Origin of the sequence: Streptomyces sp. NPDC026672 (genome assembly GCF_040638185.1) — a bacterium.
In the GTDB taxonomy this organism is placed as follows: Bacteria; Actinomycetota; Actinomycetes; order Streptomycetales; family Streptomycetaceae; genus Streptomyces.
Genome location: NZ_JBEZXS010000045.1, coordinates 1 through 55196 on the forward strand (window position 1 = coordinate 1; position 55196 = coordinate 55196).

The following is a 55196-nucleotide window of genomic DNA, read 5'->3' on the forward strand; positions in this document are numbered from 1 at the left end:
CCCACCCCCCACATTTTCATCAGGGCGGGGGGGGGGGGGGGCGGGCCCCCCCCCCCCCCCCCCCGGCGGCGTTTTTGCGCCGTGTCGGCGCCCCCTTCCTGGTGTTCTTCCCGGCGGAACCGTTTCACCGGGCGCCGTGTCCTCTTTCGCGAAAGGTGGTTCCACACCGCGCAACCACCTGTGAAGGGGGATGGCCATGGGGCAGGTACGCGAGGGGGCACGGATAGGGGCTTGGGCCGTCGGCGGGGTCGTCGGCCTGGCGGTGTTGTACGTGATCGGGGCGTTCGCCTTCGGCGCCGCGGGGTGGATCACCGCCCCGTTCCGCGGTGAGGCGGACGAGCGCAACAAGACGGTCGGTTCGGGCGAGTTCCGGCAGACCACGTACGAGGAGTTCTTCGACCTGTGCGAGGCCGTGCAGAACGCCGAGGGGACGATCCAGGTGCTCCAGGAGGAGCGCAAGACCGCTTCGGAGACCCGTACGACGCAGATCGACCAGTCGATCACCGCGCTGAAGGCCACGCGGATCGAGTCGGTCAACTCCTACAACTCGAAGGCCGCCCAGGAGCACCGCGCGCCCTTCCGTGACAAGGATCTGCCCTACCGGCTGGATGCCACCGCCGAGCGCACGACGTGCACCAACTGATCCCCCTATCCCGGGAAGAGGGCAGCATCGCATGAAGAAGTTCGCACGCATGGCCCTGGCCGCCGTCGTCGCGCTCGTCGTCGGACTCACCGCGACGTCGTGCACCAGCGACTCCAGCCAGGACAAGGAGAACAAGGCCAAGCAGCAGAACTACGACTACCTCGTGGCCCAGCAGCCGGCGGGCCGCATGGCGTACTCGCCGACCCGCGAGGCGATCAACCAGTGGATCAAAACGTGGGGGCAGCGGGGCAAGCTCTCGTACGTCTACATCCAGAACGCCAACGGCGAGTACGGGTACTTCATCATGAAGGGCCTGCCGGTGCCGCGCTGCAAGATGCTCACTCCGACGGAGCGGGTGGAGTCCTCCTCCAACGGTGTCGCGGTGCTCGCGCAGCCCGGCATGGACGGCACGTACACATCGGGTTCCACCTGCAACGCCTACTACGGTTTCGACGCCACGACGGGTGCGTACATGGAGTTCACGGTCGGCACGAACCAGTCGTTCTTCCTGTTCGACAAGCCCATGACGATGCCGGAGTACGCCAGCGCCAAGCAGTTGGGACCGAGCTCGGTGAAGGACGTGGAGAAGAAGCAGCCTTGAGCGGTCGGGGCGGTCGGGGCCGGGGTGCCCTCGGCGGTCGACGGGTTCAGTTCGCTTCGGGGTCCGTGCGGCGTGCGTAGGCACGGGCCGCGCGGGCGCGGTCGCCGCACCGGGTGGAGCACCAGTGTCGGCGGCCGCGGCGGAGCAGGAAGCGGGAGCAGGGGGTCGAGCCGCAGGCCGTGAGGCGGTCGGCGTCGGGGCCGGTCAGCAGGTCCGCGGCGTTGGCGGCCAGGTGGGCGATCGCGAAGTCGACGGCCGCGGCGGTCGGGTGAGTGGTGACGCGGTAGGGGCCGGTCTTCTCGTCCCACTGGAGCAGGGGTGAGGTGGGGACGCTCGTCATCGCCTGGTTGAGGGCGGTGACCGCGGCGAGGGGTGCGGACAGCCCGTCGGCACGGGAGGCGAGCAGGGCTCTGACGTGCTCGCGCAGCACCCGCAGTTGAGTCGCGCAGCTTTCGCGCAGGCCGAGGTCGGCGGGGGTCAGGTCGTGTTCGGCGAGCCACTCGTTCGCGCCCTCGGGTGTCGCGAGGCGGTCCACGACCCGGCCGCCGGTCAGCGTCATGAGGCTGTTGGCGAGCGCCAGGGAGCAGTACTGGTCCTCGCCCGGCGCGGGCTGCAGTGCTGCGTCGGAGGAGAGGGCTTCAGCCATGACTCTCACGATACACGTTGCGAGAACCGTGAGAACTATCTAGAGTCGCTCACGGTTCAGTCGCTTCTATCCATGAGGTTTTCATGTCTTCCTCGGCTGTGGTGTCCGGAAATTTCCCGGTGCGTGTGTTCGGCGGTCCGACGGCCCTCTTCGAGTACGGAGGTCTGCGCTTCCTGGTCGACCCCACGTTCGACGCTCCCGGTGAATTCCTGCGCCCCGGCCGCCCTCCGCTGACCAAGACCGCTCCCCCCGCCGGCCCCCGCGAGTCGATCGGCGACATCGACGTCGTCCTGCTGTCGCACGACGAGCACGCCGACAACCTCGACGACTCCGGCCGCGCCCTGCTCGCGGACGTACCGCTCACCCTGACCACCCCCAGTGGCGCGCAGCGGCTGAAGGGCACGGCCCGCGGACTGGCCGACTGGGAGCCCGTGCGGTTCGACCGCGCGGACGGCGGGACGCTGACCGTCACGGCCGCGCCCGCCATCCACGGTCCCGGCCCCCGCGAGACCGTGGAGAAGTCCGCGGGACAGGTCGTGGGCTTCGTCCTCACCGGCGAGGGGCTTCCCACGGTGTACGTGAGCGGCGACAACGCCTCCCTCGACGTCGTCAAGGAGGTGGCCGGGCGCTTCGGCCCCGTCGACACGGCGGTCCTCTTCGCCGGAGCCCCCCGCTTCCCCGCCGTGTTCGGCGGAGCGCCGCTCGTGCTCGACAGCGCCCAGGCCGTCGAGGCGGCACAACTCCTCGGCGCCCGGCGGGTCGTACCCGTGCACTACGACAGCTGGGCCCACTTCACCGAAGGCCGCGATCAGCTCGCCGAGGCGTTCGCCTCCGCGGGTCTGGACGACCGGCTGGACTGGGGACACCGGGGCTGACCGAACGGGCGGTCCCGCTCCCGCGCCAGGTCTTGGGCGGGACGTGCGTGCATGGTGCGAACCCCTACTGGTGCCGGTGGTGGTCCGGGGAGCGGTGGAGCCAGTCGTGGAGGTCGGCGGCGGCCTCGGCCGGGTGGTGGACGGGGAACACCCGCCACCATGCCTCGCCCCGCAGCTGCTGAGCGGCCTCCGGGTCGAACGCGGTGTGGACGAGACGGAATCGGGCCACCGCGTCCGTGTATGCCTCGGCGGCGTGCTGGGGGGACAGGCGGACCGAGGGGGCGATGGAGGGCCAGGCGGTGCCGCGTATCCGCTCGTAGACCACCGCGGTTTCGAGGAGGTGCCGGGCGGTGTCGAACACGTCGGCCGCGTCGGCGAGCACGGCGCCCGGTGCCGGGCCGGGAGGGGCGGCCGAGTCGTGTCCGGTGCGGGGGACGAGGGCGCGCGCCTGGTCGGACAGCGTGCGGGCCGTCCACGACACGAGGAGACGTGCGGTCGCCGCGGGAGTTGGGGTCGGGGGATGCATCGGGCCTCCTCGGACTAACCGCGGGCGAAGTAGAGGACCGTCGTGGTCGTCGCCGTGGTCAGGATCGCTCCGCGCAGCAGACGCGGCGGCAGACGGCGCGCCAGGCGGGCGCCGGCGAATCCTCCGGCGACAGCGCCGGTGACCATGGCCAGGAGGATGAGCGGGTGGTGCGTGGCGGGCGACGCGAAGAGGAAGACGGTCGCCGAGCTGAGGTAGATGGCCGCCAGTTGCACCACCCGCATCGGGTTCCCCGTGCTGGTGTCGATGCCCAGACCCAGGCTCCACAGGGCGAGCATCATGATCCCGACGGCGCCGCCGAAGTAGCCGCCGTACACGGCGAGGACGAACTGTCCGGCCAGGACGGCACGGGGGCCGAGCGTGAATTGCCGGTCGGTGGCCCTGCCGAGGTAACCGGTCAGGGGGCGGCCGAAGATCAGGAGCAAGGTGGCGAAGGCGAGCAGCCAGGGCACGGCGGCGCCGAACGACCTGGACGGCAGGACCAGCAGGAGGCAGGCCCCCGCGACTCCGCCGACCACACTGACGACGCCGAGGGCACGGGTGGAGGCGGCGCCCACGGGTCTGATGTCGTGACGGTAGACCCACGCGCTGGCGACCGCGCCCGGCACCAGCGCGATGGTGGAGGCCGCGTTGGCCGTCACCGGCTCCAGCCCGACCAGGACGAGCGCGGGCAGCGCGACGAAGGTCCCTCCGCCACCGACGGCGTTGAGCGCGCCCGCGACCAGTCCGGCCACGACGACGATCAGGATGTCTGTCACCCGTCGAGCATCGTCCACCGCAGGGCGCCGTCACAATGCGCAGTTTCCGAAGTCTGCCTACGGCTGTGCCATAGGCTGGCCAGGTGCGGTACGACCTGGACGATCTGCGGCTCTTTCTCAGCGTGGTGGAGGAGGGCTCCATCACGGCCGGAGCGCGGCGCCTGCACCTCAGCCTCCCCTCGGCCAGCGCACGCGTACGGCAGCTGGAACAGCAGGCGGGTGTTGATCTGCTGGTACGGGGGCGACGCGGGGTCCGCCCGACCCCGGCCGGCGTGACACTGCAACGCCATGCGCGCGACGTGCTGACCCACACGGCGAAGCTGGAGAGCGCCGTCGCCAGCTATACGCATCCCCGGAAGGCTGCGCTGCGTCTCCTGGCCGGAGGCTCCGCCATGCACCGGCTCGTGCCGGCGGCGTTGATCTCGTTCCTGACCCGGCACGCCGACATCGACGTCCATGTGCGGGAGAGCCAGACGCCGGACACGGTGCGCACGCTCCGCGACGGCGAGGCGGACCTGGGCGTACTGGTGGACCAGGAGGTCAAGGACTGCGGTCTGCTCCTGGAACCGCTGGGCGACGACTCCCTCGTCGCCATCGGCCAGGCCGGCGGCGTTCTCGCCGGCCGCGACACGGTGGCCTTCCACGAGGTGGCCGAGCACCCGATGGTGGGCCTCAGCGCGGGTGCGTCGCTGCGCCGGTGGATCGAGACCCGTCTGGGGCCCCGGGCACCGGAGGTCCGCTACCGGACCACGGCCCCCGACCTGACGGTGCTCTCGACGCTCGCGTCCGCGGGTGTGGGCCTGGCGGTCGTTCCCCGCCGAGAGGTCGACCCTGGGCAGGACCTCGACGTGTGCGCTCTGCAGGACGCGTGGGCGCGCAGGTTCCATCTCCTGGCGTGGGGCGTGACCGGCGGGCCGCCCTCGGCGGACGTCGAGGCGCTGGCGGCGCATCTGCGGCAGGCGGCCGGGGGCAGGGCGACCGGTTCACGTGAACTCCCGTGAGGTGACGTCGGGTTCAGCTCGCGTCCCGGCGGCGTGCGCGTACGGTCGCGGAGGCGGCGAGCATGTCGTCCTTCACGAGTGCGCTGAACTGCTTGACCTGCCGCAGCACCGATGAGACCTCGATGTGCCGGCCGCCTTCCGGAGATCCGACGCGGTCGGTGACGATCCCGCTTCCGTCGTCCGGGCGCCGGGCACGGTGCTACTCGGGCCAGTCGGACTTCTGGATGACGTCGACGAAGTCGCCGCGCTCGAAGCCGGGGACGAAGTGGGCCAGGACATCGGCCTTGACGTTGCCGAAGGTGGTGTCGGGGCGGTCCTTGATCCCGTCGGTGAACGCGGCGAGGATGCGGTTCTTGAAGTCGGGACGGGGGTGGGCCGCGACCACGGCGGCGCGCCGCTCGCTGCTGACGGCGTGGTAGCCGATGCCCAGGACATCCAGTTCCACGCCGCGGGTGACCAAAGCGATCTCGGGCGCCATGTGCAGGGGGATCTCCGGCGTGGTGTGCAGCGCGATGGCGGTCCACACGCGCTCGGCGGGTTCGCCGGTGACGCCGTGGGCCCGGAGGAAGCGGCGGGCCTCGTCCGCTCCGTCGATCTCGAATCGCTGATCGGTGCGGGCGAAGCCGTCGGTGAGGCCGAGGTCGTGGAACATCGCCCCCACGTACAGCAGTTCCGCATCGAAGTCCAGCTTCTGCTCGGCACCGCGCAGTGCCCCGAACAGGAAGACCCGGCGCGAGTGGTCGAACAGCAGCGGGCCTGCGACCTCGCGCACCAGCTCGGTCGCCTCACGCGCCAGGGCGCTGTCCGGGATGCGTACGCCTGCGATCGTCTCGCTCGTCATGGCCTGTGTCTCCTTCAAGAGGTGATCGGTGGGACGCCTCCACACTCGCCGGTGGCTTAGGCTGACGCCATGTCCGCACAGCCACGTCCACCACAGATTCAGACATGACCCGGCGGATCGCGTTCCTCGTGTTCGACGGTGTGACCCTGCTCGACGCCAGTGGCCCCATGGAGGTCTTCCACCTGGCCACCCGGCTCGGCCACCCGTACACGGCCCTCCTGGTCTCCCCCCACGGTGGCACCGTCACCGCCTCCAACGGCGTGGCGCTGGCCGCCACCGCCGCACCCCAGGACACCGGTCTCCTGGACACTCTGGTGATCACGGGAGCCGACCACCTCGCGCTCCAGGGCCCCGACGAGGAGCTCCTCTCCGCCGCGCGTATCCTCGCCGGGCAGGCCCAGCGGGTCGCCTCGGTGTGCAGCGGTGCCTTCGTCCTGGCCGCGCTCGGCCTGCTCGACGATCGCCGCGCCACCACCCACTGGCGCCACGCCTCCACCCTGGCCCGCCGCCATCCCCGCGTCCACGTGGAACCCGACGCCCTGCACGTCCGCGACGGCCGGTACCACACCAGCGCCGGCATCAGCGCCGGCATCGACCTCGCGCTCGCCCTCGTCGAGCACGACCGCGGGCCCGACGCCGCCCGCGACGTCGCCCGCGAGCTCGTCGTCTTCATGCAGCGTCCCGGCGGCCAGTCCCAGTTCTCCACCGCGATGGCCACCCCGCCCGCCCGCAGCGACCCGCTGCGCGCCCTCACCGCCGATGTCCTCGCCGATCCGGCCGCCGACCACGGTCTGCCCGCCATGGCAACCCGCGCCGCCCTCAGCACCCGCCACCTCACCCGGCTCTTCCGCACCGAACTGCACACCACCCCTGCCCGCTGGGTCGAACGCGTCCGTCTCGACCGCGCCCAGCAGCTCCTCCTGGAGGGCCACAGCATCACCTCCGCCGCGCACCACAGCGGCCTCGGGAGCGACGAGACCCTGCGCCGGGCCTTCGCCCGTCACCTCGGCACCACCCCCACCGAATACCGCAAACGCTTCACCACCACCTCGGCCTCGAACCCCTGAGACCGACCGGCCCGGGAAACGACCTGGCGGCCGCAGGTTGTTTCGTCGGGACGACCGCCTTCGTCGACGTGCAGGGCGCGCGGGGCGGGGACCGACGGTCCCCGCCCCGCGCGCCGCCTCCGACACGGTCACTTCCTCACCGCTGTGGCGATCCGGTTCCGCCGGGTGCCGTCCTGCGGCGTACCGCGACCACGGTGCCCGCGCCCAGGACGGCGGCACCCGCCACGGTCCAGGGCAGCCAGGACACCGTGCCCGCCCCTCCGTCCCGGGTGGCCGCCGCCCGTGCGGGCGTGGCCGTCGCGGCCGGTGCCGGCCGTGGCGCCGCTTCCTCACGGGCCTGCTCCGCCTTCGCGGCCGCCGCGTCCAGGACGAGCACGGGTGCCGGGAAGTCCGGCACCTTGCCGCCCCGCTGCCGCTCGTTCCAGTTCACCACGGAGCCGTCCGAGTACGTCTGGGCCACGTCGAAGGCGATGCTCGGTTCCTTCGGGAGCGGTCCTACGCGTACGTCGAAGTAGCGGTGTTCGTCGGGCTTGAGCTCATGGCCCGCCGTGGCGGTCCACATGACGCGGGTCGCGCCGTTCGCGGCGGACGCGACGTCCTCGCGTGTCCATCCGGAGGCCGGCGGCGCGCCGGTGGACGTGACCCCTTTCGGGAGGGTGACCTCGACGCGGACGGTGGTGGCGTCCGCCTTCTCGGAGGGGACCCGGAACCGCAGGGTGGCCGGGTTCCCCTCCTCGGCGCCGTCGGAGAACACCCGTACGTGTGCCGAGGCGGTCCCCGTGAGCAGCAGGAGCGCTGCCGCGGCCGTTCCCAGTACCGCGGTCGCCCGGTGTGCGCGCCGGCCGGCGCGCGGGTGAGGGGTGCGTGTCATGGTGGCGTGCGGCCCTTCAGCAGCAGTCGCAGTACAGGAGGTCGGCGGCCTCGACCGCGCTGTCGGAGCCCGGGTGCATGGAGGCGACCGCGGCCGACATCCGGGCCAGGGTCTGCGCGGTGGCCTTGCCCTGGGACGTGAGGGAGACGCTCACGCCGGTGAAGTCGGCGAAGGCCAGGACCTGGGCGGCGTTGCCCGAGGAGTCCGTGGTGAAGGACAGCAGCGGGATCCTGCTGCCGTCCTTCTGGACGGCGTACGCCTGGTAGGTGGTGGTCGGCCGGAGGTCGCGGGCCTGGAGCTGGATCATGTCGAGTCCGCTGACGGGCCGGACGGTGGCCTCCAGTTGGCGGCCCTTGTCGTCGGGGCGCATGGTCTCGCCCGCGGTGCCGTCGGGCAGGGTGGTGGGTACGTTGCGGGGCGCGTCGCCGAGGCCCTGGCGGCCGAGGTTGGCGGCGGATCCCGCGGGTGCCGCGTCGGGGACGTACACCAGGGCCTGGGGTTCCTGGCCGACGCCGACCGTGTCGACGACCTTGTTGGTGGCGGTGTCGATGACGTCGACCGCGTCGGACTTCTCCATGCCCACGTACATGCGGGTGCCGTCTCCGCTGGGCCAGAGGCCGTGCGGCGCGTGGCCGGTGTCGTGGATACGGGTCACCAACTGCGGGGTGCCACCGGGGTTACGGCGGTAGACGAGCGTCTGGTCGAGGCCGCCCACGGTCAGATAGGCGAACGAACCGTCCTTCGTGTTGGCGAAGTTGGGGTGGTTGGAGTCCGGTCCCGTCTTCAGCACGGCGGTGACCTTGCGCTGCTCGAGGTCGATGACGCTGGTCAGGCCCGCACGCTTGTGCGGGGCCCACAGCTCGGTGCCGTCGGGTGAGATCGCCTCGTCGGAGGAGAAGGTGTCGCCGAGGCCCTTGATGGTGTAGCGGACCTTGTGGGTGCGCACGTCGACCGCGGTGATCTCGGGCGCGCTGATGTGGTTGACGTAGGCCGTCCTGCCGTCGGGGCTGAGGACGACCTTGGAGGGGCCGGCGCCGACCTTGATGTCGGTGACGACACCGCCGTGCACCGCGTCGACGACGGTGATGGTGTCGCGGCCCCGGTCGGCGACCCAGAACTGTTTGCCGTCGGCGGTGAAGGTGCCCTCGTGCGAGGCACGGCCGACGTCGGTCTCGTTGATCACCTGGTTGGTCGCGGTGTCGATGATGTCGACGGTGTTGCTGGTGACGCTCACCACGCCGAGGCGCTTGTTGTCACGGGAGAAGGCGAGTCCGTGCACCCCGACGTTGTCGGTGTACTGCGGGCTGAGCGTGGCGCCCAGCCGCTGGGCCCCGAGGGCGATCGTGCCGAGGGTCTTGTCGGTGGACGGGTCGACGACCGTGACCGTGTTGGAGGTCTGGTCGGCGGTGTACACACGGTCACGGCCCGATATGGGTACGGAGACCGACGTGCCGTCCCCCGCGGTGGTCCGTGCCCCGCTGTGCCGGTCGGCCGCCGGGTGCCACGGCTGGGCCTGGGCGACGCTCACCACGCCGAGGGCCGTGGCGCCGATGCCGGTCAGTACCGCGGTGGCACCGGCGACCCTTCTGATCGAAAACACTGACGAACCTCCACATAAGGTGCACCTGTGGGTGCGTTGAAGGAAGGGCGGGCGTGCGGCCGGCCCTGGTTCGGGGATGGTCGGGGACGGGGCGGGACGTCGCCCCGTGGCTCAGGTGTTGCGGTGCGGTCCCACGGGGGCCTGGGCGACGAAGCGCCCGTCCGCGTCCTGGACGTACAGCGTGGTGATGGTGTCCTTGCTCATCGCGGTGGTCATGTGGACCCGCATCGGGACGTCGTCCTGCCCGCTCGCCTGCACACTGCCGGCCTGGACCCGGTCGCCGCGGGCGTTGCCCGTCATCAGCCGGTAGGTGCTGCCGGCCCGCAGCCCGGACAGCGACACGGGGATCTCGGTGCCCCAGGGGTGCGAGATCATCTCGCCGTCCTGTGTGACGTGGACCAGGGCGACGGACGTACGGGTGTCATGGCCGGAGGTGGCCACGACGGTCACGAAGGCCGCGCACGCCGCGAGCACCAGGGACGCGACGGCGGCCACCACCCGACGGCGGACGGGTCCTCGCGTCCGTGCCGGGGCGACGGCGGGGGTTCCTCCGAACTCGGGAAGGGCGGAGGGGACACGGAGGGAGTCCGCGCGCTCGAAGGTGCGCACCACCCGGCGCACTCCTTCCGCCTCCTCGGAGCATCCCTCGCACGACGCCACGTGGCGGGCGAGCGGAGCGGGCAACGGCCTGCCCAGGAGCAGGAGTTCGGTGACCTCCTCGCGGATCGCGGTGCAGAAGTCGTTCATGGTGCCAGCCATCCGTTCTCGTCGAGGATGCCGCGCAGTGCGCGGATACCGTGGTACAGGCGGCTGCGGGCGCTGGAGGCCGGAATGCCCAGTTCGTCGGCCAGGTCGGCGCAGGTCCTGCCCAGGAAGTAGACCTCGATGATCACTTCCCGGTGCTCGGGGCAGAGCCGGTCCAGCGCCTCGCGCAGCTCTATCCGTGCCAGCAGCTGGTCGTACGGGTCGACGTCCGCGCCGGTGTTCTCCCGCTCCACGTCCTCGGCGTGGGCCACGGCCGGGCGGGCCTCGCGGCGCCTGCGGGCGTCCACGATCGCGTTGCGGGCGATGGCGTACAGCCAGGTCCGCAGGCTCCCGCGTCTGCTGTCGAAGGAGTCCGAGGCGCGCCAGGCCCGCAGGAACACCTCCTGGACGACCTCCTCGGCCAACTGGGAGTCACCGAGCGCGTTGCGCGCGAAGCCCAGGAGTTCGCCTCCGTACTCCCGATAGGCGGCCCGCACGCCCTTCTCACTGTCCAGAGGCGGGTCGTCCGCCTTCTTGCGCCGGGCACGCCACATGCGGACGCCCACTACGAGCGCCTGCCGTTCCCGGCCTGCCACATGTTCATCCGGCACCCTCCGATCTCACCATGCGTGATGTGCGCGAAGGGATACGGGGGCCGAGTCGGCAGTGTTGTCGCACGATGTTATGGCCTGCGTCACATGTGATGTCCGCGGACGGACACCTGCTGGATCGCCCGGTCGTCGTTCACGGTGGCGGGACGCGCCTGTCTCGCCCGCCATCCGTCGATGACGACGTTGCGCGCGACGGTGAACAGATAGGAGCGCGCCGTGGCGCGGTCGACCTTTCCGGTCGTGCGCCACGCCCGCAGCAGCGTCTCCTGCACCACGTCCTCGGCCTCGTCGCGCGTGTCGACGTAACGCAGCACGAACGACATCAGGACGTCGTAGTGGTCCTGATGCAACACGGTCATCAGCCGCTCTGCCGGCGAAGGCACCGGCATCGATCCGCCTCCCGAGATCCGCAGGACACGGAAACCGTCCTGCCGGGAGCGTGTACGAGCCGACCTCCAGACCGGTTCAACGCTCAACCGGATGCCGGCGACGGAACCGCGGCCGTGCGGGGTCCGGGTGCGGTCAGAAGCGGCCCTTGACCGACGAGTACAGGGTTTCCACGCTGCGCCGGGTGCCGTCACCGCCGCCGATGAAGTGGGTACGGGGGTTCAGCCGGAACTTGCTGCCGTCCGCGCGGCGTATACGGACGTAGGTGTTCCCGGTGTAGGCGCCGCTCATGTGGAGTTCGACGGCTCTGTTGCCCAGCGCCACCTCGTCGAGCGGATCGGCCCACAGGAGCCCTTTGTCGCGGATCGACCAGTAGGCGCTCCTGACCAGGAGGACACGGCGGTCGGTCACCCCGAGGACGGCACGCCGGAAACCGGCACCGAGGTATCCCGACACTGCCACCTTCAGGGTCTCCTTGCGCAGATGGGGGTGCAGGGCCCGCTTCAGTTCGGACTCGATCATGACGACCCTCCGTCGGCAGAACGCGCCGCGACGACCGCGACACACCCAGTGTCCTACCGGAACCCGCGCCAAGTCACGTACAGAATCGAGGAGTTGACCGCCAGTCGCGGGCCTGCCCCGAACGCGCGTGGCCCGTCCTCCTCCGCACGGAGAGGACGGGCCCGAGCCGAGTGCCCGCAGACGGGCGGGTGTGTCAGGGGCGCCAGCCGTCGGCGACACGGCCCTGCCGCACCTGGAAGGTACCGCTGCACGTGCCGGTGTCGGGGTCGCCCCAGATCTTGATGGTGTCGACGTCGTTCGCCCAGGTGCCGCCGCCGGGGTGGGCGTAGTCACCGAGGTTCACGGCGGTGTTCCGCGGGATGCAGATGTACGCGTCCGGGGAGGCGCCCGTGTCGAGCAGCCAGACGGAGTCGTCGTTGCGGGTGTTGACGACCGCGTCCGCCCGGTTCTGCCCGCCGGACGGGATGTTCTGGTAGTAGGTGTCCTGGAACCAGCCGAACGGGCTTCCGCCGGAGTAGGCACCGTCGTACAGACACACCCGCGGGTACGAGCAGCCGTGCATGCTGGCGGCCGAGGCGGGCGAGGCCGTCAGCGGGGTCAAGGTCGCGGCCAGCGCGGCGGTGAGCAGGGTCGCCGCCAGCTTTCTGTTCGACTTCAGGTTCAAGGGAACGCTCCCGGTGAGGTGGCATGGGCCGAGCCGACCGCATCCGGTCGGCTCGGCAACACTGCGGCGTCGGCGCGGCGCCGGGCCACACTCGGCGCGGAAGTGGCGTCACCGCGGGACGTCCCACGCGCTGACCTGCGGGGATGGCGCCCTCCGTGTCGGAACGGCGGGACGGTCGTGAGCGGAGTCGCGGCTTCCGCACGGGGGGCGGGGTCGTTGTTCGGTGAGGGCTGTGCCGGTTGATGCAGAATGAGACCGGGACTTGGGGGGCCGGGACCGGACCGGCGGTCCCGAACGCGAGCGGGGGGACATGTCGCGTTGGAATGAGTTGCCCGCCGAACTGCACCCGGACGTCCGCCAGTTGATCGTCCGATTGCGCAGACTGAAGGACCGCGGCGAGCTGAGTTCGCGCCAACTGGCCGCGAAGACCGGGTACAGCGCGAGGTCGTGGCAGCGGTATCTGAACGGCCGGTCGCTGCCGCCCCGGAAGGCCGTCGAGATGATGGCCCGCGTCGGGGGCGACGATCCGACCCGGCTGCTGGTGCTGCACGAGATGGCGGCCGAGCGCTGGGCGGAGGGCGGAGTGGTCACCGCCGGCGCCGCGGAGAGCGCCGCGGGGGACGCACCGTCGGCGCCACCGACCCCGGTACCGCCGACCCCGGTACCGGCGCCCCCGATGCCTGCGCCCCCGATGCCTGCGCCCCCGCAGCACGCTCTCACGGAGTGGCAGCCGTACGGGCGTCACGTGCGCGCCGTGATCACGGCAGGGGCGGTGGCGCTGGTGCTGTTCGTCTCCGCGGTGTTCCTGCTGGCCCTGCGGCTCGCGGACGCCCGCGCCGAGCTCGCGGAACACCGCGCCGGTACGGTCGAGGCGGCACCCGACACCGTGTCGGAGTCCCTGGTGCCGGTCGTCTACACGTGTCGGCCGGCGCAGCGTGACGGCCGCTGGTACGCGGGCCTCAGCGACACCACGGACACCATGCTGGCGTACACCCACGTGGGGCCGGAAGTGGCCGAGGCGCAGTGCCTGTTGCGCCGGGCCGGTATCTCGCCGGGGGACGTCGACGGTGTCTTCGGCCCGAAGACGCAGCGCGCGGTCGAGCGGATCCAGATGAGGGACGGGCTGGTGGTGGACGGTGTGATCGGCCCGCACACCTGGCAGGCCCTGCGGGAGGCGTCGCCCAAGTGACCGCGGCGCACACTCGGTTGACCGCGGCGCTACGGGAGCTGCGGGCCCGTACGGGGCTCAGTCTGGCGGCGCTGTCGCACCGCACGGCGTACAGCAAGTCGTCGTGGGAGCGTTATCTCAACGGCAAGGGCCTGCCCCCGCGTCAGGCCGTACAGGACCTGTGCCGGGTCGCGAACGAACCGGACGGGCGCTTGCTGGCCCTGTGGGAGATCGCCGAGTCGGACTGGAGCGGACGCGCGGCGCTCCCGGCCTCGGCCGCCGCCGAGCCGGGGCCGCGGCTGCCACCACAGCCGGGGCCACAGCCGCAGGAGCCGCCCAGCCCCTCCGAGACCAGGTGGCCACGCGAGCGCAGGACCGGACTCCTGATCGTGCTGGCGGCGGTGTACACCGTGGTCATCGGTGGTGCGGCGCTGGTGCTGTTCCTGCTGCCGGGCCCGAATGCCCCGCAGGACGAACCACTGTCGGCCTCTCCCCCGTACTCGCTGGTCCCCCCGTGTCACGGGGCCGCCTGCGAGGGCCGGGACCCGCTGAGCCTGGTGTGTGGCGTCGGCCCCGCCACCCTCACCACGTACCGCACCACCACCGGCGCCCATGTGGAGCTGCGCTACAGCGAGAAGTGCGGTGCGAGCTGGGCCAGGACCTGGGGAACCCGGATCGGCGACCGGGTGGACGTCACGGCGGACGGCCCGACACACGACATACGGGTCGAGGACAGGGACGACACCGAGACCTACGTCTACACCACGATGACCGCGACCCGCCCCGGCACCACCGTCAGATCCTGCTTCCGACCGGCGTCGCCCAAGACCGAACCGGAATGCGTCGAGGCCCACGTGGAAGAGACCCCCACGACGCCCCGACCGCCCTCGCCTCGGGCGGCGTCAAGGTTGATGCGGTGAGTGACTGATGAGGAGCGGAGACATGCCCGGTCGTTCGGGTGCGCGTTGACGGTTGAGGTCGTTGGTGGCCTGTCATCGCGTGCCGGCCTTGATGTGCGGCGCAGCGAGCCTTCCTTTCCCGCTGGCTGAAACGGTCGGCGGGGCTCGTTTTTGATCGTTCGAGAGGTCTCCGTGCCGTTCTCCTCCTCCGCCGTTTCCGACTCCGGTCGGTCCGCTTCGTCGAGCCTGTGGCGCGATGCCGACTTCCGCAGGCTCTGGGTGGGGCAGACGGTCTCGCAACTGGGTGAGCACACGAGTCTGGTGGTGCTGCCGCTGTTCGCCGTCCTGACGCTCAATGCCGGTGCAGGTCAGTTGGGCGTCCTGCGCGCGGTGGGGCAGGCGCCGATCCTGCTGCTGTCGCTCCTCGCCGGCGCATGGGTGGACAGGTGGCGGACCCGTACGCTGATGGTGCTGACGGACGCCGGTCGGGCCCTGGCTCTGGGCGCCGCCGCCGTGGCCGGCCTTCTCGGTGGGCTCGGCCTGCCCGCGCTGCTTGTGGTCGCCTTCGTCGTCGGTGCTCTGTCCGTGTTCTTCGACGTGGCGTACCAGGCGTCTTTGGTACGGCTGGTGAGGCGCGATCAGTTGGTGCGGGGCAACAGCGCGCTCGAGGGCAGTCGGTCCGCGGCGCAGATCGGTGGTCCCGCGCTCGGCGGTGTGTTGGTGTCCGTGCTGTCGGCGCCGATCGCCGCCGCCTCCAGCGCGGTGTTCTTCGCTCTGTCGTTCCTGTCGATCCGGCGGATCGGTCACCGCGAATCCGTCCCGGAACGCTCGGAACGTCCTCCTCGGGTCCTGCGGCGGATCCACGAGGGTCTTCGCTTTGTCTTCGGCGACCACTCGCTGCGGACCGTGTGCCTCGCGTCGGCCGCCTTCCAGTTCTCCTTCGCGGCCGTGATGACCGTCTATCTGCTGTTCCTGCCACGGGACTTGCACCTGTCGGGCACCGTGATCGGGCTGGCGCTCGCGGCAACGGGGCCGGGCGCGCTCCTGGGCTCGCTGCTGGCCGCCCGTCTTCCGGGGCGCTTCGGACACGGTGCCGTGCTGGTGTGCGCGGCGGCACTCGGCGACGGGGTGTTCCTGTTCGTGCCCGTGCTGCACGGTTCGTCGATGATGACGTTTGCCGTGCTCGTCACGGTCAACTTCGTCTTCGGGGCCTTCGGCCAGTTGGTGAACGTCACGGTCATGGCCGTTCGGCAGACCGTCACTCCGGACGGGATGCAGGGGCGCGCGGCCGCGACGATCAACTTCGTCGGCATGGGGCTGACCCCACTCGGCTCGCTGCTCGGCGGCTTCCTAGCGGAGGTGTGGGGAACGCGGACCAGCCTCCTGGTGACAGCCGCGGGCATGCTGCTGTCACCGACACTGATGGCCCTGTCCCCCCTCGCCCGCCTGGGACGAACGCTTCCGGCCCCGCCGGAGACCTAAGTCCGGTCACGCGGAACGTCGTAGGCGTGTCACGGCACTTCGGCATCGGGCGGCCGTAACAAGGGCGTCAGGTCAGGGCTGTTGGGGCTGTTCCAGTGTGTCCTGTAGTTCGAGGTAACGCCCCAGCGCGTGGCCCGCTTCGCGGACGTGGTGGCGGATGTGTTGTTCCGCGGCGCGGGAGTCGCCCGTTCGGATCGCCTCCAGAATGGCCACGTGTTCGTCGACGGCGACCGGCAGTCGGCCGGGTGCCCGGGCGGAAAGGCGGTTGCCCAGGCGCACTTGGGCGATGAGGTTCTCCGCCATGGGGATGAGCCGTCGGCTGCCCGAGCCCTCCCAGATGAGGCGGTGGAACGCGAGGTCCAACTCCCCGTAGCGGTTCAGGTCGTTCGCCTTGATGGCCTTGCGCTGCTCGGCCACCAGTCGGCGCAACCGCGTGGCGATCCGGTCGTGATCGGGCGCCCCGGCCGTCCGGCGCGCGGCAAGCCCGTCCACCGCCTCCCGCAACTCGTACAGGTCCAGCAGGTCGTCCGTGCCGGATTCGGGGACGAAGTAGCCGCGGTGGGGTACGGAGACGAGGAAGCCCTCGCGTTCGAGTGCGGCGAGGGCGCTCTTGATGGGGGTCGGGCTGAGTCCGAGTGTTTCGGTCAGCGGACGGACGGTGACGCGGGAGCCCGGAGGGAGGGAGCCGTCGAGGATGGCCGCCCGCACATGGTCGTAGGCGGCGTTCAGCAAGGTGTGGCGCGGGACGGTCATGATCGCCGGTTCCCCCTCTGTCTCCGTGGGTGTTGATGCCGCGGACACCGGTTGCCCGACGTGGCCGCGGCCGGGTCGGGTGGGTCAGTGCAGTCTGCGCTCGTACCAGCGCGACAGCATGGTAAGCGGCAGGCAGATGACGAAGAAAACGGCGAGTACGGCGCCGAGGATCGGTACCGCGTGGGAGGAGCCGCCGGAAAGGGTGAGCCGTTCGATGGAGCGCTGTGACGCTTCGAGGATGTCGACGAGGCCGATGACCGCGGCCAGTGAGGTCTGCTGGGTCAGGTTGACGACGAGGCCGATGAGCGGGGGAAGCGCTCGCCGGGCCGCCTGGGGCAGGAGGACGTGTCGCATGCGTCCGGGCCAGGAGAAGCCCAGCGCGGCGGCGGCCTCGGCCTGGCCACGGGGCACCGACTGGACGGCGCCCCGGACGACTTCGGCCACGTTGGCGCTCCCCCACAGGGACAGTCCGACGGCGGCGGCGACGAAGGTGTTCACGCGTATGCCGATGAGGGGCAGGACGAAGAAGATGAGGAACAGGATGATGACGATCGGCAGCCCCCGCCAGATCTCGACGTAGGCCCGGACCACGGCCCGCGCCGGTTTGCCGGGCAGCGTGAGCACGGCGCCGAGCACGATGCCGACCAGGAGGCTGGCGACAATGCTGACCAGGGCCAACAGGGCGGTTTCGCGCAGGCCGTCGGCGAGGTAGTCGGCCACGGGGCCGACCCATGGGGGCATCAGTGTCCTCCAGGTATCGCGAAGCGGCCCTCGACGGCTCTGGCACCCAGCGACATGAGCCAGACCAGGCCCAGGTAGACGACGCCGATGGCGAGGAACATCTCGAACACCCGGAAGGTGACGGCGACGATGTTGACCGCGGTCTCGGTGAGTTCCGGGTAGCTGATCGCGACCATGAACGACGAGTTCTTGAAGACCGAGATGAGAATGTTGGTGACCGACGGCAGGGCGATGCGGGCGCCGAGGGGAAGGGTGGCGTGCCGGAAGGCGGCCAGGCGGGGGAAGCCGAGGGCCCGGCACGCCTCGACGTAGCCGCCTTCGACGGCCTCGAAGCCGGCGCGGAAGTTCTCCACGTTGTAGGCACCGCCCCACAGGAGCAGTGACAGCCAGCCGACGGTGAAGCCGTCGAGTTGCAGTCCGGTCTCGGGCAGGGCGAAGTAGAGGAAGAAGATCTGCACCAGGAGCGGGGTGTTGCGGAACACCTCGACGTAGACCGTGATGAGTTGCCGGGCGACGGGTACGCGGAGCGCGCTGACCGCGCCGAGCAGCACACCGACGAGCAGGGCGCCGGCCATGCCGATGGCGCTGATCGCCAGCGTCCGCAACAGGCCGGTGCCGAGGTCGTCGAGATGACCGACGAGGAAGCCCGGGTCGAAGTCGTAACCGGAGGCGTCGGGCATGGTCAGCACTGGATGGTGGCGCCGGACGGGTAGGTCAGGTCGTGGCCGGGGCGGGGCACGTACTTCGCGAACTGCTGCTGCACCGAGGTGTCGGTGACGGTCTTCTGGAACTCGCTCCAGAAGAAATCGGTCTTCTGCATGTGGGCGAGGGCGCCGTTGACCCAGGCGAGCATCTGCGCGTCGCCCTTGCGGACGCCCATTCCCCAGGGGCTGTCGGCCTTGGCGTCACCGACGACCTTGAGCTTGGGGTTCTTCGCCGCCAGGTCGAGCAGGAGGGTGTCGTCCTGGGCGAACGCGACGCCACGCTTCTGGTTCAGCGCGGTCAGCGCCTGGCTCGTCTGCGCGAACAGTGTCTGCTTGACGTCCTTCATGCACTGGGTGAGCCAGAGGCTGGCGGTGGCGCCGCTGATGCTGATGACCTGCTTGCCGGCCAGCTGCTCGAAGGACGTGATCGAGGAGTCCTTGGGGACCAGCAGCTTCACACCGCTCGCGAAGTAGGGGGTGGAGAAGTCGATGGTCTGCGCGCGTTCCGGGGTGTAGTTCATCGTCGCTTCGATCAGGTCGATGCGCTTGGACGTCAGGAACGACACCCGGTTGGCACCGGTCACGCAGGTCAGGGTCAGCGCGTTGGGGTCGCCGAACGCGTAGGAGGCCAGCCGGTGGGCGATGTCGATCTCGAATCCCGCGTTCTTCGACGCTTCGTCGATGTATCCGAACGGCGGGTAGTCGCACTTGACGCCGACGGCGAGCTTGCCCCTGCTCTTCACCTCGTCGGGCAGCGGCGCTCCCACGTCGACGGGCTTGGTGGACGCACCGTTACCGCCCGAACCCGCGGCGGACGACGACGATCCGTCCGACGAGGAGGAGCAGCCGGCGGAGAGAGCCAGGACCGTCGCAGCGGCGATGGCCATGCCGAATCTCGATTTCACGACGCGACTTCCTTCTGCCCGCTCGGGCGGGCTACCTGAGTACCTTGCGCAGGAACTGGCGGGTGCGGTCGTTCCGGGGCCGGTCCAGCACATCGGCCGGACGGCCCTGCTCCGCGATCACGCCTCCGTCGACGAACACCAGTCGGTCGCCGAGTTCACGGGCGAAGCCCATCTCGTGGGTGACACACAGCATCGTCATGCCGGAGCGGGCGAGGTCACGCATCACGTCCAGGACCTCGCTGACCAGCTCGGGGTCCAGTGCGGACGTCACCTCGTCGAACAGCATCACGTGGGGGTCCATCATCAGCGCGCGGGCGATGGCGATGCGCTGCTGCTGACCGCCCGACAGCTGCCTCGGGTAGGCGTCGGCCTTGTCGGCCAGCCCCACACGCTCCAGCAGCGTGACGGCCCGCTCGTGCGCCTGGTCCGCGGACATCCGCAGCAGCTTGCGCGGGGCCAGGGTGAGGTTGTCGACGGCGGACAGGTGCGGGAAGAGGTTGAACTGCTGGAACACCATGCCGATGCGTCGACGCACCTTGTCCAGGTCGACGCCGGGCCGGGTCAGATCCTCGTTCTCCAGCAGGACCTGACCGGAGGTCACCGGCTCCAGCAGGTTGACGCAGCGCAGCAGGGTGCTCTTGCCGCCGCCGGACGGGCCGATGACGGCGACCACCTCTCCCCGGGCCACCGTCAGCTCGATGCCCTTGAGCACCTCGACGGTGCCGTACGACTTGTGCACCCCGCGCAGTTCCACCATCGGCGCCTGCCCGTCGGCGGGCGGCGGGGCGAGCGGGCCGTCGGCGCTCGGCGACCCGGTCTTCGGCGGCTCGGTCATCGTGGTGCCCGACGGCCGGTCGCCTCCGCCGCTCCGGTCACGGCGGTCGCCTCCGACGGCAGGTCCGCGTCCCGTTCCAGGCGGGGCGGGCGGCCGACCCGGAGGCTGTCCTCGTACTTCAGCGCGCTGCCGGTATTGAGCACCAGGACCTCCTCGCCCCCGGCGAGCCACCCGTCGGCGCGCAGCCGGCGTACGGCGGCCAGTGTCGCCGCCCCCTCCGGGCACATGAGCACGCCTTCGAGGGCCGCGCAGGCCACCTGCTCGTCGAGGATGTCCTGGTCGTCGACGGCGATCGCGATGCCGTCGCTGTCCCGCAGTGCGGACAGGATGAGGAAGTCACCCAGCGCTCCGGCCACGTTGATGCCGTACGCGACGGTGTGTGCCTTGTCCGCCGGCCACGGTTCGGCGGTCTCGGCCCCCGACTCGAAGGCCCGTACGATCGGCGCGCAGCCGCTGGACTGCACGGCCACGAAGCGGGGCAGCCGCCCGGTGATCCAGCCCAGCGCGGTCAGCTCGTCGAGCGCCTTGCGGATGCCGATGAGTCCCACGCCGCCGCCGGTCGGGTACACCACGACGTCCGGCACCCGCCAGCCGAACTGTTCGGCGATCTCCAGGCCCATCGTCTTCTTGCCCTCGATGCGGTACGGCTCGCGCAGCGTCGCGGCGCTGAACCAGCCGTCCTGAACCGCCTGTCCCGCGATACGGCCGGCGTCGCCGATCAGACCGTCCACGGTGTAGACCCGGGCGCCGGCCGCGAGGGACTCCTTCCGGGTCACCTGCGGAGCGTCCTCGGGCATCACGACCAGACACTCCATACCGGCTCGGGCGGCATAGGTGGCCCAGGCGGCGCCGGCGTTGCCGTTGGTCGGCAGTGTCAGCCGCCCCACCCCGAGTTCGTGCGCCCGGGAGACGCCGACGGCCGCGCCCCGCGCCTTGAAGCTGCCGGTCGGCAGCGCTCCCTCGTCCTTGGCCAGCAGGCCCGGTACGCCGATCCGTCGACCGTACCCGGCCAGCGGCAGGACGGGCGTCCAGCCCTCGCCGAGGGTGATCACGTTCGCGGGGTCCCGGACCGGCAGCAGCTCCCGGTACCGCCACAGGTTCGCGTCGCGCGACGCGATGTCCTCCGGCCGGACCGAGGCACGGACCTCGTCGAGGTCGTAGCGGGCGAGCAGCGGCGTACCGCAGTCGCACACGTTCTGGGGCACGTCCGCGTCGTACCGCTTGGCGCACCGTCCGCACTCCAGGTGGGTCAGCGCGCTCGTCCAGTTCCCGTCGTCGGGGTACAAGCGGGGACTTCCTCTCTCTGTCTTTCCGTGCGGCTGGGGATGGTCGGTGGTGGGGGCGGCAGGACCCGCCCCCACCGGGCGATCTACTTCCCGAGACGCCGGAACTGGTCGGCGGTGAGCTTCGTGGACGGCCCGTGGTAAGCGGCGTTGAAGAGCATCCGCTGCTCGGACCGGTTCCAGGTGCGGAACCCGATCTCGTTGCCGAAGGTGACGACGTAACCGTCGCCGATCGTCCAGGACAGCCCGTTGACCGCGCCGTTGAGGTGTTCGCCGCCGATCAGCCAGCCGCTCTTCAACTGGTCGTCGCTGTCGGGGTACTTGGCGACCACGTCCACCGGGTACGTGCTCGTGCTGGTCAGCTTGTACGCGTCGTTCGACACGAACCACACGGGGTTGTCCGCCGGTATGCCCCAGGCCGCCGGGTTGTTCGTGTCGAACTCCTGGCTGAGGAGCGAACCGGGGCAGTAGAAGTCCGAGTTGGAGCCGCCGGGCAGGGTGGAGGTGATGGGCAGGCCGAACAGCGACTGGGCCGTGGCGGTTCCGCTGCCGAAGGTGACCAGCGTGCCGCCGCCGGTCACGAAGTCGTGCAGCTGGTTCCAGCCGGTTGTGCCGACGCCGAACGCCCAGGCCCACTCGGGCGGGTACTTCGTCGAACTCAGGCCGTTGACGATGGAGTTCTTGCTGACCCCGTCCGGCATGACGATGGCGTCGTACGTGCCGGCGAGGTCGGCGTAGTCGCTCGCCTCCACGACCGAGTAGTTCACCCCGTACTGGTCGAACGTCCACATCAGCCAGCCGGACGGCATGTTGTCCGGGGGCTTGAGCAGGCCGATCCTGGTGCCCGGCTTGAGCTGGACACCGGCCACGGACGGCACCGTGGCGACGGTGGACACCGGGATGCCGGTGTTCTTCGACTGGGTGCGCAGGAGTTCACGGGCCGCCGAGGACGGCGGGACGAGGAAGGTGCCGGCGGGGTAGGTGCGACCGCCGTCGGTGAACCGGGCGGCGGCGCGGAACGTGGGGATGTTCTGCTTCTGCAGAGCGGCGACGATCCGGAACACCCCGTAGGACTCCGGTCCGATCGCGTACGCCCCGCCGCGCGGCGGTGTCGAGGGTGTGGTGACCGCCGGGGGCTTGACGGAGCTCAGCAGCTTGGTGTCGGCCGAGAAGGCCGTGGTGATGAGGTCGGCCTCGAAGCCGAGCAGCATCGGCAGGGTCTGCGCGGTGGTGTCGTACGGCCGCTGCGGCGGGCCACCCGGGTACTGGAGCAGCTGCGGGTAACTCTGCACCTCCAGCAGCGTCTTGGCGAACGCGGCGTAGGGCTGCCGCATGTGGATGACGTACGACCCGGCGGGGTAGCGCTTGCCGTCGGCGGTGAACGCGGCCTGTGCCTGGTGGATCTCGACCGCGCCGAGGTGGAGGATCTCCAGGGCGTCGCGGACGGCCTGCGGGTCGCGCTGTCCGGCCGGGACGACGTAGGCGTACGGGCTGGTCCGGGTGACCGCCTTGGTCCCGACGCGGTAGGAGTTGTAGAGCCAGTTGTAGGTGTCGTAGGCGACCGCCTCCAGGCCCGAGTAGAAGGCCTGGGAGACCCAGTCGATGATGTTGCGCAGCGTCCAGGTGTTGGAGTCGTACGGCTCGATGAAGTTGATGTCGGTGGTCTGCTGGCCGAGCGGCTTCGTGCCCACGTTGGGGTAGGCGAGGTTGGAGGCCGCCGCCGCCTCGGTGAGGATGCGTGCCGAGCCGTGGTAGACACAGTACTGCCGGGACGGGGACCAGTAGTCGTACGTCGAGCCCCAGCCGTTGCCCTTCATGCCGGCGACGGTCATGCCCCGCTGCATCGCCAGGCCCACCGTGTCGGTCTGCTGGACCAGGATGGTGTCGATGTTGGGGTCGTACGGCGACAGGTACGGCGGTGTGAACAGCCGGGGGGCGTTGGCGCCGGCGCCGTGGGAGTCCTGGAAGACCTGGGGCCGGTACTTGTTGAGGATCGAGACGTTGTACCTGCTCTCGATCTGGGTGAGCATGATCCAGTCACGGTTGTCGTCGTGGCCGGTGTACTTGTTGTACAGGTCGGGGTAGGTGCGCGCGTAGTCGGTGCCGGCCGTGGCGGCGAAGTAGTCGTTGACGAGGACGATGCCGTCCGGGTTCTGGCACGGCTGGAGCAGGATGACCAGGTTGTCGAGGATCTTCTCGATGTAGTCGGACTTCTCGGTCGCCAGCCGGTAGGCCCATTCGACGGCGGCCTGGGAGTTGCCGACCTCGGTCGAGTGGATGCCGGCCTGCACGTAGTAGAACGGCTTGCCCTCGGTGGCCAGCTTCTCGGCGTCGGCCTCGGACAGTCCACGGGGGTCGGCGAGCCTGGCGTTGGTGGCGACCAGCTTGTCGAGTCTGGCGAGGTTCTTCGGCGAGCTGATGGTCAGGAGGACGTACGGGTGTCCCTGGGTGGTCTTGCCGATCTCCTCGTATCTCACCCGGTCGCTGCGGGCGCCGATCAGCTCGAAGTACGGGACCATCTTGTCCCATTGGGCGAGGAAGCCCTCGGTGCCGATCGGAGTGCCGAAGTACTTGGCGGGGGTCGGGATGGTCCCCTGCTTCCCCGCTGCGGCCGCCGGTTGGTCGCGGTCGGTCCGGATCGGGGGTGCCTCGGGCGCCGCCGACGCGGTGCCCTGGCCGATCACCGTCGTCGCTGCCGCCGCCGCGCCGGCCGCCGCGGTGGTCCGAAGGAGCGTCCGGCGGGACACACTTGAGCTTTCGCTGCTGGTCATCTATCGACATCGCCTTCCACGGTCCGACCGGGCCGGACCGTTGTCCGAGCGAAGCCGGGGTGGGCCGACTTCACTGCCCTGCGGGTGTCGTTCAACGCCATGCGTGGTGCGGCGCTGCGCCACGATGGAGGTAACGATGCCTGGGTGCCGCGCGCTGCTGCCGGGCCGACCCGTGTGATGTGCGGTCGCTCCGACCCCTGGCCGTGAACCTTGCGCCAACGAATGTGACAGCCGACGGTCAGCGAGAGCAACGATTCCATCTTGGATTTAATATCAACTACACACGACGAAACATGCGGTTGAGACCACCCGCCGGTCGCCAGCCTCAACCGGCTTTCGTATCAGGGCAGTTGAGCGCAGCACGCCGAAGTACACGCCCGTCGCGGGCCGTTCCGTGTGGCTCCGCTCGGTGCCCGGGTCGAGCCGGGTCCCGACGTGCTCTCCGGGCTCGCGGACGCGTTCACGGACATCGCCACAGGCGCTGGCCGACTACGAGCGGCGGTTCGTCCGCCGCTCGGCGGCCAGGTTGTTGCGATGAACCTCCGGATCGGGAGACCGGTCGGGGGGCGCGCCCGTGGCGGTCGGGGGGCGCAGGCTGCCGTAGCGTTCCATGCGCTGCCATCGCAGACGTGAGCCCGCGACGGCGGTGAAGACGGACTGGATCACGACCAGGTACATCAACTGACGGTAGACGAACTGCTGAAGCGGCAGGCTCCACAACGGGCCCGGACGTTCCCGGTCCAGGCGGAACGCGTACAGGCTCATCATGAGTTGCAGCAGAAGGAAGGCGACCCACAGCCCGATGATCCGTACAGGATCGAGGAAGACCAGCCCGTACACGGCGAAGATGTCCACCACGGGTGCGAGCAGGGGCAGAAGCACCTGGAAGAGCAGCAGATAGATCAGGCCCCGGCGGCCCAGTTTGCCGGCCGGTCCGCGCTGCACCAGTGCGCCGCGGTGTTTCCACATCGCCTGGAGGGTGCCGTAGCACCAGCGGTATCGCTGCCGCCAAAGGGCGTTGAGTGACGCGGGCGCTTCGGTCCAGGCCTTCGCCCCCTCTTCGTAGACCACGCGCCAGCCGTTCCGGCACAGGGCCATGGTGAGGTCGGTGTCCTCCGCGAGGGTGACCTCGCTGACGCCCCCGAGGTCCAGCAGTGCCCGGCGGCGGAAGGCGCCGACGGCTCCGGGCACGGTCGGCATGCATTCGGCGAGGTCGAACAGGCGGCGGTCGAGGTTGAACCCGACCACGTACTCGATGTGCTGCCAACGCCCCAGCAGTCCCCCACGGTTGACGACCTTGGCGTTGCCCGAGACGGCACCCACGCGGGGGTCGGCGAAGGGCTGCACAAGCGTGCGCACGGTGTCGGATTCGAAGACCGTGTCGCCGTCGACCATGACCACCAGGTCCCAGGAGGCGGCCGCCAGCCCGGTGTTGAGCGCGGCGGGCTTGCCCGCGTTCTGCCGACGGATCACCCGCACGGGGATGCCTAGCGATTCGACCAGGTCGGCTGTGCCGTCGGTGGACCCGTCGTCCACCACGACGACCTCGACCGGATGGTCCGAGGCGAGCAGTGACCGCACGGCCGCCTCGATCCCGGCGCTCTCGTTGTACGCGGGGACGATGACGCTGACCGGCTCGGTCACCGGCGGCCCCCAGGACCGGCCGCGACGTCTCCGGCGCAGCCTGCGGTGCCGCCTTGCGGCGATCACCACGACCACCGCGCGGAGCACGCTGATCGCTCCCGCCACGTACATCAGCAGGCCCAGCAGCCACACGGCCCAGTCGCCGCCCCGCAGCGCCGTGATGAGGGCCAGCCCCTGCAGATGGTCCGCGAGCCCGGCGCGGCGGACGGGGGCGGCCATGCCGACGGCGTCGGAGACCGTCGCGAAGGTGTAGCCCCGCGCTTTCAGCCGGGGGACCAGCGTGCTCAGCGCGGCGACGGTCTGGGAGCGGTCACCGCCGGCGTCGTGCATCAGCACGATCTGACCGGCACGGCCCCGGGGTGTCGCACGAGCGAGGATCCGCTCCACCCCCGGACGCTGCCAGTCCTCCGCGTCCCGAGTCGCGAGCACCGTGACATAACCCGCCGCGTCGGCCTGTTCGAGGACCGACCAGTCGGCGTTGTCCAGCGCGTCGTTCCGCGACGAGTACGGCGGCCTCAGCAGACCCGTCGTGACCCCTGCGGCGCCGGCCACCGCCAGCTGGGTCTCGCGCAGCTCCAGGGAGCGCTGCCACGGGGCGAGACGAGCCAGGTCGGGGTGGGTGAAGGTGTGGATGCCGATCTGGTGGCCTTCGGCGACGATCCGGCGGACCAGTTCGGGGTGGGCGACGGCCTGGGTTCCCACGATGAAGAAGGTCGCGTGCACGTGGTTGCGGCGCAGCACGTCCAGGATGCGTGGCGTCCAGACGGGGTCCGGGCCGTCGTCGAAGGTCAGCGCGAGGGTGCGGTCCTTGACCCTGGCGGTGTGTGCCGTGGTGGCGGCGTTCGCGATCACGGGGCCACCGCGCAGCACCTGGCCCGGGACCGCGTCCTGGCGGCCGTGCGCACCGGACACGTCGTCCGAGGTGATGCCGAACATGTGATGGGTGTAGCCCTGCAGCAGGAGGGCCGTCGCCAGGGTCACCACGAACACGCTCAGCAGCAGCCAGTGGGCGCGGGGCGTCACCTGGCGAGTACAGGTACGACGTCGGCGGGCGTCGCGATGTCTGCGGTCGGTCACGTCAGGATGCCTAGGATCACTTCACCGGATTGTGGGTCGAACCGGCCGAGTGGCCCCTGGAGGCGGGAGCGGAGGGCGCGGCCGGGGCCGGCACCGGGGTCGAGACGGCCGTGGGCACCGGTGTGGCCCCCGGCGGGGCGGAGACTGTCGGTCGGCCGGTGGAGCCCGAGGTCGTCCGCGTCGGCGACGGCCGGGAGTCCGTCCGCGCTTCCGTCCGCGCTGCAGCGGCGGTACTCGCTGGGGTATGGCCGGTACCGGGCGAGGCATCGGGCGCGGTCGTCCGTGGCGGGGCCGGGTGCGGGGAGTCCGGCTGCGGGACGAACGGGGCGCTGAGGCTCGGGCCGCCCAGCACGGTGCTGATCAACAGGGCCACGTAACCGCCTGCGGGGAGGACGAGCAGGCGGGCCGCGCGCAGCACACGGCGCTGACGCCGCCCTGTGGGATCGACGAAGACGGGCCGTACCGGCGCGCTCTGCGGTGCGTCCAGTGCGGGCAGGGGAAGGACGGAGGGGGCGAGCTCGGTGGGCGGCACCGTGAGGACGTCACCGAAAGGAGCGTCCCAGGCCGTGGTGACCGGCTCCGCGCCGGCGGCGTGGAGCTGCGACGCGGCGGCGTGGGGATCCGCACCGGTGGCGTACGGATCCGCCCACACCGCGTACGCGTCACCTGTCGAGTGCGTCCACTGCGGAAGCTCTCCCGCGTCCCACGGCGGCATGACCGCGTCGGCACCGGAGACCTCGCTGTACCCGTTGTCGAAGGCATACGCATATCCGACGCCGCCGTACGGATCGCGGTCGTACGTCACGCCGCTCTCGTTCGTCCACTGCACGAGCTGTGCTCCCTGTTCTGGCCGACCGACACGGCGGCCCCACTTGGAGAGAGCGAAGTGGGCCGGAAGTGTCACACCTCGACCTCACAAAGCAAAAAAATCAATCGAACAGGACGAATCGATCGGCGGCCGCACCCATGGCCGGGCCCCGCGCAGTGGGCGGGGGCCCGGCCGCCCCGTAACTGCCGGGCGTCACTCCCCCGCGCTTCCCCACGCACACCCGGCCGGCACTCACACAGCGTGGGATCGCGTCGAAATGTCACACCGCGGCCGGGCTCCCCGCCCGGGTACGGCAGTGGGCCGGAGTCGGCGTTGTCGCCGGCTCCGGCCCACTGTCAAAGGATCAGGAGTACCGCATCAGGGCGGATCTCCTCCGTGCTGGTTCAGGCGAGCAACACACTCGCGTGAGGGGTTCAGCCGGTGAAGGCGGCGGTGCCGTTGGGGACACCGAGTCCCGACGGGCCGTCGTACCCGGTGGCGCCGGTGCAGAGGTAGGAGCCGCCGCAGCTGCCGTTGGAGCCGCTGGTGACGTCGTAGAGGGCCGAGGTGTGCGTGTACGGGAAGGACGCGGGGGAGGAACCGGAGGACGGGGCGCCGGCCAGGGCGTAGGTCGCCGCGATCAGCGGGGAGGAGGCGCTGGTGCCGCCGAAGACCATCCAGCCGGTGGCCGCACGGTAGCTGTCGTAGACGGCGACGCCGGTGTTCGGGTCGGCGACCGCCGACACGTCCGCCACCGTGCGGTTGGCACAGCCGGAGTCCTGCTGCCAGCTGGGCTTGGCGTCGTACTTGGAGCAGCCGGAGCCCGCTCCGCTCCAGACCGTGTCGGTCCAGCCGCGCGAGGTGGAGGCGGTCTTCAGCGAGGTGCCGCCCACGGCGGTCACGTACTTGGACGCCGCGGGGTACTCGACACCGTAGCCGTTGTCACCGGAGGAGACGGTGATGGCGACGCCGGGGTGGTTGAAGTAACTGGCGTCGTAGGTCGCGTCGCTGGAGGACTCCGAGCCGCCGTAGCTGTTGGAGACGAACTTGGCGCCCAGCCGGACCGCGGTGTTCACGGACGTACCGAGGTTGGCCATGCCGGCCGAACCGGCCTCCACGAGCAGGATCTTGCAGTTGGGGCAGGCGGCGCTGACCATGTCGAGGTCGAGGGAGATCTCCTCGGCCCAGCCGGAGTCGCCGCGCGGATAGCTGGTCCCGCCGTTCTGATCCACCTTCTTGAAGCAGCCGTTGGCCGTGGTGCAGGCGGACAGGCCGTACTGGGAACGGTAGACGGCGAGGTCGGCCTCGGCGTTGGGGTCGTCGTACGCGTCGACGATCGCCACCGTCTGGCCCGAACCCCCGGTGCCGGACGGCAGGTTGTACGCCGCCTGGAGCGAGGCGGGCCCGTAGCCCGAGGGCGCGACCGCCGCTGTCAGGTCGCTCTCGGCGTGTGCCGACTTCGGGGTGCCCGCGGTGACCTGAAGGGCGTTACAGGCCATCTCGCCCTTTGCCGTCGGGGCCGCGCAGGCGTGGGCGACGGTGACGCCGTGGGACGAGGGCACGGTGGCCTGGGCTGCCTGACCGGCGGGGACGGCCAGAGCGAGGGCGGCCGTGGCGAGCGTAGCCACGGCGGCGAAGGAAACGGTTCTGCGCAACGTACATCCTCCACATGGTGGGTGAACCGGGAAGGGCTGTTGTGGGGGGTGCGCGGTACGACCTCGGTGCGGGATGAGCACCGTGATCACCGCCGACTGTACGAATGTCGAGTCCACGTCAACAAGGGGGAAAGGTGAGCAGGAACGTTCCTTTGCTCTTTCCGGAACATCCACGTACCGATCATGGTCAAGTCATGACCGAAAGGAAGTCCGGCCATGACTCGACCAATGGGGGAACGGCCGGAGACCGTGCCCCGGCACGTCCTCGGTCCCGCTAGTGGGCGATCTTGTCCAGCTCGGCGAATTCCTCGTCGGAGAGCGAGAGTTGCGCGCCGACGACGTTCTCCCGCAGGTGCGCCACCGACGAAATGCCGGGAATCAGCAGGATGTTGGGCGACCTCCGCAGCAGCCACGCCAGGGCGAGCGACATCGGCGTCGTGTCCAGCCGGGCGGCCACGGCGGAGAGCGCCGTGGACTGCAACGGGGTGAAGCCACCGAGCGGGAAGAAGGGCACGTAGGCGACACCCTCGTCGGCGAGTTCGTCGATCAGCTCGTCGTCCTGGCGGTGGGCGAGGTTGTACATGTTCTGCACACACACGATCGGCGCGATCGCCCGGGCCTCGGCGACCTGTTCCGCCGTCACGTTGCTCACTCTCCACGACCAGACGCAGCCGGCCCAGCTGATCACCCTCGGACGCACCGTGGCCGTCTTCCCCGAATCGGCCCGCGCCTGGCTGTGGGCCGAGCACACCGCCGTACCCCTGACCGACGCGCCGCCCGTCGTCACCCACATCGCCTGGCCCGCGCACAGCCGTTCCCTCGCCCTGGCCGGGTTGGTCCGCACGGCCACACGGCTGTGAAGGGCGGCCGAGTACGAAGCGCGGGAGACCGTGGACCTGGTCGATCACGCCCGGACCCCGGCATGAGCCTTACTGACGTCGTCGTCACTGACGTCAGCAACCGGCTTCGTTGCTGACGTCAGCAACTCACGTCGTCACTGACGGCGTTGGCCAAGGATGCAGAACTCGTTGCCTTCGGGGTCCGCCATGACCACCCACGACTGGTCGCCCTGGCCGATGTCGACACGCTTCGCGCCGTGCGCCTCCAGGCGAGCCACCTCGGCGGCCTGGTCGTCGGGCCTGAAGTCGAGGTGCAGTCGGCTCTTGGCCTTCTTGTTCTCCTCGATCCGGACGAAGTCCAACCCCGGCAGGCGATCAGGCTCCGGACGGATCTCGAACTCGTCGTCGGAGGAGTGGACGACAACCCACCCGAGGGCCGTGGCCCACCACTGTCCCAGGGCCGCCGGATCCACCGAGTGAACGATTACCTGTTCCCATTCCAAGGTCATCCGCCGAGCTTAGACCTACAGCCCTGTCAGAACCACGCGTCACCGTGGCGCCGCGACCGGGTGAGCCTTCAACCACCGGGTTGTCGGGCTGCTTTGCACATGTTTCCCATGTCTGCAAGCATCGATAGGAGGAAACCTCGTGCGAAAAGCGGTCCGGCGGGACACCGCCCGATACCCCGCCCGCGTCCCGGCAGAGCCGACGCCTTCGTCCGACGCCGCCCGCCTCGACGCCGCCCGCCTGTCACGCACCGTGTCCCGGACACGACCGCCACAATTCGATCAGGCCAGGAGGTAGATCATGGCCACGGCGGAACTCGCTTCCGAACGAGAGTCGGACTATCTGTCGCAACTGACGATGGCCGCGGCACGCTACGAGAACCGGACCGAACAGCGCGAGAGAAACCAGACCGTTCTCGAGACGCGCGGCGTGCTGTACGCCGACTCCCCCGAGCGGGTCGAGAAGCGGCTGGCGCGGCTGGGCGCCGACTGGGCGATGGCGCGGGCGATCGAGCGGACGCCGACGGAGCCCGCGAGCAGCGCGGGAAGCACCCTGCAACTGCCCCCGGAGACCTTCACAAGTGAGGTGCTCGGCCTGGAGCGCATCATCGGGCGCAACAACCTCACCCCGGTGGCGTTCCTGGAGGAGGGCTTCCAGGTCTCCCGCTCGGTCGGCCGGGTCACGATCACCGGACCGGACGGCGGACACGGCACCGGTTTCATGGTGTCCCCGTCCCTGCTGCTCACCAACAACCACGTGCTGCGCAACGCCGAGGTCGCGAACCGCAGCAGGGTCGCCTTCGCGTTCCAGGACGGCGTCGACGGTGGCCCGCTGGCGCCGGCGGTGTTCGCGCTGGAGCCGCAGCGGTTCTTCGTCACCGACCGGGCGCTGGACTACAGCCTCGTCGCGGTGGCCCCGCGCGGCGCACAGGCGGAGGCGCTGTCGTCGTTCGGCCGCCTGGTCCTCAGCGAGGCGCAGGGAAAGGCCATCATCGGGGAGTTCGTCAACATCATCCAGCACCCGCGGGGCGAGCCGAAGCAGATCGCGCTGCGCGACAACCAGATCGTCGACGTGCTGGAACGGTTCCTGCACTACGAGTCCGACACCCGCGAGGGCTCGTCGGGGTCGCCCGTCTTCAACGACCAGTGGGAGGTCGTCGCCCTGCACCACTCGGCCGTCCCGAAGACCGACGACCAGGGACGGCCGCTGAGCGTCGACGGCTCCGTGTGGCGTCCGGAGATGGGCGACCAGCAACTGGCGTGGCGGGCCAACGAGGGCGTGCGGATCAGCCGGGTGTTGAGCGCGCTGCACGAGGTCAGTCTGACCGGTGAGGCGGCCCGGCTGCGGGACGAGGTCTTCACCACCGGGCTCACGTCGCCCGTGGAGAGCGCCCCGGCGATGCCCACGCCCACGGCGGACGGCGGTTCCTCGCCGGCGGATGCCAACGGGTCGCGGACCCGGACACAGGCGAAGGCGCAGGAACAACGAACACAGGCGCAGGGCCTGTCGTCGCCGGTGACCGACGGGGCCGCGCAGCTCACCATCCCGCTGCGGATCACCGTCGACTTCGGCACCCCGTCGGCCGCGTCGGTCTCGTCGGCCACGTCGCTCTCATCAGCGGGCCTGCCCGCGCCCCTGTCCACGCTCGCGCCGACGGCAGCGCCGCAGCCCCGGGCCGGACGGGCGGACGTCGTGTCGGCGGTGGAGAAGGACGTCGACGCCGCACTGATCAACCACCGGCTCGCGCGGGAGCGTCCGTACTACGACCGGACCGCCGACGCGGCGGCACGCGAGGCGTACTACGCGAACGTGGACACCGGTGACGGCGACGCGCTGCGCCGTGGGCTCACCGCGCTGCTGGAGGAGACCCACACCCCGCAGCCCCGCTACAAGCCGATGCGGATGGTCTACCCCTGGGTCGACCTGCACAAGGACGGCCGGCTGCGCAGCATCTACTCGGGCAAGGACTTCTCCCCCGAGGAGCTGATACGGGCGGACGCGGCCGTCGCCGAGGCGCGGCTGGCCAGGGTGCAGGAACTGCTGCTCCAGGAGAGCACGGCGGGTCCGGCCGAGTTCGAGGCGGAGTTCGACGCGCTGGAGGCGTCGATGCCGTTCAACTGCGAGCACGTGGTGCCGCAGTCGTGGTTCGCCAAGCAGGAGCCGATGCGGGGCGACCTGCACCACCTGTTCGCGTGCGAGGTCGGCTGCAACAGTTTCCGCGGCAACTTCCCGTACTTCGACTTCCCCGACTTCGAGGAAGCGGTCAGGGACGACTGCGGGATGCGCGAGAGCGTGGGATTCGAGCCGGGGAACGGCAAGGGAGCGGTCTCCCGGGCCACCCTGTACTTCCTGCTCCGCTATCCGGGCCAGGTCGGCGACGCCGCGCGCGAGCTCTCCAAGGACCGGCTGCCCGTCCTCCTGAAGTGGCACGAGAACGAGCCGGTCACCGAGTACGAGCTCCACCGCAACGCCGCCATCGCGGAAATCCAGGGCAACCGCAACCCACTGATAGACCACCCGGATTGGGCCCACGAGATCAACTTCACCGCAGTCTGGCCCTGACGGAGCCCGGCGGGTGACTCGAACCCCCGGTCACGCCGACGCTGACGGAACCTTGACCCATTTCGCGTGACGGGTCGGCCCGTCGCGCGGTAGAACCCGACATGTGACCGTCTTCCACTGCGCCAAATGTGGCACAGCGCTCACCGGGGACCTGGTGGCTCTGGCCGCTGTTCCTGATGTCGGCGACCCGGACGACGGTCGGGACAGGAAGTCCGGGCGCGCCCGTTCCGCCGTTCCGCACGGGTTCTACGCCATCGACCCCGAGCCGTGGGGCGCGCCCTTCGTCCCAGCCGCCGCACCCAGCCCTGCCGCCCGTCGCACGGGCCGTGAGCTGCTCAGACTGGCCACCCCCACACCCACCGTCTCCGCCGGCCCGCGTGACAGTGTTGTCGTCCACCCCGACGACATCCTGCCCCGTCTCGTCGCCTTCACATACGGGGACAACTGGACCGGATGCTGCGGACCGACCGGTGCACACGGCCCCAACCTGGCCTGCGCCTGTGGCTCACGCCTTGCCACCTGGGCCGCCGACTGCCTGGGACCCAACGAACTGCACCTCGACCCCGTCCGTGTCCACGCCTGGCCCCTGGGCGGAGCCACTCAGGACGCATCTCGCGGTGAGTAACGGCCCCGAGCCTCTCCGGGCCGATGATCCGGACCCGCGCTCAGCGGGCCACCCGGTGGCGTAGGTAGACGACCTTCGAGGCGAAGGTGCGGGTCTCGACGAGTTCGAGGTCCACCCGGCGTTCGTGGCGGGGGAAGAACGGAATGCCACCGCCGACCAGCACCGGGTACACGATGGTCCGGTATTCGTCGATCAGATCCGACGCGGCGGCCTCGGCGGCGAGGGTCGCGCCGCCGATCGCGATGTCGCCCTCCCCCGGCTCGGCCCGCAACCGCTCGATCTCCTCCGCCAGGCCGCCGGAGACCAGGCGGGCATTGCCCTGCACCTCCGTCAGCGTGGTGGAGAACACCACCTTCGGCAGCGGCTTCCAGAGCGCGGTCCACTCGCGCATCGAGTCGTCGAGCGAGGGATCCTCGTCGGCCGTCTCCCAGTACAGCATCGTCTCGTACAGCCGTCGTCCCAGCAGGTGGACGCCGACGTCCCGGATCTCGTCGATCCAGAAGCGGAAGACCTCCTCGACGGGCGCCGTCCAGTCGAAGCGGCCGTCCGGCCCGACGATGTAACCGTCGAGCGAGACGCTCATCGAATAGGTCACGCTGCGCATCAGACGTCCTCCTCGGCGACGGGTTCGACAGTACGACCGCCGGACTCCACAGAACTCATCGCGGCTCGCCGGATTTCCTCGGATCCCTCACACGCACGGGCCGAGTCGAGTCGATTCGCTTTTCGGACTCACACTGCTATCGTGGCGGCGTAGTGAGTTCGAGAATCGAACTCTATGAGTCGAGCGGGCGATCCCGCTCGTACGAACCCGACGCGAGGAGCAGCACAGCCATGTCTTCCATCCTGATCACCGGCGCGTCCAAGGGCATCGGCCGGGCCGCCGCCGTCGAACTCGCCAAGCGCGGCCACCGTGTCGTCGCCACGGCCCGTGACCCGCGCACGCTGGACGGTCTCGACGTCGCCGAACGGCTGCGCCTGGACGTGACCGACCAGGCGAGCGTCGATTCCGTCATCGAGCAGGCCGGTGAGATCACCACCCTCCTCTCCAACGCGGGTGTCATCTTCAACGCCGCGGTCGAGGCCAGCCCCCTCGCCGAGATCGAGCGCCTGTACGCCCAGAACACCGTCGGCGCCCTCCGCGTCACCCAGGCCGTCCTGCCCCAGATGCGCGAACGCGGCAAGGGCCGCCTCCTCTACGTCTCCAGCGTCGCGGGCCGCACCGTGCTGCCGGGCGGCTCCGCCTACGCGGCCACGAAGTGGGCCCTGGAGGCATTCGCCGAGACCCTCGCCGTCGAGGTCTCCGGCTTCGGCATCGACGTCACCCTCGCCCAGCCCGGTCCGGTCAGCTCCGGCGCCCTGGACGACATCCTCACCTACCGCCTCCCCGGCGACCCCTACGCCGCTCTCTTCGCCGGTGGCGGCATCCCGGCCGAGATGATGTCCACCCCCGAGCAGGTCGCCACCGCCCTCGCCGACCTCGTCGAGGCCGCCACGGTCCCGCTCCGTGTCCCGGTCGGCCCCGTCGCCGAGCACGTCCTCTCCTCCCGCGACGCCGCCCCGTACGACAGGCCCTTCATCGCCGCCTAGGGTCGCGGCCCAACCCCCTGCGGAGCCTGATCTGTGGGACCAGGACGGCCGTTGCTGGTTCGCCCACCAAGGCGAGCGAACCAGCAACGGCCGTGTCAAAAGCCGTCAGTTGGACTTGAGGTAGACCGACTTGGTGTTCAGGTAGGCGTCGAAGTGCTCGTGGCCGTTCTCCCGGCCGTAGCCGGAGGTCTTGTAACCGCCGAAGGGCACCGCCGAGTCCATCTGGGCGTAGGTGTTGCCGTAGACCGTGCCGGCCCGCAGGGCCCTGGAGACGCGCTGGAAGGTGTTGACGTTGGTGGTCCACACCCCGCTCGCCAGGCCGTAACTGGTGTCGTTGGCACGGCGGATGACGTCGTCGATGTCGTCGAACGGCATGGCCGACAGGACCGGTCCGAAGATCTCCTCCCGGGCGATGGACATGGAGTCCTCGACGCCGACGAACGTGGTCGGGGCCACGAAGTAGCCCGCGTCCAGCCCCTCCGTGACGAGGCGGGCGCCGCCGGAGAGCGCGTGCGCGCCGTCCGAGTGCCCCGCGGCGAGGTAGCCGCTGACCCGGTCGAGCTGTTCGGCGGAGACCAGGGGGCCGAGGTCGGTCTCGGGGTCGAGGCTGTTGCCGATCTTGAGCGTCTTCGCGAACGCCGCGACCTTCTCGGTGAACTCGTCGTAGACGCCGCGCTGGACGTAGAGACGGGTGCCGGCGCTGCACGCCTGCCCGGAGTTGACGAACGCCGCCATCGCCGCGCCGGGCACGGCCGCGTCCAGGTCCGCGTCGGCGAAGACGATGTCGGGCGACTTGCCGCCGAGTTCGAGCGTGAGCCTCTTGATGTTGCCGGCCGACGCGCGGATGATGTGCCGGCCCGTCTCGGTGGACCCGGTGAAGGTGACCTTGTCCACGTCGGGGTGCTCGGCCAGCGCCGCGCCCGCCTCGGCGTCGCCGGTCACGACGTTGACGACACCCGCCGGGATGCCGGCCTCCAGGCAGAGCCGGCCCAGCAGCAGCGGGGCGAATCCCGCCTGCTCGGCCGGCTTGATCACGATGGTGCAGCCGGTCGCCAGGGCGGCGCCCAGCTTCCAGGACGCCTGGAAGAGCGGACCGTTCCAGGGGATGATCGCGCCGACGACGCCCACCGGCTCACGCAGCGTGTACGTGAAGACATCACCCGGTATCGAGTTGGGGATGGTGGCGCCCTGAAGGTTGAGGGCCTGCCCGGCGGCGTACCGGAAGTTGCTCAGGATGGCACCCATCATGAAGTTCATGAACTTCACGGGGGTGCCCATGTCCATCGAGTCGACGTGGATCAGCTCGTCGGCGTGCTCCTCGATGAGGTCGGCGAGACGGTTGATCACGCGGGAGCGGTCGGCCGGCGTGAACCGGCTCCACGGGCCCTCCGCGAAGGCCCGCCGGGCCGCCGCCACGGCCCGGTCCACGTCGGCGGCACCGGCGCGGGCGACGCTGCCGAGCAGCTCGCCGGTCGAGGGGTCGATCGACTCGATCGTCTCTCCCGACAGGGCGTCGCTCCACTCACCGTCGATCAACAATTGCTTCGGGCGGCCGTCGAGGAACGCCGGCCGGGTGCCGAGCAGGGTCTGCGTCATGGAAGAACTCCAGGTGGTGACGTGTGTCATGACCGGCCCAGGAGATCCGGGGGCCGGTCCTTCGAGACTGCGGCGGCGTCCTCGGCGCAGCCAGGGCACCCGTCGACCTGGTACCAGCAGGACCACGTTCGATTTCGGACAGCGGCATAGCCTGGGGGCATGGACAAGTGCTTGGGCGACTTCCTGCGGGCCCGCCGTGCGCGCCTCACCCCGGAGGACGTGGGCATCGCGCCACTCGGCGGCGCACGCCGCGTACCGGGGCTGCGCCGCGAGGAGATCGCCCGTCTGGCGGGCGTCAGCGTCGAGTACTACGTCCGGCTCGAACAGGGACGCGCCCGCAATGTCTCCGACGCGGTGCTGGAGGCCGTCGCCAGGGCGTTGCGGCTGGACGTCACCGAGACCCGCTACCTGTTCCAGGTGGCCCGGCCGCACCGCGCGCGGCGCGACGTCGATCCGGCGCCGCACGAGGCACCGGTACGGCCCGGTGTGCAGCGCCTCCTCGACCAGCTGCGCGACGTCCCGGCCATCGTCGTCGACCACGTCCTGCGCATCCGCGCGGCCAACGTGCTCGCCCTCGCCCTCTTCGATCTGTCGCCGCGGCGCTACGACGGTGGCCGCGACCTGGCACGGCGCATCTTCCTGGAGGAGGACAGCCGGGTGTGGCTGCCGGACTGGGACATGCACGCCGCGGCCGTCGTCGCGGCGCTGCGGCTGCACGCCGGGCAGGGCCGCGACGACCGCGAGATGGCCGCGCTGATCGGCGAACTCAGCCTCAAGAGCGACCCGTTCCGACGGCTGTGGGCCGACCACGAGGTGCGGACACCGGCGTACGGCGTGACACGCATGCGTCATGCGACGGGCGGCGAACTCAAGGTCGAGCACGAGACGCTCACCCTGCCCGGAGACCCCGAGCTGACGATCCACACCTACGGGCCGGCCGACGCGGAGACGGCCGAACGGCTGACCCTGCTGGCGAGCTGGATGGCCGAACCCCACCCGGACACCCCGAACCACCCACTCGACGCCGAACCCACCGCCCCGGCGGACGGCACTCCGTCCGACGCCTGAGCGAAGCCGTGCCGAAGACGTCCGACGACCATGCGCCACCGGAGCCGGGTGGCTCCCGGCACGAGCCCAGGAGCACCGGCAGTGGTCGCGGCTTCCCAGCCGTTCGACGGGGCGTCGACCCGGACGGTCGGCGGGGACGGTGGAGGACGAAGGCGGTTCAGGGCGTCAGTACCACCCTCCCGAACACCTCGCCCGCGTCCATCTTCCGGTGGGCCGACTCCGCCTGGTCCAGCGGCAGTACGTCGTGGACGACCGTGCGCAGGTCCCCGCGGGCGGCCTCGGCGAACTGTGACGACCGTACGGCCTGCCGGTCGGGGCCGGGCACGGTGTCGGAGCTGAAGGTCGCGAACGACAGCGACTTGCGGAAGGCGTCCATCAGCCGTGTGCCGAAGTCCGCCGGTGGCCGGCCGCCGACCACGCCGACGGCCACGAACCGCCCGTTGGAGTTCAACCTGTCCAGCACGAGGGGGAGTTCGGGACCCCCCACCACGTCGATCACCACGTCGAAGCCCGACGGCGCGTCCGGTCCGCCGCCCCTGCCCGAGCGGTCGAGGACATGGGTCGCGCCCAGATCTCTCAACCGGGCGCCGCGCTCCGCGGACGAGGTGGTGACCACCACGGCGCCCGCGCCTCCCCTGGCGGCTAGTTGGACCGCCGTGATCCCGATGCTGCCCGCCGCGCCACGCACGAGGACCGTCTCCCCCGGTGCGAAACGCGCGCGGTCGAGGGCGAAGTGGGCGACCACGCCGGACCCGCCGAGGGCCACCGCTTCGGTGCCGGTGAGACCGTCGGGCAGCACAAGGACGTCCTCGACCGCGGCGACGGCCTGCTCGGCGTACCCCCCGGACAGACCGGTGAACGCCCACACCCGCCGCCCCATCCACGAGGCGTCCACGCCCTCTCCCACGGCGGTGACACGTCCCGCGACCTCGCTGCCCAGGAGATGTCCCTCCCGGAAGCCGTGGGCGGCGAGCGTCCCCCGGCGGATCACCACGTCCACGCCGCCCACCCCGATCGCCTCCGTGGTGACCCGCACCTGCCCCGGGGCGGGGACGGGCACGGGCAGGTCGACCACCTCCAGACCGTCGGGGCTTCCGAACGTCCTGATCACAACGGCTTTCATCCAGGCTCCTCAGGTCGGTGGACGGACGGGGCACGGCCGCGACGGCCGTGGGCGGCGACCGAGCCGCAGTACGCCCGAGGCAGCACCGGCGGAGTTCCGAAGCGGGACGTCGCCACCGCCGTCGGACCGTAACGGACACCCCCGTCCGCTTGATCGAAATGAGAAGCGATGACCCCTCGTTTGCCTCATGCCCCGCGCTCCGACGCCCGCGACAACCGGGCCCGCATCCTGGAGGCCGCCCGCGCCGTGTTCGGCGAGGACGGCCTGAGTGCGCCCATGCGCGAGGTCGCCCGGCACGCGGACGTCGGCCCCGCCACGCTGTACCGGCACTTCCCCACCAAGCGGGACCTGATCGTGGAGACCTTCGCCGAGCAACGGCGGGCCTGCCACACCATCGTCCGTGACGCCCTCGCGGACCCCGACCCCTGGCACGGGTTCGGAAGCCTGGTCGAGCGGATCTGCGAACTCCACGCCCGCAGCCGCGGCTTCGCCGACGCCTTCATGGCGGCCTTCCCCGACGCCATGGAGTTCGCCGCCGATCGGGAGCGGACCGTGCGCGCGGTCGCCGAACTGGCCCGCCGCGCCCAGGAGTCGGGACAGCTGCGCCCCGGTTTTGTCGTCGACGACCTGATCCTGATGCTCATGGCCCACCGGGGCGTCCAGGACACCCCGCGTGCCGCCCGGGTGGCGGCCTCCCGCCGCTTCGCCGCCTATGTGATCGAGGCGTTCCGCGCCCTGCCGGAGACCGAGGTGGCCGCCCCTCTGCCACCGGCTCCGCACCTGGGGCTCACGCCCTCAGCCAGCACGCCCTCAGCCGTCACGCCGTAGACCATCACAGTCGTACGTGAAACGCATCACGACGGACCGCACCGGGTCCGGGCCGAAGATCGTCGGGCGGTAGGCTCGTTCCGCAACACGACGCGAAGGGGAGATCGGTGGCGCGGGTTGCGGTGATCGGTGGGGGTATCGGCGGGCTGGGGACGGCGCTCATGCTGGGCCGACGGGGTCACACGGTCACGTTGTTCGAGCAGGACGCCCGTCAGGCCGGAGAGGACCTGCACCGGGACTTCTTCCACTGGGACAGACCCCGGGTCCCCCAGGCCGTCCAGCCCCACTCGCTGCTCGCCCCCGTCCGCATGGTGTTGCGCGCCGAGGCCCCCGACGTCCACACGGACCTGCTGGCACGGGGAGCCCGGGAGTACCACGACTTCGACTGGTTCGGTGAGCATCCGCCGCACCGGGCCGGCGACGAGGACCTGGTGACCCTGCGCACCCGTCGCATCGTGCTGGAGGCCGCCCTGGCCGCGGCGGTACGGCGGGAACCGACCGTCGAGGTGCGGTGCGGCCACCGGGTGAACGCCCTCGTCCTCCGGGAGGGCCGTCCCGCCCGGGTCACCGGTGTGCGGGTGGGCGCGGAGACGCACCGGGCGGACCTCGTCGTCGACACGTCCGGTCGCCGTTCGCCGGTGCCCTCCTGGCTGACCGCGGCCGGCTGTCGTCCGCCCGTGGTCGACAGCCACCGCACCGGGATCGGGTATCTGTGCCGCTGGTACCGGCTGCGCGCGGACGGCCCGAGTGATCCCGGGCGGGTGAAGACCGGATCGGCGGCGGCGTTCGCGCTCGCCGGTGTCTTCCCTTCCGACAACAACACCTTCGCGGTGAGCGTGGTGCTCTCCACGGGTGATCCGACCCGAGGCGCGCTCGCCGATCCCGCCGTGTTCGAGGCCGTGGCCCGCCGCTTCCCCGCGACCGCCGCCTGGCTCGGCCTGGATCCCGAACCGCAGTCGGCCGTCCTGGCGATGGCCGGTCTGGACAACCGCTGGACCTCCCTGGTCGACGACGACGGGCCCGTTGTCACCGGCCTGGTCAACGCCGGGGACAGTCTCGTCCACACCAATCCCACCTTCGGGCACGGCGTGGCCCTCGGCCTGCGGGCCGCCCAGTACCTCGCCGCCCATGCCGACCGGATCGCCGAGGACCCCATGGGCTACCACGCATGGACGGCGCGGAACCTCCGCCCGTGGTTCGACACGCAGGTGACGGCCGACCGCGCCGACGGGCGGCGCCTCGCCGAGGGCTCACCACCGGCGGATCGGCGGGCCGCCGCCCGTGCCGCGTGCGCCTTCGACGATCCCGTCGTCATGCGGGCCAGGGCCCAGGTGCGCCATCTCCTGCGGTCGGCCGACGAGGCCTACGGCACCGACGAGGTGGACCGGCACGTCACCGCGTGGCTGGCCGCCCGTCCGGACTTCACGCCGGCGCACGACGGCCCGACCCGGGACCAGTGGGACGCGCTCATCCCGGGCTGAGCGCCCGACTCCCGGCGGGTGGGACTCAGTTTCCGGTCAGGACGTCGTTGGCGTGGATGGTGTCGAGGTACTCGCGCGCCTTGACGATCTTCCCGTTCCGGACCTCGACGGCGTAGATCAGGTTGTTGTCGTAGGTCTTCCCGGTGGCGGAGACGCCGTGGGTGTCGGCCTCGACCACCACGCGTTCGTCCTGGGCTGTGACGCTGGTGACGGTGACCTGGACGCCGTTGGGCATGTTCTGCCCGACGCCGCCGAGCATGCGGATGAACTCATCCTTGTTGTAGGTGCCCGCGAGGGGGAACTGCTCCGGCTTGCCGGCGACCCAGTAGCGGACGTCGTCGTCGAGCAGGGCGAGGGCGGCTTCGGCGTCGCCCTGGGAGAGATGGCCGAAGAAGTCCAGGACGACGTCGGCGTTGGCGCTGTTGGTGCTGGTGCTCACTTGTGCTCCGTGATGGCTGGTTCGGGTTGCTCATACATAAGTAACCATATACATACTTCCCTCTCGTCGTCTCCCCCGGCGGCGGCCCGCACATCCGGCCGGCCCCGCGGACGCTTACAGTGACCGGAGGGACGGACCGGCCGGCCGGGGAAGTTCTCCACCTCGCGCCGCCGATCACACAGGACAGGAGCCACCACACCGATGGGTCACACGCAGGAGGCCGCGCTCAGCCGGACGGGCGGGACCAGGGACGCGGACGCCACCCGCCGGCGCATCCTCGCCGCGGCCACGGAGGAGTTCTCCGCGAAGGGCCTCGCCGGGGGACGCGTCGCCGTGATCGCCGAGCGCGCCCCCTCCAACCAGCGCATGATCTACGCCTACTACGGCAACAAGGACGGCCTGTTCGACGCGGTCCTGGAGCACCACATCCTGGCCGCGCAGAACGCGGTCGCGCTGGACCCGTCCGACCTGCCCGGATACGCGCAGCAGGTCTTCGACGTCTACGAAGCCAACCCGCACTTCGTACGCCTCATGCTGTGGCAGCACCTCGAACGCCCCGACCTGCTCCCCTCGCTGCCCGCCGTCGAGCAGGCCGTCGCGGCCAAGGTCGCCGCCGTCGAAGAGGCACAGGCCCGGGGCGCCGTCACCACGCGGATACCGGCCGGGCTCCTCCTGGACCACATCCTCGCCCTGACCCTCGGCAACATCACCGGCGGCTCCGGCGCGCCGGCCGACGTACGACGTGAGGCGCTGGGCAGCAGCGTCGCCCGGCTGACCGGAGAACGACCCCGGTGACGGTCACTTCGGCGCTTCCATCCAGTGCACGCACACCAGGTCCTGTCCCCGCAGCTCGTACTTGAGGCAGAGCCGGGCCCGGATCACCGGGGGATGCTCACCCCGGTCGCGGAACTCGGTGATGACCCGGCCGTCCTCGATCCAGGAGACTCCGTGCTGCCGGGTGTGGTCGACACCCAGCTCGCGCTCGATGGCGAGGCTCGCCAGGGCGTATTTCCTGGCGGCCTCGGGGTGCTTCCTGAACACATCCGTGATTTCGGCGAAGAACGCGGTGTCCGACTTGGTGTCGTAGTCAGCGGCAGTCACGGCCATCTCCTTGAGCGGCAGTGTCGGGAACATCCCCTGTCTCCAGGCTGCGACGTGCCTCACCCGTACGCCAGTCGGGCCCGCGCCCCACCGCACTTCCCGCCGCCGGGAGGAAGCGCTCGGCCAGGCCCTTCCCGCGCTGCTCTCGGCCCTGCTCGGGCCGGTCTTCAGCTCGCTCACGTACTGCGTCGTCGCGGCCGACGGAGACAACGCCGACCGGGCACTGTTCGAGCACGTCGTGGCCGGCGCCGGCCTCACCGTCCGGCTCTTCGTCAGCCGTCGGAGTCGGCCTCGTCCTCCGTCGCCTCGTGGAAGTCGGCGACGGCCGCGCCGTACGTCTTCGCCCACTCCGTGAGGACGGCGATCGGTTCGACGAGTGTCAGGCCGAGGTCGGTCAGGCGGTACTCGACCCGTGGGGGCGCCTCGGCGTGGGCGCGGCGCTCGACGAGGCCGTAGCCCTGGAGCCTGCGCAGGGTCTGGGTGAGCACCTTGCGTGAGACACCGCCGACGAGGGCGACGAGTTCACCGTGCCTGCGCGGTCCGCGGCTGAGCGCGAACAGGACGACGACCGCCCACTTGTTGGCGATGATCTCGACGGCCAGCCGGGCATGGCAGTCCGCGAGGAAGGCACCTTCCGCCGAATCACGCACGATCCGAAGGTTACCGAAAGGTACCCGACGGCTCACTAGCGTCCCTTGCCATGAGTACGCCGCACACGAAGACCTTCGTCCTCGTCCACGGTGCCTGGCACAGCGGGCGTGTCTGGGACCGGGTGGTCCCCTTGCTGGCCCGGGGCGGGCACCGGGTGTTCGCCCCCTCGCTGACCGGTCACGGCGAGAAGGAGCACCTGCTCGGTCCGGACGTCGGGCTCGACACCCATGTCACGGACGTCGTTGATCTCCTCGTCGAGGAGGACCTCACCGATGTGGTCCTGGTCGGGCACAGCTACGCCGGGATGGTCGTGTCCGCCGTGGCCGCCCGGCTCCCGGACCGGATCGCGCACCTGGTCCACGTCGACGCGATGGTTCCGGCCGACGGCGAGACCGCGCTCGACGTCATGCCCCTGACCCGCCACCTGATCAACGGGGCCGCCGCCTCCGACACGCCCTGGCGCATCCCGCCCATGACCGAAGGACCCGCGTCCACGGGCCTGTTCGGAGTCACCGACCCGGCGGACGCGGCGTGGCTGCGCACGTTGCTCTCGGACGAGTCGGTGCGCTGCTTCCTGCAGCCCGTCCGGCTGGACGACCCGGCCATGGACGCGATTCCCCGGACACACATCCACTGCGTCGGCGGCACACCGGCGGGCGTCACCCGCCGCCCCGTGCCCCCACTGCAACCCAACGGCACTCCGTCGCGTGTGTGGGAGTTGCGCAGCGGCCACGACTGCATGGTCACCGAGCCGGACGAACTCACCGAGCTGCTGCTGAGGGCCGGTTGACCGGCTCACCTCGGTCGCGCGGCGACGGCGGCACCGGGCGGGACGGCGGACGCCGTGTCGTCGGGGTCAGGCGCCTGCACCGCCGTCCACCGGCACGATCGCGCCGGTCACCATGGACGCACGGTCGCTGAGCAGCCACGCGGCGGCCTCGGCGACCTCACGGGGCTCGGCCATCCGGCCGAGCGGGATCGAGGCGTTGATCCGCTCGACGATGCCGGGCGTCGCCGCCTCCCACGCGTCGATCATCTGTGTGGCAGTGCCACCGGGCGTGATGCCGTTCACCCTGATGCCCCGGGGAGCCCAGGTCACGGCGGCGGTCTCGGTGATGCTGTTGAGCGCGCGCTTCATGGCGCCGTACGCGGGCAGGTCGGGGTTCGCGCGGCGGCTGCCGATGCTCGACGTGTTCACGATCGCCCCGCCGCCACTCTTGCGCATGAGTGCGGCCTCGGCGGTCATCGCGGTCCAGTGCGCACGGAAGTTCACCGCGAACTGCTCGTTGATGTCCTCGTCGGTCGTGGTGTCGAGCGGGCCGGTCCCCCGCTGGACCACCGCGCCGTTGTTGAACGCGCCGTCGAGCCGGCCGTGCAGCTCCTCGACCCGGTCGACGGCGGCGCGGATGCTCGCTCCGTCGGCGAGATCGAGGGCGACGGCGTCGGCGACGCCCGCCTCGGCACGGATCCCGGCGACGACGCGGTCGAGCGCGTCCGTGCCGCGGGCGGCGAGCACGACGGCGGCGCCCTCGCGAGCGAAGAGGCGCGCCGCGGCCGCGCCGATGCCGCGGCTGGCGCCGGTGACGAGTACGACCTTGCCGGTGAGCAGGCCGACGGGGGCGAAGTCGGCAGGGGTGGAGTCGACGGGGGTGGAGTCATTGCTGTGTGTCATGCGACCAACGTCGCCGCGACCGGGAAACGGATACAGGCACAAGCGGTACTACGATCCGCCGCCGGGCGACGCGCAGACTGAGGGGTATGGACAGGCAGGAGCTGGGGACGTTTCTCCGCAGTCGGCGTGAGCGGCTACGACCGCAGGACGTGGGTCTCCCGTCCGGCCCCCGCCGGCGGACACCGGGGTTGCGCCGCGAGGAGGTGGCGGTCCTCGCGCACATCTCCACGGAGTACTACGTCCGGCTCGAACAGGGCAGGGCCCCGCGCCCCTCGGGCGAGGTGCTGGCCGGGATCGCCGGGGCCCTGCGGCTCACCGACGCGGAGTCCGACCACCTGCACGTCCTCGCCGGTACGGCGCCGATCCGTACCGGACTGCACCGGCGCGACGTCCGCCCGAGCATCCTCACCCTCCTGGAGCGGCTGCCGCAGACGGCCGCGTTCGTGACGTCCGCGGCGTTCGAGGTGCTGGCGTGGAACGACCTCGCGGCGGCGCTCATGGAGGACTTCGGCCGGGTGCCCCCGGCGAACCGCAACCTCGCGCGGAAGGCGTTCCTCGGTCCGGCCCGGCCCGGTGCGCCGTTGTACGGGGTCTCGGACGGCGCCGAGTTCCGGCATCACGTCGTCATGGAGCTCCGCGGCACCGTCGCCCGTTACCCGACGGACCCGGCGGTGACGGGGCTCGTCGAGGAACTGCGCGACGGCAGCCCCGAGTTCGCCCGGCTCTGGGAGCGGCACGACGTGCGGGCGGCGCCGATGCTCACGAAGACGTTCCACCACCCCGTCGTCGGGCGGGTCACCGTCGACTGCGACACCCTCACCCTGTCCGACCGCGACCAGCACCTCGTGCTCTACACCGCGCAGCAGGGCTCCCCCGACGCGGAGGCCCTGGCCCTCCTGGCCGTACTCGGGCCCGAGAGCTTCCACACGAACGACAGGCTCTGACCCGGGCGGACTCGGCTACCGTCCGGTCCTGGTCGTCGTCCGGGCGAGCAGCACCGCCGCCGCGACGGCCGCCCCCGCCATGCCCACCGTTCCCGCGACCCGCTTGCCCTCCGCGGACAGGAAGCTCCGGGACGAACGCCAGGACAGGACCGACCACGTCGACTGGGCGGAGAGGACCGACCCCGTGCTGAGCCACGAGCCCATGGAGACGCACGACAGCGAGGACCCGATCGAGCCGACCGACAGGGCGCTGCCGATCGAGCCGATGGAGAGCGCCGAGCCGACGGACCCGATGGAGAGCACCGATCCCACCGAGCCGATCGACAGCACCGAGTCCTGCGACCACAGGGACAGGAACGAACCGGACCCGCCGGAGCCGTGCGTGGCACGGCGGAACGGCTCGTTCTTGAGGGAAGGCTTCGTCATGGGGTCCATCCTGCCCGTGGAACCACCGGCGGAGGCACCCGACTTCACCGGCAGACCGAAATTCCGCCTCGCCGCGCCGCCCGCCGGACGTCCCGGTCAGCCGAGGACGAACGGGAGACGTGCCGCCAGCGGGCCGAGGTCGGTCCTCTCCGCGTCGGTGGGGGCGCGCCGGCCGGTGCCGATCAGCAACGCGTCCTCGTCGGAGAGCGACGCGGGGAACGCGGTCCGCGCGATCGTCTCCAGCATCCCCCGCGAGCGGGCGAGCGCCTCCGCGGAGGGTCCCGCCATGTGCGGGAGGTGCGCGACCAGGTCGAGGTGGTGCAGCGTCCACTCCAGGACGTACGCGGAGAGGTAGTCGCCCGCGGTCAGGACCTCGCCGCGGGTGCCGACCCGCAGGCCCGGGTCGACGAGCCCGGCGGCGCGACCGGCGGCGGACCCGACGTCGTCGAGGTGGAACCTGAGCAGCCACGGCTCCTCGTACGCGGCGGCCAACCGGACGATCAGGGCGTCGAGCGGATCGTCACCGGTCGGCGGCGTCCCGGAGACGTCCCAGTAGGTCACCGCGTCGCGGGTCGGCTCGGTGTCGGCGGGGGTGACGAGGGTGATCAGGACGTCCTGCGCGTCGATGACCAGGTGACACACCAGGTCCCGTACGAGCCAGCCGGTACAGCCGGACGGCCGTGCGAAGTCCTCGTCCGGAAGCTCGGCGACCGCCGCGCGCAACGCCGTCCACGATCGTGAGAAGAGATCCACACCGGCACGGTAGTGCGGCCCGGGAAGACCGGACAACCGGCACCGTACGACCGACACGGACGACCACCCCCCGTCCGGCCCCCACCGGACTGCGTGCACCCCCTGCCCGGCATGAGGCTGGGAGCCATGTCACCAGTCGAGGAGGAAGCATGGCCGAGCGGCGTGAGGAGGCGGGCCGCATCGTGGTCGGGGTGGACGGGTCGGACTCGTCGAAGCGGGCCCTGCGCTGGGCCGCTCGGCAGGCGGAGCTCACTCAGGGCGTCCTGGAGGCGGTGACCGCCTGGGACGTCCCGCAGTTCCACGGCGCACTCGGCTGGCTGCCCCCGTCGAGCGGGGACACCGCGGCACTGGAGGAGCAGGCGCGCAGGGACCTGGCGCAGGCGGTCGAGGAGACCCTGGGGGCGGAGTCGCCGGTGGAGGTGCGTACCGAGGTGCGTTACGGCACCGCCGCGAGTGTGCTGCTCGACGCGTCCCGCGGTGCGTCGCTGCTGGTGGTCGGCAGCCGGGGCCTCGGCGGCTTCTCGGGGCTGCTGCTGGGATCGGTCGCCCAGCACTGCACCCAGCACGCCTCCTGCCCGGTCGTCGTGATCCGGGACGGCGACACATAGGGCCGCGGCGGGAAGCGAGGCCGCGCCGTACCGCCCGTGTCGTCACTGGAACGCACCACTGCCGCGGTCGCTGGATCGCGAGCCGGCACGGGCCCTGGGACGGTAGGAGGCAGGAGGGGCAGGGCTGGTACGGCCGACCCGTGTCCCCCGGCGGGGAGCGAGTCGGTTCGGTCCGTGCCGTCGCCGCTCCGGTGACGCCGGTGCGCCGCGAGGAGGGACGGAGCCGTTGAAGGCATTCGTGATGAAGGAGATCGGGCGCGTGGGATTCACGGAGAAGCCCGCGCCGCGGCCGGGCCCGGGCGACGCCGTCGTACGGACGACCCGGGCCCTCATCCGCACCTCCGACTCCCACACCGTCCAGGGCGGCATCGGTCCCGCCTCGCAGAACGGCCACCCCTCGCAGAACGGCCACCCCTCGCAGTCCGGCGGGCCGCTCGGCGACTTCAAGTTCGCGAACTCGGGCCCGCGCAGGTGTTCCCGACGCTGTGGAGGCGACCCGGCATGTACGATCCCGACCCGCCGTTCCGGCCGGTGCGCAGGCGCGGGGGCCACCTGCCGCTGGAGGACCTGGGCCTCATCGGGGACGGCACGACCACCGCGCTGGTCGGTCTTGACGGTTCCGTCCCGTGGATGTGTCTGCCCCGGTTCGACGACGAACCCCTCTTCTGCGGCCTGCTGGACCGGGCACGGGGCGGGCACTTCACGCTGGCACCCGAGGACGTGGTGGAGGCGCGGCAGCGCTACGAACCGGACACCGGGGTCCTGACGACGGAGATGCGCACCCCCACCGGTCTGGTGCGCGTCACCGACGCGCTGGCCCTGCGCTCCGGCGCCGACCTCACCGACGACGTGCCGGCCGACCGCTCCGAACTCGTGCGTTCGGCGGTGGTCCTCGCCGGGACCGTCCGGCTGCGCGCGGATCTGGAACCCCGCGGCGGCGGACGGGCGCGGGCCCTGTTCAGCGGTCTTGAGGTACAGCCCGCCCGGCGGCCCGACCTCCGTCTCCACCTGCGCGCCAACCGCCCCCTGAGCGGCCTGCACAGCACACACGACCTACGGCAGGGCGACCGGCTGGACCTCGTGCTGTCCTGGGGCCGCTTCCACCGCCACCACCGGTTCGACACCGACGCGATGCTGGCGGGCACCACCGACGCGTGGCGCCGCTGGATGAAGGACTTCGACTACGACGGTCCCGCGGAAGCCCTGGTCAGACGTTCCGCGATCACATTGAAACTGTGCGACGACTGGACCGACGGCTCGCTCGTCGCGGCACCCACCTCCTCCCTTCCCGCGCCGATCGGCGGCATCCGCAACTGGGACTACCGCTACGCCTGGATCAGGGACGCGGCCTTCGCCGTGTTCGCCCTGCGCCGCATCGGCTTCCGCGGCGAGGCCGACGCCTTCCTCGGCTGGGTGCTCGACGCCTTCGAGTACAGCGGACGCCCCCGGATCATGTACGACCTCCGGGGCGGGCCGGTGCCGGACGAGGTCGAGGACGCCGAGCTGGAGGGCTACCAGCGCTCCTCCCCGGTGCGCTGGGGCAACGGCGCGGCCGACCAGCGCCGGCACGACGTCCACGGCGAGATCCTGGACTGCGCCGACCAGTGGCTGCGCACCGGCGGTGAGATCCAGCCCGCGCTGTGGTCCAGCCTGGCCGGGCCGGCCGACACAGCGGAGCGCACCTGGCACCGGCCGGACCAGGGCATCTGGGAAGTGCGCAGCGAGGGACGGGTGTTCACCTACTCGACCGGGCTGTGCCAGGTGGCGCTCGACCGGGCCGCGGGGATCGCGGAGCGGCTCGGACTGCCAGGGCGGGTCACCCAGTGGCGGGCCTCGGCCGACCGGTTGCGGCGGCTCGTCCTGGAGCAGTCCTGGGACGAGGAGGCGCAGACCCTCAGCGCCCACCTGGACGGCGGCGGCGCGCTCGACGCGAGCCTGCTCGCGCTCCCGCTGCGCCGGGTGGTGCCGGTCGACCACCCGCGGATGGTGGCGACCACCGCGGCCGTCGCCGAGCGCCTCTCGGCGGGTGACGGACTGCTCTACCGCTATCTGCACGAGGAGTCCCCCGACGGGCTGGCCGGAGACGAGGGCGCCTTCGTGCTGTGCAGCTTCTGGCCGGTCGACAACCTGATCGGCCAGGGCAGGACCGAGGACGCCGAGGCGCTCCACGCGTCCCTGTGCGACCGGGCGAGCCCGCTGGGCCTGCTGTCGGAGCAGATCGATCCGTCGACGGGGGAGTTCATGGGCAACTTCCCCCAGGCGTTCAGCCACATCGGGGTCATCGCCAGTGGCGTGAACCTCGCCCGTGCGAAGGCAGGCGTACGCGAATGATCAACCGGCTGACCGTGTTCGGTGCCACGGGCGACCTCACCGCCCGCTGTCTGCTGCCCGCGCTGGCCGCCCTGCGGGAGGCGGGGCACGTCGACGACCGGACGCGCTGGACCGGCGCGGGCCGGGAGGACTGGGACACCGCGCGCTACCGGGAGTGGATCGCCGCCCAGCTCGACCGCCACGCCGGGACCTGTCCGGCCGAGGTCAAGGACGCCGTCGTGGGCTCCGCCCGTTATCTGCGGGCCGATGTCACCGACCCGGCCGACGTGGCCGCGGCGGTCGCCGGTGACGGTCCCGTCGCCGTCTATCTCGCCCTGCCTCCTGCGCTGTTCCCCGCGGTGGTCACGGCACTGCACGAGGCGGACCTGCCGGCGGGCAGCCGGATCGTGCTGGAGAAGCCGTTCGGCGAAGACCTGGCCGGGGCCCGGGAGTTGAACCGGCTGCTGGCCGAACTCGTCCCGGAGCGTGCCGTGTTCCGCGTGGACCACTTCCTGGCCATGACGACCGTGCAGAACGTGCTGGGCAGTCGCCTCGCCAACCGTGTGCTGGAACCCATCTGGAACAGCACGCACATCGCCGAGGTGGAGATCGTCTGGGACGAGACCCTCGCGCTGGAGGGCAGGGCCGGTTACTACGACCAGGTCGGGGCGCTCAGGGACATGGTGCAGAACCATCTCCTGCAACTGCTCTGCCTCGTGGCCATGGAGCCGCCGGTCACCCTGGGCGAACGGGACCTGCGCGACCGCAAGGTGGACGTGCTGCGGTCCGTACGGCCCCTGAGCGCGCACGACGTCGTCCACCGCACCCGTCGCGCACGCTATCTGGCCGGCCGGGTCGGCGACCACGACGTTCCCGCCTACGTCGACGAGGACGGCGTGAGCCCGCAGCGCCGCACCGAGACGTTCGCCGAGGTGGAGTTGGAGCTGGACAGCTGGCGCTGGGCCGGGACGAAATTCCGGCTACGCAGCGGCAAGGCGCTCGGGGCGGACCGCAAGGAGGTCGCGGTGCGCTTCCGTGAGGTGCCCCATCTGCCGTTCGGGCACGGCGGAGAGGCCCGGCCCAACGTGCTCCGCTTCGAGCTGGAGCCGGAGGGGCTGGCACTGGACCTGACGGGCATCGGGGCCCATGCCCACGAACTGGCTCCGCTCTCGCTGAGCGCGCGGATGGAGCCCCCGGAGCTGCCCGCCTACGGCCGGCTCCTGCTGGACGTCCTGACGGGGAATCCCGCCCTGTCGATCCGCGGCGACGAGGCCGAGGAGGCGTGGCGGGTCCTGGAACCCGTCCTCTCCGCCTGGGACAGGGAGATCGTTCCGCTGGAGGAGTACCCGGCCGGCTCGGACGGTCCGCCTCCGCGTCACGGGTGAAGGACCGTGACGCGATCGAGGACCGGGCACCACCCCCTGTGCATCGTGGTCATGGGGGTCTCCGGCACGGGCAAGACCACGGTGGCACGGCTGCTCGCGGAGCGGCTGGGCCTCGCCTTCGCCGACGCCGACGACCTGCATCCGCCGGCCAGCATCGCCAAGATGTCGGCCGGGGTCCCGCTCGACGACGCGGACCGCCGGCCCTGGCTGGAGTCCATCGGCCGCAGGCTGCGGGAAGGCAGTGCGGCGGGCACCGGGTGCGTGGTCGCCTGCTCCGCGCTGAAGCGGCGGTACCGGGACATCCTGCGGGCGGGGTGTCCCGGTGTGTTCTTCCTGCATCTGACGGCCGCCCCCGAGGTGCTGGCGGAGCGGATCGACCACCGCACGGGCCACTTCATGCCGACGGGGCTCCTCGCCTCGCAGCTGACCGCGCTCGAACCCCTCGAACCGGACGAACGGGGGGCCGAGTTGGACGCGGAGCCGCCCCCTGAGGCGATCACCGAGACGGCCGTCGGACTGCTGTCCCCCCGGTGACGCCCCCGAAGTCACGCGGTGGCGGCCGCCTGCATGGGATGGGTGTCGGCGAACTGCTCGAACCTGACGATCTTCCCGTCGACCACGTGCCACACATGTGCGGCCCGCGCGCGGAAGGACTTCGCCGTCTCACGATGGGTCCCGCTGTACGCGCCGATCGCGACGACGGTCCCACCGCCGTCGATCAGCTTCTCCAGCTCGAACTTCCAGTCGGCCCAGTCGCGTTCGAGCACGGCGAAGACATGGGCGAAGATGTCCTCCTGCGTATGGAACACTCCCGGCGCGGGAAATCCCTCGCATTCGATCCACGTCAGATCGGGTGACAGATCCTTGTAGAAGCCTTCGACGTCCTCCTCGCCGTAGGCCGCGTAGAGGTCGCCGACGACCTTCATGCCCTGCGACTCGTTCACTTCGCGACCTCTTGGAAGACGTCCGGCCGTGAGTGGTGGCCGACCGGATCGGCCGCGGACTTGGCGATGGCGACCAGCGAGAAGTCGAGGTCCGTGAAGCCGGCTGGACTCTCCAGCGGGGGGCATGCCGTTCGTCCCGCGCTACGGCGAGAACTTCTTGGCGTCGGTGTCGCAGAAGACGTCGTGCCCGGCCTGGCCGACGAGTGCGCACGCGGCGAGGGCGAAGGTCTGCCCCTCCACGGCGTAGGTGCGGCTGATGACGGTGGCGACGTCCGGGCCGAGCGGGGTGTCGTGCACCTGGAGGCGTGCCGGGGAAAGCCCGGGATGAACGTCTCGGGAAACGCGACGAGTTGCGCGCCTCCGAGGGCGGCCTCGGCGATCAGGTCGACCACCCGCTCGACGCCCGCCTCCATGTCGAGCCGGCGCGGCCCGGCCTGGACCGCGGCAACGCGCACCTTGTGTGTCATGACTGGTCCTCCGTGGATCCAGGACGGTTACCAGCCCACTGTCGCGGTCGCCTGGACGCACCGGGATGGCGGTGCGTGCCAGATCACTGACGGATCGTGCCGGAGGCCCGGAACTCCCCCGGCGTGGTCCCGGTCTCCTGCCGGAAGACCCGGTAGAACTGGCGCTCGCCGCCGAAACCGCAGGCGAGCGCGATCGATTCGAGGGACCGTGCGGGGTCCGCGTGCAGGAGGGCGCGGGCATGATCGACTCGGATGCGTCGGAGCAGGGTGACGATCCCGCCGGGGCTCGCCTCGAACAGCCGGTAGAGCGCGCGCCGGGAGATCGTGCAGGCGCGTGCGACGTCGTCCACGCTCAACCCGGGATCCGTGTGGTGGGCGCGCAGGAAGGCCATGACCCGCTCGCGTGCGAGGGCGCCCGTGGTTCCGGTTCCGCCCTGGCCGCTCCGGCCGGTGGACAGCGCCAGGGAGGAGGCCATCAGGCTGCGGCCGTGGGCCGCCAGCGCCATCCCCGCCCGGGGATCGGCCTCGTAGACCCGGCTCAGCCCGTGGAAGTACTGCGCCACCACACCGGCGTGGGTGTCGGCCGTGAGCCTCCTGGCCGTGAGGTCACCGACATCACGGAGCCCCGACTCGACCAGGAGATCACGGAGCGGGAACTGTACGACGATCTGTTCGAAGGCGTCGTCGAAATGGAGTGTGTACGGCCGTGTGCTGTCGAACAGGGCCATCGAGCCCTGTTCGATCTCGACGACACGTCCGTCCTGCTCGATCCGGCCGCGCCCGTGCGTCTGGATGCCCGCGAGCAGGTACTCCCCGCCGTCGCGGGCGATGAGCCGGGAGGTGCGACGCACCCGCTGGCCGCCCGCGCGGACGGTGGAGATCTCGAAGGTGCTCAGATCGGCGTGGGTGATCCGGCCGGCGAAGGACTCGTCCCGCGTGGGGGACAACGACAACTGGACGAAGGTGTCGCAGATCAACTCGCGCCAGTACTCGAACGCCCGGTCTTCCTCGACCACGGCGGTCGATCTGACGGCGAGGGAGCCGGACGGCACTGAACCGTGCATCGCACAAGGCTACGTCAACCGGCGAGACGGGCGCACCGCGAGATGTACTGGTCACCGGGGCAGATGCTCGCCCAGCGGAAGCCGTCACGGCGAAGGGTGAGCTTTCGGCGAGGTGGTGGGACGTGTCCGGCCTGCGTCGGCGCAGCCGATATGTCAATCCAGGTTGACACGCTCGTGCGGTCAACGTAAGTTGACAGTATGAGTAGTCAGTCGCTGATTGCCTGTGGAGTGGCCGCCGGCCCTCTCTTCACCGCTACCTACCTACTGACCGGCGCCATTCGCGCGGACTACAAGTCGCTCCGGCACCCCGTCAGTTCACTCGCCCTCGGGTCCGCCGGATGGACGCAGACCGTCAACTTCCTCTGTGGGGGCGGGCTGTCGATGGCCTTCGCCGTGGGCCTGTGGCGTGCCGGGGTCTCCCACTGGGGCGCGGTCCTGGTCGGCGTGTGGGCGATCGGCCTGATCGGCGCGGGCCTGTTCCGCACGGATCCCGTGCGCGGTTACCCACCCGGCACTCCCGACCAGCTCGACCGCCCCTCCCCCGTCGGAGCGGTGCACGACCTGGTCTCCCTCGTCGCGTTCCTCGGCCTCACCGCGGCCTGTCTCGTCCTCGCCTCGCAGGGCTCGACGGCGTGGGCCGTCTACTCGATCGCCAGCGGCGTGCTGTTCGCGGCGACCATGGTGCTGGCCACCGTCGCGTTCGGCCACGGCCGGCGTCTGGCCGGCGTCGGCGGACTGCTCCAACGCGCCTCGATCTCCATCGGCTGGCTCTGGCTGACGCTGCTCGCCCTGCGAACTCTGCCCACCTGACCGCCCCTTGGCGCGACGACCGGCGGTCGTCCGCGCCGGGTTCGTCCGGCTCGTGGTCGTGGTGGTAGTGGTGGTGGGGCGTCGTCCGCCGGCCCGTGGGAGACACGAAGTCCGGACGGATGACGCCCCACCCGGCTCACCAGGTCTTGCCGGCCTGCTCCCGGGTCGTGCGATTGATCCGGTTGAAGAAGTTGGTCAGCGCGATCTCCAGGATGATCGCGTTCAGCTGCTGCTCGGTGAAGTGGTCGGCCGCGGCGTCCCAGATCTCGTCGGTCACACCGGGCGCGCCGTCCTGGAGCCGGG

At 70.9% G+C, this 55196-nt stretch carries 57 protein-coding genes and 3 pseudogenes (1 of these 60 running past the window's edge); 23 read left to right on the forward strand and 37 right to left on the reverse strand.

Annotated elements, in window-relative coordinates; genetic code table 11:
- Nucleotides 1-190: 190 nt before the first annotated feature.
- Together AB0F77_RS35345 and AB0F77_RS35350 are read left to right on the forward strand one after the other, a co-directional pair.
- Complete coding sequence (locus tag AB0F77_RS35345) at nt 191-643, forward strand: hypothetical protein (protein WP_361956245.1); 453 nt, start codon at nt 191-193, stop codon at nt 641-643.
- A 31-nt stretch (nt 644-674) separates the two neighbouring features.
- Complete coding sequence (locus AB0F77_RS35350) at nt 675-1244, forward strand: hypothetical protein (protein WP_361956248.1); 570 nt, start codon at nt 675-677, stop codon at nt 1242-1244.
- A 46-nt stretch (nt 1245-1290) separates the two neighbouring features.
- Here the strand turns inward: AB0F77_RS35350 and AB0F77_RS35355 are convergent, their stop codons facing one another.
- A complete protein-coding gene (locus AB0F77_RS35355; protein ID WP_361956252.1) occupies nt 1291-1890 on the reverse strand; it encodes an ABATE domain-containing protein in 600 nt (199 codons plus the stop codon).
- Between the two features lie 83 nt (nt 1891-1973).
- Here AB0F77_RS35355 and AB0F77_RS35360 point away from each other — a divergent pair, with 83 nt between their 5' ends.
- The gene (locus AB0F77_RS35360; RefSeq protein WP_361956254.1) at nt 1974-2765 is read left to right on the forward strand and encodes an MBL fold metallo-hydrolase; all 792 of its coding nucleotides are present in this window, start codon (nt 1974-1976) and stop codon (nt 2763-2765) included.
- A gap of 64 nt (nt 2766-2829) precedes the next feature.
- Here the strand turns inward: AB0F77_RS35360 and AB0F77_RS35365 are convergent, their stop codons facing one another.
- Complete coding sequence (locus AB0F77_RS35365) at nt 2830-3291, reverse strand: hypothetical protein (RefSeq protein WP_361956257.1); 462 nt, start codon at nt 3289-3291, stop codon at nt 2830-2832.
- Nucleotides 3292-3305: 14 nt separating this feature from the next.
- Complete coding sequence (locus tag AB0F77_RS35370) at nt 3306-4067, reverse strand: sulfite exporter TauE/SafE family protein (RefSeq protein ID WP_361956260.1); 762 nt, start codon at nt 4065-4067, stop codon at nt 3306-3308.
- An 83-nt stretch (nt 4068-4150) separates the two neighbouring features.
- Between AB0F77_RS35370 and AB0F77_RS35375 the strand changes: the two genes are divergently transcribed.
- Nucleotides 4151-5068 (forward strand): LysR family transcriptional regulator, encoded by a 918-nt coding sequence (locus AB0F77_RS35375; RefSeq protein ID WP_361956263.1) that lies wholly within the window; start codon nt 4151-4153, stop codon nt 5066-5068.
- Between the two features lie 199 nt (nt 5069-5267).
- Here AB0F77_RS35375 and AB0F77_RS35380 read toward each other — a convergent pair whose 3' ends face one another.
- Complete coding sequence (locus tag AB0F77_RS35380) at nt 5268-5909, reverse strand: HD domain-containing protein (RefSeq protein ID WP_361956266.1); 642 nt, start codon at nt 5907-5909, stop codon at nt 5268-5270.
- Between the two features lie 104 nt (nt 5910-6013).
- Between AB0F77_RS35380 and AB0F77_RS35385 the strand changes: the two genes are divergently transcribed.
- Complete coding sequence (locus tag AB0F77_RS35385) at nt 6014-6976, forward strand: helix-turn-helix domain-containing protein (protein WP_361956269.1); 963 nt, start codon at nt 6014-6016, stop codon at nt 6974-6976.
- A 136-nt stretch (nt 6977-7112) separates the two neighbouring features.
- Here the strand turns inward: AB0F77_RS35385 and AB0F77_RS35390 are convergent, their stop codons facing one another.
- The 7 genes from AB0F77_RS35390 to AB0F77_RS35420 form a co-directional block, all read right to left on the reverse strand.
- A complete protein-coding gene (locus AB0F77_RS35390; RefSeq protein WP_361956272.1) occupies nt 7113-7847 on the reverse strand; it encodes a DUF1775 domain-containing protein in 735 nt (244 codons plus the stop codon).
- 16 nt (nt 7848-7863) lie between these two features.
- Nucleotides 7864-9447, reverse strand: coding sequence for a beta-propeller fold lactonase family protein (locus AB0F77_RS35395; RefSeq protein ID WP_361956275.1), 1584 nt, complete (start codon nt 9445-9447; stop codon nt 7864-7866).
- 111 nt (nt 9448-9558) lie between these two features.
- The gene (locus tag AB0F77_RS35400; RefSeq protein WP_361956279.1) at nt 9559-10206 is read right to left on the reverse strand and encodes a hypothetical protein; all 648 of its coding nucleotides are present in this window, start codon (nt 10204-10206) and stop codon (nt 9559-9561) included.
- A complete protein-coding gene (locus AB0F77_RS35405; protein WP_361956282.1) occupies nt 10191-10802 on the reverse strand; it encodes a sigma-70 family RNA polymerase sigma factor in 612 nt (203 codons plus the stop codon). The genes AB0F77_RS35400 and AB0F77_RS35405 overlap by 16 nt, the downstream gene beginning before the upstream one ends.
- An 83-nt stretch (nt 10803-10885) precedes the next feature.
- Nucleotides 10886-11161: a sigma factor gene (locus AB0F77_RS35410; protein WP_361956285.1), complete on the reverse strand. Its 276-nt coding sequence runs from the start codon at nt 11159-11161 to the stop codon at nt 10886-10888.
- A 163-nt stretch (nt 11162-11324) separates the two neighbouring features.
- On the reverse strand, nt 11325-11711 hold the full coding sequence (locus AB0F77_RS35415) for a hypothetical protein (protein ID WP_361956288.1): 387 nt from the start codon (nt 11709-11711) through the stop codon (nt 11325-11327).
- 193 nt (nt 11712-11904) lie between these two features.
- Nucleotides 11905-12375, reverse strand: a complete 471-nt coding sequence (locus tag AB0F77_RS35420; RefSeq protein ID WP_361956291.1) for a hypothetical protein — start codon at nt 12373-12375, stop codon at nt 11905-11907.
- Nucleotides 12376-12685: 310 nt separating this feature from the next.
- Between AB0F77_RS35420 and AB0F77_RS35425 the strand changes: the two genes are divergently transcribed.
- The 3 genes from AB0F77_RS35425 to AB0F77_RS35435 all read left to right on the forward strand — a co-directional run bounded on the left by AB0F77_RS35425 (nt 12686) and on the right by AB0F77_RS35435 (nt 15924).
- Nucleotides 12686-13564 carry a peptidoglycan-binding protein gene (locus AB0F77_RS35425; RefSeq protein ID WP_361956294.1) on the forward strand — a complete coding sequence of 293 codons (879 nt, stop codon included), beginning with the start codon at nt 12686-12688 and terminating at the stop codon, nt 13562-13564.
- A complete protein-coding gene (locus AB0F77_RS35430; RefSeq protein WP_361956297.1) occupies nt 13561-14463 on the forward strand; it encodes a DUF2690 domain-containing protein in 903 nt (300 codons plus the stop codon). The genes AB0F77_RS35425 and AB0F77_RS35430 overlap by 4 nt, the downstream gene beginning before the upstream one ends.
- Nucleotides 14464-14634: 171 nt before the next feature.
- Nucleotides 14635-15924, forward strand: a complete 1290-nt coding sequence (locus tag AB0F77_RS35435) for an MFS transporter (RefSeq protein WP_361956449.1) — start codon at nt 14635-14637, stop codon at nt 15922-15924.
- 72 nt (nt 15925-15996) lie between these two features.
- On the opposite strand, the gene AB0F77_RS35440 is transcribed toward AB0F77_RS35435, so the two are convergent.
- The 11 genes and pseudogenes from AB0F77_RS35440 to AB0F77_RS35490 form a co-directional block, all read right to left on the reverse strand.
- Nucleotides 15997-16677, reverse strand: a complete 681-nt coding sequence (locus AB0F77_RS35440) for a GntR family transcriptional regulator (RefSeq protein WP_361956300.1) — start codon at nt 16675-16677, stop codon at nt 15997-15999.
- An 84-nt stretch (nt 16678-16761) separates the two neighbouring features.
- Entirely contained in the window at nt 16762-17418 is a 657-nt protein-coding gene (locus tag AB0F77_RS35445; protein ID WP_361956304.1) for an amino acid ABC transporter permease, read from the reverse strand.
- A complete protein-coding gene (locus AB0F77_RS35450) occupies nt 17418-18098 on the reverse strand; it encodes an amino acid ABC transporter permease (RefSeq protein ID WP_361956307.1) in 681 nt (226 codons plus the stop codon). Before AB0F77_RS35450 ends, AB0F77_RS35445 begins: the two co-directional genes overlap by 1 nt.
- Nucleotides 18099-18100: 2 nt before the next feature.
- A complete protein-coding gene (locus tag AB0F77_RS35455) occupies nt 18101-19027 on the reverse strand; it encodes a transporter substrate-binding domain-containing protein (protein WP_361956310.1) in 927 nt (308 codons plus the stop codon).
- Between the two features lie 31 nt (nt 19028-19058).
- The gene (locus AB0F77_RS35460; RefSeq protein ID WP_361956452.1) at nt 19059-19784 is read right to left on the reverse strand and encodes an amino acid ABC transporter ATP-binding protein; all 726 of its coding nucleotides are present in this window, start codon (nt 19782-19784) and stop codon (nt 19059-19061) included.
- Nucleotides 19785-19858: 74 nt separating this feature from the next.
- Entirely contained in the window at nt 19859-21148 is a 1290-nt protein-coding gene (locus AB0F77_RS35465; RefSeq protein ID WP_361956313.1) for a threonine synthase, read from the reverse strand.
- Nucleotides 21149-21231: 83 nt separating this feature from the next.
- Complete coding sequence (locus AB0F77_RS35470; RefSeq protein ID WP_361956316.1) at nt 21232-23916, reverse strand: M14 family zinc carboxypeptidase; 2685 nt, start codon at nt 23914-23916, stop codon at nt 21232-21234.
- 489 nt (nt 23917-24405) lie between these two features.
- Complete coding sequence (locus tag AB0F77_RS35475) at nt 24406-26583, reverse strand: bifunctional polysaccharide deacetylase/glycosyltransferase family 2 protein (protein ID WP_361956319.1); 2178 nt, start codon at nt 26581-26583, stop codon at nt 24406-24408.
- Nucleotides 26584-26653: 70 nt separating this feature from the next.
- Nucleotides 26654-27466, reverse strand: coding sequence for a hypothetical protein (locus AB0F77_RS35480; RefSeq protein WP_361956322.1), 813 nt, complete (start codon nt 27464-27466; stop codon nt 26654-26656).
- A gap of 413 nt (nt 27467-27879) precedes the next feature.
- On the reverse strand, nt 27880-29100 hold the full coding sequence (locus tag AB0F77_RS35485) for a S53 family peptidase (protein WP_361956325.1): 1221 nt from the start codon (nt 29098-29100) through the stop codon (nt 27880-27882).
- Nucleotides 29101-29374: 274 nt separating this feature from the next.
- Nucleotides 29375-29752: pseudogene (locus AB0F77_RS35490) on the reverse strand (aldo/keto reductase); the annotation flags it as partial.
- A 1-nt stretch (nt 29753) separates the two neighbouring features.
- Here AB0F77_RS35490 and AB0F77_RS35495 point away from each other — a divergent pair.
- Nucleotides 29754-29960, forward strand: a pseudogene (locus tag AB0F77_RS35495) (LysR family transcriptional regulator); the annotation flags it as partial.
- Nucleotides 29961-30094: 134 nt separating this feature from the next.
- Here AB0F77_RS35495 and AB0F77_RS35500 read toward each other — a convergent pair.
- Nucleotides 30095-30448: a VOC family protein gene (locus AB0F77_RS35500; protein ID WP_361956328.1), complete on the reverse strand. Its 354-nt coding sequence runs from the start codon at nt 30446-30448 to the stop codon at nt 30095-30097.
- Nucleotides 30449-30746: 298 nt separating this feature from the next.
- Between AB0F77_RS35500 and AB0F77_RS35505 the strand changes: the two genes are divergently transcribed.
- Together AB0F77_RS35505 and AB0F77_RS35510 are read left to right on the forward strand one after the other, a co-directional pair.
- A complete protein-coding gene (locus AB0F77_RS35505) occupies nt 30747-33008 on the forward strand; it encodes an endonuclease (RefSeq protein ID WP_361956331.1) in 2262 nt (753 codons plus the stop codon).
- Between the two features lie 154 nt (nt 33009-33162).
- A complete protein-coding gene (locus tag AB0F77_RS35510; RefSeq protein WP_361956334.1) occupies nt 33163-33633 on the forward strand; it encodes a hypothetical protein in 471 nt (156 codons plus the stop codon).
- Between the two features lie 40 nt (nt 33634-33673).
- Here AB0F77_RS35510 and AB0F77_RS35515 read toward each other — a convergent pair whose 3' ends face one another.
- Nucleotides 33674-34237 (reverse strand): dihydrofolate reductase family protein, encoded by a 564-nt coding sequence (locus AB0F77_RS35515; protein ID WP_361956337.1) that lies wholly within the window; start codon nt 34235-34237, stop codon nt 33674-33676.
- 230 nt (nt 34238-34467) lie between these two features.
- Between AB0F77_RS35515 and AB0F77_RS35520 the strand changes: the two genes are divergently transcribed.
- Entirely contained in the window at nt 34468-35223 is a 756-nt protein-coding gene (locus AB0F77_RS35520; protein WP_361956340.1) for an SDR family oxidoreductase, read from the forward strand.
- 105 nt (nt 35224-35328) lie between these two features.
- Here the strand turns inward: AB0F77_RS35520 and AB0F77_RS35525 are convergent, their stop codons facing one another.
- Complete coding sequence (locus AB0F77_RS35525; RefSeq protein WP_361956343.1) at nt 35329-36819, reverse strand: aldehyde dehydrogenase family protein; 1491 nt, start codon at nt 36817-36819, stop codon at nt 35329-35331.
- Nucleotides 36820-36978: 159 nt separating this feature from the next.
- On the opposite strand from AB0F77_RS35525, the gene AB0F77_RS35530 reads away from it, so the two are divergent.
- On the forward strand, nt 36979-37887 hold the full coding sequence (locus tag AB0F77_RS35530) for a helix-turn-helix transcriptional regulator (protein ID WP_361956346.1): 909 nt from the start codon (nt 36979-36981) through the stop codon (nt 37885-37887).
- 157 nt (nt 37888-38044) lie between these two features.
- On the opposite strand, the gene AB0F77_RS35535 is transcribed toward AB0F77_RS35530, so the two are convergent.
- Complete coding sequence (locus tag AB0F77_RS35535; protein WP_361956349.1) at nt 38045-39010, reverse strand: zinc-dependent alcohol dehydrogenase family protein; 966 nt, start codon at nt 39008-39010, stop codon at nt 38045-38047.
- Between the two features lie 168 nt (nt 39011-39178).
- Here AB0F77_RS35535 and AB0F77_RS35540 point away from each other — a divergent pair, with 168 nt between their 5' ends.
- A complete protein-coding gene (locus AB0F77_RS35540; protein WP_361956351.1) occupies nt 39179-39838 on the forward strand; it encodes a helix-turn-helix domain-containing protein in 660 nt (219 codons plus the stop codon).
- Nucleotides 39839-39945: 107 nt separating this feature from the next.
- Complete coding sequence (locus AB0F77_RS35545) at nt 39946-41319, forward strand: FAD-dependent oxidoreductase (RefSeq protein WP_361956353.1); 1374 nt, start codon at nt 39946-39948, stop codon at nt 41317-41319.
- Nucleotides 41320-41344: 25 nt separating this feature from the next.
- Here the strand turns inward: AB0F77_RS35545 and AB0F77_RS35550 are convergent, their stop codons facing one another.
- Nucleotides 41345-41758: a nuclear transport factor 2 family protein gene (locus tag AB0F77_RS35550; protein WP_361956356.1), complete on the reverse strand. Its 414-nt coding sequence runs from the start codon at nt 41756-41758 to the stop codon at nt 41345-41347.
- Nucleotides 41759-41959: 201 nt separating this feature from the next.
- On the opposite strand from AB0F77_RS35550, the gene AB0F77_RS35555 reads away from it, so the two are divergent.
- Nucleotides 41960-42553 carry a TetR family transcriptional regulator gene (locus AB0F77_RS35555; RefSeq protein WP_361956359.1) on the forward strand — a complete coding sequence of 198 codons (594 nt, stop codon included), beginning with the start codon at nt 41960-41962 and terminating at the stop codon, nt 42551-42553.
- 3 nt (nt 42554-42556) lie between these two features.
- Here AB0F77_RS35555 and AB0F77_RS35560 read toward each other — a convergent pair whose 3' ends face one another.
- Nucleotides 42557-42865 (reverse strand): hypothetical protein, encoded by a 309-nt coding sequence (locus tag AB0F77_RS35560; RefSeq protein ID WP_361956456.1) that lies wholly within the window; start codon nt 42863-42865, stop codon nt 42557-42559.
- A gap of 266 nt (nt 42866-43131) precedes the next feature.
- Nucleotides 43132-43509 (reverse strand): helix-turn-helix domain-containing protein, encoded by a 378-nt coding sequence (locus AB0F77_RS35565; protein WP_361956362.1) that lies wholly within the window; start codon nt 43507-43509, stop codon nt 43132-43134.
- 50 nt (nt 43510-43559) lie between these two features.
- On the opposite strand from AB0F77_RS35565, the gene AB0F77_RS35570 reads away from it, so the two are divergent.
- Complete coding sequence (locus tag AB0F77_RS35570; protein WP_361956365.1) at nt 43560-44300, forward strand: alpha/beta hydrolase; 741 nt, start codon at nt 43560-43562, stop codon at nt 44298-44300.
- A 66-nt stretch (nt 44301-44366) separates the two neighbouring features.
- On the opposite strand, the gene AB0F77_RS35575 is transcribed toward AB0F77_RS35570, so the two are convergent.
- Nucleotides 44367-45182: an SDR family oxidoreductase gene (locus AB0F77_RS35575; RefSeq protein ID WP_361956368.1), complete on the reverse strand. Its 816-nt coding sequence runs from the start codon at nt 45180-45182 to the stop codon at nt 44367-44369.
- A gap of 86 nt (nt 45183-45268) precedes the next feature.
- On the opposite strand from AB0F77_RS35575, the gene AB0F77_RS35580 reads away from it, so the two are divergent.
- Nucleotides 45269-46126: a helix-turn-helix transcriptional regulator gene (locus tag AB0F77_RS35580; RefSeq protein WP_361956371.1), complete on the forward strand. Its 858-nt coding sequence runs from the start codon at nt 45269-45271 to the stop codon at nt 46124-46126.
- Nucleotides 46127-46141: 15 nt separating this feature from the next.
- Here the strand turns inward: AB0F77_RS35580 and AB0F77_RS35585 are convergent, their stop codons facing one another.
- Both AB0F77_RS35585 and AB0F77_RS35590 read right to left on the reverse strand, forming a co-directional pair.
- Nucleotides 46142-46552, reverse strand: coding sequence for a hypothetical protein (locus tag AB0F77_RS35585; protein WP_361956374.1), 411 nt, complete (start codon nt 46550-46552; stop codon nt 46142-46144).
- A gap of 96 nt (nt 46553-46648) precedes the next feature.
- A complete protein-coding gene (locus tag AB0F77_RS35590; protein WP_361956377.1) occupies nt 46649-47305 on the reverse strand; it encodes a maleylpyruvate isomerase N-terminal domain-containing protein in 657 nt (218 codons plus the stop codon).
- A 149-nt stretch (nt 47306-47454) separates the two neighbouring features.
- Here AB0F77_RS35590 and AB0F77_RS35595 point away from each other — a divergent pair, with 149 nt between their 5' ends.
- The 4 genes from AB0F77_RS35595 to AB0F77_RS35610 all read left to right on the forward strand — a co-directional run bounded on the left by AB0F77_RS35595 (nt 47455) and on the right by AB0F77_RS35610 (nt 52142).
- Nucleotides 47455-47913, forward strand: a complete 459-nt coding sequence (locus tag AB0F77_RS35595) for a universal stress protein (RefSeq protein ID WP_361956380.1) — start codon at nt 47455-47457, stop codon at nt 47911-47913.
- A 501-nt stretch (nt 47914-48414) separates the two neighbouring features.
- Nucleotides 48415-50244 (forward strand): glycoside hydrolase family 15 protein, encoded by a 1830-nt coding sequence (locus AB0F77_RS35600; RefSeq protein WP_361956383.1) that lies wholly within the window; start codon nt 48415-48417, stop codon nt 50242-50244.
- Nucleotides 50241-51608, forward strand: coding sequence for a glucose-6-phosphate dehydrogenase (locus tag AB0F77_RS35605; protein ID WP_361956386.1), 1368 nt, complete (start codon nt 50241-50243; stop codon nt 51606-51608). The genes AB0F77_RS35600 and AB0F77_RS35605 overlap by 4 nt, the downstream gene beginning before the upstream one ends.
- 51 nt (nt 51609-51659) lie before the next feature.
- On the forward strand, nt 51660-52142 hold the full coding sequence (locus AB0F77_RS35610) for a gluconokinase (RefSeq protein ID WP_361956459.1): 483 nt from the start codon (nt 51660-51662) through the stop codon (nt 52140-52142).
- An 11-nt stretch (nt 52143-52153) separates the two neighbouring features.
- Here AB0F77_RS35610 and AB0F77_RS35615 read toward each other — a convergent pair whose 3' ends face one another.
- From AB0F77_RS35615 to AB0F77_RS35630, 4 genes and pseudogenes are all read right to left on the reverse strand, one after another.
- The gene (locus AB0F77_RS35615) at nt 52154-52552 is read right to left on the reverse strand and encodes a nuclear transport factor 2 family protein (protein WP_361956389.1); all 399 of its coding nucleotides are present in this window, start codon (nt 52550-52552) and stop codon (nt 52154-52156) included.
- A 141-nt stretch (nt 52553-52693) separates the two neighbouring features.
- A complete protein-coding gene (locus AB0F77_RS35620; RefSeq protein WP_361956466.1) occupies nt 52694-52849 on the reverse strand; it encodes a hypothetical protein in 156 nt (51 codons plus the stop codon).
- A gap of 17 nt (nt 52850-52866) precedes the next feature.
- A pseudogene (locus AB0F77_RS35625) lies at nt 52867-53019 on the reverse strand (nitrilase-related carbon-nitrogen hydrolase); the annotation flags it as partial.
- An 83-nt stretch (nt 53020-53102) separates the two neighbouring features.
- The gene (locus tag AB0F77_RS35630) at nt 53103-54083 is read right to left on the reverse strand and encodes a helix-turn-helix domain-containing protein (RefSeq protein WP_361956392.1); all 981 of its coding nucleotides are present in this window, start codon (nt 54081-54083) and stop codon (nt 53103-53105) included.
- Between the two features lie 198 nt (nt 54084-54281).
- On the opposite strand from AB0F77_RS35630, the gene AB0F77_RS35635 reads away from it, so the two are divergent.
- Nucleotides 54282-54893, forward strand: a complete 612-nt coding sequence (locus AB0F77_RS35635; RefSeq protein WP_361956395.1) for a DUF998 domain-containing protein — start codon at nt 54282-54284, stop codon at nt 54891-54893.
- Nucleotides 54894-55029: 136 nt separating this feature from the next.
- On the opposite strand, the gene AB0F77_RS35640 is transcribed toward AB0F77_RS35635, so the two are convergent.
- Nucleotides 55030-55196: the 3' end of a carboxymuconolactone decarboxylase family protein gene (locus tag AB0F77_RS35640; RefSeq protein WP_361956398.1), read on the reverse strand. Its footprint extends 283 nt past the window's final position; the window shows 167 of its 450 coding nt (coding positions 284-450); its start codon lies off the right edge, out of view; the stop codon is at nt 55030-55032.

Excerpts from the sequence above, each read along its gene's own strand:
- AB0F77_RS35345 (WP_361956245.1), top strand. The coding sequence starts at position 191 with ATGGCCATGGGGCAGGTACGCGAGGGGGCACGGATAGGGGCTTGGGCC.
- AB0F77_RS35350 (WP_361956248.1), top strand. The coding sequence starts at position 675 with ATGAAGAAGTTCGCACGCATGGCCCTGGCCGCCGTCGTCGCGCTCGTC.
- AB0F77_RS35355 (WP_361956252.1), bottom strand. The coding sequence starts at position 1,890 with ATGGCTGAAGCCCTCTCCTCCGACGCAGCACTGCAGCCCGCGCCGGGC.
- AB0F77_RS35360 (WP_361956254.1), top strand. The coding sequence starts at position 1,974 with ATGTCTTCCTCGGCTGTGGTGTCCGGAAATTTCCCGGTGCGTGTGTTC.
- AB0F77_RS35365 (WP_361956257.1), bottom strand. The coding sequence starts at position 3,291 with ATGCATCCCCCGACCCCAACTCCCGCGGCGACCGCACGTCTCCTCGTG.
- AB0F77_RS35380 (WP_361956266.1), bottom strand. The coding sequence starts at position 5,909 with ATGACGAGCGAGACGATCGCAGGCGTACGCATCCCGGACAGCGCCCTG.
- AB0F77_RS35385 (WP_361956269.1), top strand. The coding sequence starts at position 6,014 with ATGACCCGGCGGATCGCGTTCCTCGTGTTCGACGGTGTGACCCTGCTC.
- AB0F77_RS35390 (WP_361956272.1), bottom strand. The coding sequence starts at position 7,847 with ATGACACGCACCCCTCACCCGCGCGCCGGCCGGCGCGCACACCGGGCG.
- AB0F77_RS35400 (WP_361956279.1), bottom strand. The coding sequence starts at position 10,206 with ATGGCTGGCACCATGAACGACTTCTGCACCGCGATCCGCGAGGAGGTC.
- AB0F77_RS35410 (WP_361956285.1), bottom strand. The coding sequence starts at position 11,161 with ATGACCGTGTTGCATCAGGACCACTACGACGTCCTGATGTCGTTCGTG.
- AB0F77_RS35415 (WP_361956288.1), bottom strand. The coding sequence starts at position 11,711 with ATGATCGAGTCCGAACTGAAGCGGGCCCTGCACCCCCATCTGCGCAAG.
- AB0F77_RS35425 (WP_361956294.1), top strand. The coding sequence starts at position 12,686 with ATGTCGCGTTGGAATGAGTTGCCCGCCGAACTGCACCCGGACGTCCGC.
- AB0F77_RS35440 (WP_361956300.1), bottom strand. The coding sequence starts at position 16,677 with ATGACCGTCCCGCGCCACACCTTGCTGAACGCCGCCTACGACCATGTG.
- AB0F77_RS35445 (WP_361956304.1), bottom strand. The coding sequence starts at position 17,418 with ATGCCCCCATGGGTCGGCCCCGTGGCCGACTACCTCGCCGACGGCCTG.
- AB0F77_RS35450 (WP_361956307.1), bottom strand. The coding sequence starts at position 18,098 with ATGCCCGACGCCTCCGGTTACGACTTCGACCCGGGCTTCCTCGTCGGT.
- AB0F77_RS35460 (WP_361956452.1), bottom strand. The coding sequence starts at position 19,784 with ATGGTGGAACTGCGCGGGGTGCACAAGTCGTACGGCACCGTCGAGGTG.
- AB0F77_RS35470 (WP_361956316.1), bottom strand. The coding sequence starts at position 23,916 with ATGACCAGCAGCGAAAGCTCAAGTGTGTCCCGCCGGACGCTCCTTCGG.
- AB0F77_RS35500 (WP_361956328.1), bottom strand. The coding sequence starts at position 30,448 with ATGACCTTGGAATGGGAACAGGTAATCGTTCACTCGGTGGATCCGGCG.
- AB0F77_RS35505 (WP_361956331.1), top strand. The coding sequence starts at position 30,747 with ATGGCCACGGCGGAACTCGCTTCCGAACGAGAGTCGGACTATCTGTCG.
- AB0F77_RS35515 (WP_361956337.1), bottom strand. The coding sequence starts at position 34,237 with ATGCGCAGCGTGACCTATTCGATGAGCGTCTCGCTCGACGGTTACATC.
- AB0F77_RS35520 (WP_361956340.1), top strand. The coding sequence starts at position 34,468 with ATGTCTTCCATCCTGATCACCGGCGCGTCCAAGGGCATCGGCCGGGCC.
- AB0F77_RS35525 (WP_361956343.1), bottom strand. The coding sequence starts at position 36,819 with ATGACGCAGACCCTGCTCGGCACCCGGCCGGCGTTCCTCGACGGCCGC.
- AB0F77_RS35530 (WP_361956346.1), top strand. The coding sequence starts at position 36,979 with ATGGACAAGTGCTTGGGCGACTTCCTGCGGGCCCGCCGTGCGCGCCTC.
- AB0F77_RS35535 (WP_361956349.1), bottom strand. The coding sequence starts at position 39,010 with ATGAAAGCCGTTGTGATCAGGACGTTCGGAAGCCCCGACGGTCTGGAG.
- AB0F77_RS35540 (WP_361956351.1), top strand. The coding sequence starts at position 39,179 with ATGACCCCTCGTTTGCCTCATGCCCCGCGCTCCGACGCCCGCGACAAC.
- AB0F77_RS35555 (WP_361956359.1), top strand. The coding sequence starts at position 41,960 with ATGGGTCACACGCAGGAGGCCGCGCTCAGCCGGACGGGCGGGACCAGG.
- AB0F77_RS35560 (WP_361956456.1), bottom strand. The coding sequence starts at position 42,865 with ATGGCCGTGACTGCCGCTGACTACGACACCAAGTCGGACACCGCGTTC.
- AB0F77_RS35570 (WP_361956365.1), top strand. The coding sequence starts at position 43,560 with ATGAGTACGCCGCACACGAAGACCTTCGTCCTCGTCCACGGTGCCTGG.
- AB0F77_RS35575 (WP_361956368.1), bottom strand. The coding sequence starts at position 45,182 with ATGACACACAGCAATGACTCCACCCCCGTCGACTCCACCCCTGCCGAC.
- AB0F77_RS35580 (WP_361956371.1), top strand. The coding sequence starts at position 45,269 with ATGGACAGGCAGGAGCTGGGGACGTTTCTCCGCAGTCGGCGTGAGCGG.
- AB0F77_RS35585 (WP_361956374.1), bottom strand. The coding sequence starts at position 46,552 with ATGACGAAGCCTTCCCTCAAGAACGAGCCGTTCCGCCGTGCCACGCAC.
- AB0F77_RS35595 (WP_361956380.1), top strand. The coding sequence starts at position 47,455 with ATGGCCGAGCGGCGTGAGGAGGCGGGCCGCATCGTGGTCGGGGTGGAC.
- AB0F77_RS35600 (WP_361956383.1), top strand. The coding sequence starts at position 48,415 with ATGTACGATCCCGACCCGCCGTTCCGGCCGGTGCGCAGGCGCGGGGGC.
- AB0F77_RS35605 (WP_361956386.1), top strand. The coding sequence starts at position 50,241 with ATGATCAACCGGCTGACCGTGTTCGGTGCCACGGGCGACCTCACCGCC.
- AB0F77_RS35610 (WP_361956459.1), top strand. The coding sequence starts at position 51,660 with ATGGGGGTCTCCGGCACGGGCAAGACCACGGTGGCACGGCTGCTCGCG.
- AB0F77_RS35630 (WP_361956392.1), bottom strand. The coding sequence starts at position 54,083 with ATGCACGGTTCAGTGCCGTCCGGCTCCCTCGCCGTCAGATCGACCGCC.
- AB0F77_RS35635 (WP_361956395.1), top strand. The coding sequence starts at position 54,282 with ATGAGTAGTCAGTCGCTGATTGCCTGTGGAGTGGCCGCCGGCCCTCTC.